52 protein-coding genes (1 of these 52 cut by a window edge) are annotated in these 57,196 nt (G+C 61.4%); 31 read left to right on the forward strand and 21 right to left on the reverse strand.

Translation table 11 applies throughout. The features are described 5' to 3' along the window. Positions 1-224 precede the first annotated feature (224 nt). Both ORL50_RS26740 and ORL50_RS26745 read right to left on the reverse strand, forming a co-directional pair. Positions 225-1,433 carry an acyl-CoA dehydrogenase family protein gene (locus ORL50_RS26740; RefSeq protein WP_266019493.1) on the reverse strand — a complete coding sequence of 403 codons (1,209 nt, stop codon included), beginning with the start codon at positions 1,431-1,433 and terminating at the stop codon, positions 225-227. Continuing rightward, positions 1,430-2,602: an acyl-CoA dehydrogenase family protein gene (locus tag ORL50_RS26745; protein WP_266019495.1), complete on the reverse strand. Its 1,173-nt coding sequence runs from the start codon at positions 2,600-2,602 to the stop codon at positions 1,430-1,432. Before ORL50_RS26745 ends, ORL50_RS26740 begins: the two co-directional genes overlap by 4 nt. A 211-nt stretch (positions 2,603-2,813) precedes the next feature. On the opposite strand from ORL50_RS26745, the gene ORL50_RS26750 reads away from it, so the two are divergent. The 19 genes from ORL50_RS26750 (at position 2,814) to ORL50_RS26840 (ending at position 22,986) form a co-directional block, all read left to right on the forward strand. Further along, entirely contained in the window at positions 2,814-3,704 is an 891-nt protein-coding gene (locus tag ORL50_RS26750; protein WP_266019498.1) for a VOC family protein, read from the forward strand. A gap of 12 nt (positions 3,705-3,716) precedes the next feature. Then, entirely contained in the window at positions 3,717-4,592 is an 876-nt protein-coding gene (locus ORL50_RS26755) for a CoA transferase subunit A (RefSeq protein WP_266019609.1), read from the forward strand. 12 nt (positions 4,593-4,604) lie between these two features. Continuing rightward, positions 4,605-5,402 (forward strand): CoA-transferase subunit beta, encoded by a 798-nt coding sequence (locus tag ORL50_RS26760; RefSeq protein ID WP_266019500.1) that lies wholly within the window; start codon positions 4,605-4,607, stop codon positions 5,400-5,402. Between the two features lie 15 nt (positions 5,403-5,417). After that, positions 5,418-6,326, forward strand: a complete 909-nt coding sequence (locus tag ORL50_RS26765; RefSeq protein ID WP_266019502.1) for an enoyl-CoA hydratase — start codon at positions 5,418-5,420, stop codon at positions 6,324-6,326. Then, the gene (locus ORL50_RS26770; protein WP_266019503.1) at positions 6,323-7,435 is read left to right on the forward strand and encodes an NAD(P)H-dependent flavin oxidoreductase; all 1,113 of its coding nucleotides are present in this window, start codon (positions 6,323-6,325) and stop codon (positions 7,433-7,435) included. Before ORL50_RS26765 ends, ORL50_RS26770 begins: the two co-directional genes overlap by 4 nt. After that, a complete protein-coding gene (locus ORL50_RS26775) occupies positions 7,432-8,184 on the forward strand; it encodes an enoyl-CoA hydratase family protein (protein ID WP_266019505.1) in 753 nt (250 codons plus the stop codon). The genes ORL50_RS26770 and ORL50_RS26775 overlap by 4 nt, the downstream gene beginning before the upstream one ends. A 9-nt stretch (positions 8,185-8,193) precedes the next feature. After that, positions 8,194-9,357 (forward strand): acyl-CoA dehydrogenase family protein, encoded by a 1,164-nt coding sequence (locus ORL50_RS26780; protein WP_266019507.1) that lies wholly within the window; start codon positions 8,194-8,196, stop codon positions 9,355-9,357. A 9-nt stretch (positions 9,358-9,366) separates the two neighbouring features. Further along, positions 9,367-10,425, forward strand: coding sequence for an acyl-CoA dehydrogenase family protein (locus ORL50_RS26785; RefSeq protein WP_266019509.1), 1,059 nt, complete (start codon positions 9,367-9,369; stop codon positions 10,423-10,425). 3 nt (positions 10,426-10,428) lie between these two features. Continuing rightward, complete coding sequence (locus tag ORL50_RS26790; protein WP_266019511.1) at positions 10,429-11,580, forward strand: acetyl-CoA C-acetyltransferase; 1,152 nt, start codon at positions 10,429-10,431, stop codon at positions 11,578-11,580. 61 nt (positions 11,581-11,641) lie between these two features. Further along, positions 11,642-12,520, forward strand: coding sequence for an SDR family oxidoreductase (locus tag ORL50_RS26795; RefSeq protein WP_266019513.1), 879 nt, complete (start codon positions 11,642-11,644; stop codon positions 12,518-12,520). 421 nt (positions 12,521-12,941) lie between these two features. Further along, positions 12,942-13,727, forward strand: a complete 786-nt coding sequence (locus ORL50_RS26800) for an SDR family oxidoreductase (protein WP_266019515.1) — start codon at positions 12,942-12,944, stop codon at positions 13,725-13,727. Between the two features lie 10 nt (positions 13,728-13,737). Further along, positions 13,738-14,208, forward strand: coding sequence for a MaoC family dehydratase (locus ORL50_RS26805; protein ID WP_266019517.1), 471 nt, complete (start codon positions 13,738-13,740; stop codon positions 14,206-14,208). A 7-nt stretch (positions 14,209-14,215) separates the two neighbouring features. Further along, complete coding sequence (locus ORL50_RS26810; RefSeq protein ID WP_266019519.1) at positions 14,216-15,424, forward strand: acetyl-CoA C-acyltransferase; 1,209 nt, start codon at positions 14,216-14,218, stop codon at positions 15,422-15,424. Between the two features lie 64 nt (positions 15,425-15,488). Next, the gene (locus ORL50_RS26815; RefSeq protein WP_266019520.1) at positions 15,489-16,694 is read left to right on the forward strand and encodes a helix-turn-helix transcriptional regulator; all 1,206 of its coding nucleotides are present in this window, start codon (positions 15,489-15,491) and stop codon (positions 16,692-16,694) included. A gap of 105 nt (positions 16,695-16,799) precedes the next feature. Then, positions 16,800-18,176, forward strand: a complete 1,377-nt coding sequence (locus tag ORL50_RS26820; RefSeq protein WP_266019522.1) for a DUF1329 domain-containing protein — start codon at positions 16,800-16,802, stop codon at positions 18,174-18,176. A 196-nt stretch (positions 18,177-18,372) separates the two neighbouring features. Beyond that, positions 18,373-19,413 (forward strand): 3-ketosteroid-9-alpha-monooxygenase, oxygenase component, encoded by a 1,041-nt coding sequence (locus ORL50_RS26825; protein ID WP_266019524.1) that lies wholly within the window; start codon positions 18,373-18,375, stop codon positions 19,411-19,413. Positions 19,414-19,450: 37 nt separating this feature from the next. Then, a complete protein-coding gene (locus tag ORL50_RS26830) occupies positions 19,451-19,624 on the forward strand; it encodes a hypothetical protein (RefSeq protein WP_266019526.1) in 174 nt (57 codons plus the stop codon). A gap of 207 nt (positions 19,625-19,831) precedes the next feature. Beyond that, positions 19,832-21,871 carry an NADPH-dependent 2,4-dienoyl-CoA reductase gene (locus tag ORL50_RS26835; RefSeq protein WP_266019528.1) on the forward strand — a complete coding sequence of 680 codons (2,040 nt, stop codon included), beginning with the start codon at positions 19,832-19,834 and terminating at the stop codon, positions 21,869-21,871. 185 nt (positions 21,872-22,056) lie between these two features. Beyond that, on the forward strand, positions 22,057-22,986 hold the full coding sequence (locus tag ORL50_RS26840) for a 1-aminocyclopropane-1-carboxylate deaminase/D-cysteine desulfhydrase (protein WP_266019530.1): 930 nt from the start codon (positions 22,057-22,059) through the stop codon (positions 22,984-22,986). Here ORL50_RS26840 and ORL50_RS26845 read toward each other — a convergent pair. From ORL50_RS26845 to ORL50_RS26855, 3 genes are all read right to left on the reverse strand, one after another. After that, positions 22,973-23,521, reverse strand: a complete 549-nt coding sequence (locus tag ORL50_RS26845; RefSeq protein ID WP_266019532.1) for a cytochrome b — start codon at positions 23,519-23,521, stop codon at positions 22,973-22,975. The two genes, ORL50_RS26840 and ORL50_RS26845, sit on opposite strands and share 14 nt — an antisense overlap. Before the next feature lie 185 nt (positions 23,522-23,706). Beyond that, positions 23,707-24,534, reverse strand: coding sequence for a phosphonoacetaldehyde hydrolase (phnX, locus tag ORL50_RS26850; protein WP_266019534.1), 828 nt, complete (start codon positions 24,532-24,534; stop codon positions 23,707-23,709). An 83-nt stretch (positions 24,535-24,617) separates the two neighbouring features. After that, positions 24,618-25,727 (reverse strand): 2-aminoethylphosphonate--pyruvate transaminase, encoded by a 1,110-nt coding sequence (locus ORL50_RS26855; RefSeq protein WP_266019536.1) that lies wholly within the window; start codon positions 25,725-25,727, stop codon positions 24,618-24,620. Between the two features lie 109 nt (positions 25,728-25,836). On the opposite strand from ORL50_RS26855, the gene ORL50_RS26860 reads away from it, so the two are divergent. Continuing rightward, positions 25,837-26,697, forward strand: coding sequence for a LysR substrate-binding domain-containing protein (locus ORL50_RS26860; RefSeq protein ID WP_266019538.1), 861 nt, complete (start codon positions 25,837-25,839; stop codon positions 26,695-26,697). A gap of 63 nt (positions 26,698-26,760) precedes the next feature. Here the strand turns inward: ORL50_RS26860 and ORL50_RS26865 are convergent, their stop codons facing one another. Then, positions 26,761-27,633: a LysR family transcriptional regulator gene (locus ORL50_RS26865; RefSeq protein ID WP_266019540.1), complete on the reverse strand. Its 873-nt coding sequence runs from the start codon at positions 27,631-27,633 to the stop codon at positions 26,761-26,763. Between the two features lie 268 nt (positions 27,634-27,901). On the opposite strand from ORL50_RS26865, the gene ORL50_RS26870 reads away from it, so the two are divergent. Then, positions 27,902-29,227: an MFS transporter gene (locus tag ORL50_RS26870; RefSeq protein WP_266019542.1), complete on the forward strand. Its 1,326-nt coding sequence runs from the start codon at positions 27,902-27,904 to the stop codon at positions 29,225-29,227. A 10-nt stretch (positions 29,228-29,237) separates the two neighbouring features. Further along, entirely contained in the window at positions 29,238-30,629 is a 1,392-nt protein-coding gene (locus ORL50_RS26875) for an FAD-dependent oxidoreductase (protein ID WP_266019544.1), read from the forward strand. 3 nt (positions 30,630-30,632) lie between these two features. On the opposite strand, the gene ORL50_RS26880 is transcribed toward ORL50_RS26875, so the two are convergent. Beyond that, positions 30,633-31,961, reverse strand: a complete 1,329-nt coding sequence (locus tag ORL50_RS26880) for a type VI secretion system Vgr family protein (protein WP_266019546.1) — start codon at positions 31,959-31,961, stop codon at positions 30,633-30,635. Between the two features lie 232 nt (positions 31,962-32,193). Here ORL50_RS26880 and ORL50_RS26885 point away from each other — a divergent pair, with 232 nt between their 5' ends. Beyond that, the gene (locus tag ORL50_RS26885; protein ID WP_266019548.1) at positions 32,194-32,901 is read left to right on the forward strand and encodes a YebC/PmpR family DNA-binding transcriptional regulator; all 708 of its coding nucleotides are present in this window, start codon (positions 32,194-32,196) and stop codon (positions 32,899-32,901) included. 136 nt (positions 32,902-33,037) lie between these two features. On the opposite strand, the gene ORL50_RS26890 is transcribed toward ORL50_RS26885, so the two are convergent. The 4 genes from ORL50_RS26890 to ORL50_RS26905 form a co-directional block, all read right to left on the reverse strand. Further along, entirely contained in the window at positions 33,038-34,351 is a 1,314-nt protein-coding gene (locus ORL50_RS26890; protein WP_266019549.1) for a leucine-rich repeat-containing protein kinase family protein, read from the reverse strand. Positions 34,352-34,415: 64 nt separating this feature from the next. Continuing rightward, on the reverse strand, positions 34,416-35,537 hold the full coding sequence (gene zapE, locus ORL50_RS26895) for a cell division protein ZapE (protein ID WP_266019551.1): 1,122 nt from the start codon (positions 35,535-35,537) through the stop codon (positions 34,416-34,418). 93 nt (positions 35,538-35,630) lie between these two features. Continuing rightward, positions 35,631-36,383: an anti-sigma factor family protein gene (locus tag ORL50_RS26900; protein WP_266019552.1), complete on the reverse strand. Its 753-nt coding sequence runs from the start codon at positions 36,381-36,383 to the stop codon at positions 35,631-35,633. After that, on the reverse strand, positions 36,380-36,886 hold the full coding sequence (locus ORL50_RS26905) for a sigma-70 family RNA polymerase sigma factor (RefSeq protein ID WP_266019553.1): 507 nt from the start codon (positions 36,884-36,886) through the stop codon (positions 36,380-36,382). The genes ORL50_RS26900 and ORL50_RS26905 overlap by 4 nt, the downstream gene beginning before the upstream one ends. A 158-nt stretch (positions 36,887-37,044) precedes the next feature. On the opposite strand from ORL50_RS26905, the gene ORL50_RS26910 reads away from it, so the two are divergent. Continuing rightward, positions 37,045-38,130, forward strand: a complete 1,086-nt coding sequence (locus ORL50_RS26910) for a catalase family peroxidase (RefSeq protein WP_266019554.1) — start codon at positions 37,045-37,047, stop codon at positions 38,128-38,130. After that, positions 38,127-38,672: a cytochrome b gene (locus tag ORL50_RS26915; protein ID WP_266019556.1), complete on the forward strand. Its 546-nt coding sequence runs from the start codon at positions 38,127-38,129 to the stop codon at positions 38,670-38,672. The genes ORL50_RS26910 and ORL50_RS26915 overlap by 4 nt, the downstream gene beginning before the upstream one ends. A 36-nt stretch (positions 38,673-38,708) precedes the next feature. Here the strand turns inward: ORL50_RS26915 and ORL50_RS26920 are convergent, their stop codons facing one another. Next, positions 38,709-39,860 (reverse strand): M14 family metallopeptidase, encoded by a 1,152-nt coding sequence (locus ORL50_RS26920; protein ID WP_266019558.1) that lies wholly within the window; start codon positions 39,858-39,860, stop codon positions 38,709-38,711. Between the two features lie 469 nt (positions 39,861-40,329). Then, complete coding sequence (locus ORL50_RS26925; RefSeq protein ID WP_266019560.1) at positions 40,330-40,671, reverse strand: DUF6124 family protein; 342 nt, start codon at positions 40,669-40,671, stop codon at positions 40,330-40,332. A 131-nt stretch (positions 40,672-40,802) separates the two neighbouring features. On the opposite strand from ORL50_RS26925, the gene ORL50_RS26930 reads away from it, so the two are divergent. After that, positions 40,803-41,450 carry a LexA family protein gene (locus tag ORL50_RS26930; RefSeq protein ID WP_266019562.1) on the forward strand — a complete coding sequence of 216 codons (648 nt, stop codon included), beginning with the start codon at positions 40,803-40,805 and terminating at the stop codon, positions 41,448-41,450. 39 nt (positions 41,451-41,489) lie between these two features. Here the strand turns inward: ORL50_RS26930 and ORL50_RS26935 are convergent, their stop codons facing one another. Genes ORL50_RS26935 through ORL50_RS26950 form a run of 4 tightly spaced genes read right to left on the reverse strand, consistent with a single transcriptional unit; the run spans position 41,490 to position 47,064 of the window. Next, positions 41,490-43,445: an acetyl/propionyl/methylcrotonyl-CoA carboxylase subunit alpha gene (locus ORL50_RS26935; protein ID WP_266019564.1), complete on the reverse strand. Its 1,956-nt coding sequence runs from the start codon at positions 43,443-43,445 to the stop codon at positions 41,490-41,492. Continuing rightward, complete coding sequence (locus tag ORL50_RS26940; protein ID WP_266019566.1) at positions 43,445-44,260, reverse strand: gamma-carboxygeranoyl-CoA hydratase; 816 nt, start codon at positions 44,258-44,260, stop codon at positions 43,445-43,447. Before ORL50_RS26940 ends, ORL50_RS26935 begins: the two co-directional genes overlap by 1 nt. A 20-nt stretch (positions 44,261-44,280) precedes the next feature. Continuing rightward, complete coding sequence (locus ORL50_RS26945) at positions 44,281-45,888, reverse strand: carboxyl transferase domain-containing protein (protein ID WP_266019568.1); 1,608 nt, start codon at positions 45,886-45,888, stop codon at positions 44,281-44,283. A gap of 12 nt (positions 45,889-45,900) precedes the next feature. Beyond that, positions 45,901-47,064 carry an isovaleryl-CoA dehydrogenase gene (locus ORL50_RS26950; RefSeq protein WP_266019570.1) on the reverse strand — a complete coding sequence of 388 codons (1,164 nt, stop codon included), beginning with the start codon at positions 47,062-47,064 and terminating at the stop codon, positions 45,901-45,903. A 324-nt stretch (positions 47,065-47,388) separates the two neighbouring features. On the opposite strand from ORL50_RS26950, the gene ORL50_RS26955 reads away from it, so the two are divergent. Further along, positions 47,389-49,083, forward strand: a complete 1,695-nt coding sequence (locus tag ORL50_RS26955; RefSeq protein ID WP_266019572.1) for an AMP-binding protein — start codon at positions 47,389-47,391, stop codon at positions 49,081-49,083. A gap of 658 nt (positions 49,084-49,741) precedes the next feature. On the opposite strand, the gene ORL50_RS26960 is transcribed toward ORL50_RS26955, so the two are convergent. From ORL50_RS26960 to ORL50_RS26970, 3 genes are all read right to left on the reverse strand, one after another. Then, entirely contained in the window at positions 49,742-50,641 is a 900-nt protein-coding gene (locus ORL50_RS26960) for a hydroxymethylglutaryl-CoA lyase (protein WP_266019574.1), read from the reverse strand. Positions 50,642-50,785: 144 nt separating this feature from the next. Next, the gene (locus tag ORL50_RS26965) at positions 50,786-51,187 is read right to left on the reverse strand and encodes a MerR family transcriptional regulator (RefSeq protein ID WP_266019576.1); all 402 of its coding nucleotides are present in this window, start codon (positions 51,185-51,187) and stop codon (positions 50,786-50,788) included. A gap of 50 nt (positions 51,188-51,237) precedes the next feature. Beyond that, positions 51,238-52,182 (reverse strand): LysR family transcriptional regulator, encoded by a 945-nt coding sequence (locus ORL50_RS26970; RefSeq protein WP_266019579.1) that lies wholly within the window; start codon positions 52,180-52,182, stop codon positions 51,238-51,240. Positions 52,183-52,357: 175 nt separating this feature from the next. Here ORL50_RS26970 and ORL50_RS26975 point away from each other — a divergent pair, with 175 nt between their 5' ends. After that, positions 52,358-53,587 carry an acyl-CoA dehydrogenase gene (locus ORL50_RS26975; RefSeq protein ID WP_266019581.1) on the forward strand — a complete coding sequence of 410 codons (1,230 nt, stop codon included), beginning with the start codon at positions 52,358-52,360 and terminating at the stop codon, positions 53,585-53,587. A 106-nt stretch (positions 53,588-53,693) separates the two neighbouring features. Here ORL50_RS26975 and ORL50_RS26980 read toward each other — a convergent pair whose 3' ends face one another. Further along, positions 53,694-54,500 (reverse strand): TatD family hydrolase, encoded by an 807-nt coding sequence (locus ORL50_RS26980; protein WP_266019583.1) that lies wholly within the window; start codon positions 54,498-54,500, stop codon positions 53,694-53,696. Positions 54,501-54,721: 221 nt separating this feature from the next. Here ORL50_RS26980 and ORL50_RS26985 point away from each other — a divergent pair, with 221 nt between their 5' ends. The 3 genes from ORL50_RS26985 to ORL50_RS26995 all read left to right on the forward strand — a co-directional run. Further along, entirely contained in the window at positions 54,722-56,143 is a 1,422-nt protein-coding gene (locus ORL50_RS26985; protein ID WP_266019585.1) for an MltF family protein, read from the forward strand. Between the two features lie 106 nt (positions 56,144-56,249). Beyond that, a complete protein-coding gene (locus ORL50_RS26990; RefSeq protein ID WP_266019587.1) occupies positions 56,250-56,684 on the forward strand; it encodes a DoxX family protein in 435 nt (144 codons plus the stop codon). A 249-nt stretch (positions 56,685-56,933) separates the two neighbouring features. Continuing rightward, positions 56,934-57,196: the 5' portion of a class I SAM-dependent methyltransferase gene (locus ORL50_RS26995; protein WP_266019589.1), read on the forward strand. It continues 46 nt past the right edge of the window; 263 of the gene's 309 nt are visible here — the first part of the coding sequence; the start codon lies at positions 56,934-56,936; its stop codon lies beyond the right edge, outside the window.

Consider the following 57,196-nt stretch of genomic DNA (forward strand, 5'->3'; position numbering starts at 1 on the left):
ACTCCTACGGGATCGCGGGTGTGACGCAAATGGTTTGCCCTGACGCAGAACCCGTAGGAGCCCGGCTTGCCGGCGATGGCGATCTCCGGGGCGCCATCGCCAGCAAGCAGGCTCCTACGGGATCGCGGTGTGACGCAAATCGTGTGCCCTGACGCAAAACCCGTAGGAGCCCGGCTTGCCGGCGATGGCGATCTCCGGGGCGCCATCGCTGGCAAGCCAGACTCCTACAAAGGTGGTGTTTGATTGGCGATACGTGGTTCGCGGGGCATGCCCAGCGCGCGTTCGGCAATCACGTTGCGCTGGATTTCATTACTGCCGCCGTAGATGGTATCGGCGCGGGTGAACAGGAACAGCGACTGCAGGCGGCTGAGCTGATATGGCGCGGCGTCGAGGATTTCTGCGGCATCGCCCAGTACATCCATGGCCAGCTTGCCCAGGTCGCTGTGCCAGGTCGACCAGGCCAGTTTGTAGATCATCGCTTCGCGCCCCAGGTTGCCGTCCTGCGGGCCGGAAAGCATGCGCAGCGAGTTGTAGCGCAACACTTTCAGCCCGGCCCAGGCCTGGGCGATGCGCTGGCGCACCAGCGGATCACGGGCGGCACCATTGTCGCGGGCGATGCGGATGATTTCGTCGAGCTCGTTGTGAAACTGCATCTGTTGGCCCAGCGTCGACACTCCGCGCTCGAAACCCAGCAGCGCCATGGCGATCTTCCAGCCGTCGCCCGGTTGGCCAATCAGGTTGTCGGCACGGGTGACGGTCTGGTCGAAGAACACTTCGTTGAACTCACTGGTGCCGGTCAATTGCTGGATCGGTTGCACGCGAATGCTGTCCTGCGCCATCGGCACCAGCAGGAACGACAAACCGTGATGTCCCTGGCTACCAGGCTCGGTGCGCGCCAAGACAAAACACCAATCGGCCTCGTGGGCCAGGGAGGTCCAGACCTTCTGCCCGCTGATCAGCCAGTGCTCGCCGGTTTCGTCCAGCTTCGCCCGGGTTTGCACGTTCGCCAGATCGGAACCGGCCCCCGGCTCCGAGTAGCCCTGGCACCAGAACTGGCTGCCGTCGAGAATGCCGGGTAACAGGCGCTGCTGTTGGGCGGGGGTGCCAAAGGCGGCGAGCGTCGGGCCCACCAGGCCTTCGCCGATATGGCCCATGCGCCCGGGGCCGCCGGCGCGGGCATATTCCTCGTGGAAAATCACCTGCTGGCTGATCGACAGCCCGCGGCCGCCGTGTTCTTTCGACCAGCCCACGCCGATCCAGGCACCGCTGGCCAACTCGCGTTCCCAGGCTTTGCGCTCTTCGGGAAAGCTGTGCTCGTCCCCCGGGCCGCCGCGAAATCGCAAAGGCGCAAACTCGCCGCTCAGGTGCTCGGTCATCCATTGGGCAACCTCTTCGCGGAACGCTTCGTCGGCACTACTGAAACCGATTTTCATGCTTGCTCTCCCAAAAGATGCGCGGCCAGGCGCTCACGGTGCAGCGCCGGGCTACCCAGCAGTTGTTCACTGGCGCGGGCGCGTTTGAAGTACAGGTGTGGATCGTATTCCCAGGTGAACCCGACGCCGCCATGCAATTGGATCGACTCGGCGGCGCAGTGAAAGAACGCTTCACTGGCATGAATCTTCGCCGTTGCCGCCGCTTGCTCAAGCTCCTTGGCCACCGTTGCATCGCCTTGCGGATCCAGATATTCCTGGGCCACGCAGGCCGCGTAGTAGGCCGCCGACCTGGCGCATTCGACTTGCAGCATCATGTCCGCGCAGCGGTGTTTGATGGCCTGGAAGCTGGCGATGGTGCGTTGGAACTGGCGGCGCTCGGTGATGTACGCCAGGGTCAGGTCAAGGGCCTGCTGGGCACCGCCAGTCTGCTCGGCCGCGAGACCGATGGCGGCGATCAGCAAGGTGTCGCGCAGCACCGCCCAACCGTGCGCAGGGCCGCACAGTTGTTGCGCATCGCTGACCTGCACCCGATGCAGTTCGATACGGGCCAGGCGTCGGGTCTGATCCAGGGTGGCCAGCGGAGTGCGCAGCACCCCCGGCGTATCGGCTGGCAAGACAAACAGGCTGATGCCTTGTTCGTCCTGGGAACCGGGAGTGCGAGCGGCGACGATCAGCAGGTCGGCCGAGGCGCCGTCGATGACTTGGGCGTACTGACCGTCCAGGGTCCAGCCTCCCGCCTGCGGCTTGGCCACGGTTTGCACGCTGCGGGCTTCCAGTCCAGGAACGCTGGCAAAGGCCAGGGTGGCGCGGGTTTCGCCAGCGGCAATCGCGCCCAGCCAGTGTTCCTGCAGCGCTTCATTGTGACCGAGCATCAGGGCCGGCGTGGCCAGGCACGCCGTGGCGAACAGGGGCGAACCGAGCAGGTAGCGACCGCTCTGTTCCAGCAGGATCGCCAGCTCGACAAATCCCAGGCCCATGCCGCCAAAACGCTCGGGCACCATCAGGGCTGGCCAGTACAGTTCCTGGCCGATCCGTTGCCAGACTTCGGGGTCATGGGCGTCCGGACGGATCATCGCGGCGCGCACCGCATGCGTGTCGCTGACCTGGGCGAGAAAACGCTCGGCGCTGTCGCGAATCATCAGGTGCTCTTCGGTAAAAGCGAACTCCATGGGGGGCTGTCTCTGCAAGGCGGATGGGTGCTTGAAGTCTGGAGCCGTGAGGCCGTGTTCGAATCACTAAAACGGACTAGGGCCAGCGCGTCTGCGTTGTTCTGCGGCAACCTGGCTGTTAGCGGGTGGTTAGTCTCAACGGACGATGAAGCCTTGGGCGGCGCTTTGCACAATGTGTGACGTAAGCCATTCAGCCACCGAGGACCAAGGCATGATCGACATTCGCGGTTTGAGCTATTTCGTGTCGCAGATCGAAAACCTCAGCCATTGGCAGCGTTACGCCGAAGATGTACTGGGCATGCAAGTGCGGCCGGCGCCGGGCGGTGGTTTGTACGTGAAAATGGACGAGCGTCCGTTCCGTATGCTCATCCTCGAAGGCCCCGAGGCGAAGTACCTGGCGTCCGGTTGGGAGCTGGCCAACGAGCCAGCGTTCCAGGCAGCGCTTGAGCATTTGACTGCCGCCGGTATCGAATGGCAGCCGGGTACTGACGCCGAGATCGATCAACGCGGCGTGCAGGCCCTGGTCAAACTCACCGACCCCTCGGGCAATTGCCATGAATTGAGCTGGGGCCATCGCTCCGATTGCCTGCCATTCATTTCGCCCCAGGGCGTGCCGCGCTTCATCACCGGCGACATGGGCCTGGGTCACACCGTGCTGCCGGCACCGAATTTCGACGCCACGCTGGCGTTCGCCAAGGACGTGCTCGGTTTCCAGCTGTCGGACATTTTCAACTTTCGTCCCGACGCTTCGGCCCCGCCGATCCGGATTCACTTCCTGCATTGCCAGAACGCCCGCCATCACAGTCTGGCACTGGCCGAGTACCCGGTGCCGTCAGGCTGCGTGCACGTCATGGTCGAGGTCGATTCGATGACCGAAGTCGGCCGTGCCCACGACCGCCTGCACGCCCATGACGTCAGCCTCTCGGCAACCCTCGGCCAACACCTCAACGACCGGATGACCAGTTTCTATATGAAGACGCCGTCTGGCTTCGACCTGGAGTACGGGTTTGGCGGATTGCAAGTCGACTGGGCCGAGCATTTGGCATTCGAGTTCACCCGCGTGAGCATTTGGGGGCACGACTTTTCGGTCGGCCATCAGTAAGGAATTGTCATGATGAATAAACAACTGACGGCGGCCGATGCGGTCGCTCAACTGCGCGATGGCATGACCATCGGTTTCGGCGGCTGGGGCCCACGGCGCAAGCCGATGGCCATTGTGCGCGAGATCCTGCGCTCGCCAGTCAAGGACCTGACGGTGGTTGCCTATGGCGGCCCCGAAGTGGGCATGCTGTGTGCAGCCGGCAAGGTCAAGAAACTGGTGTTCGGCTTCGCCACGCTGGACGCGATTCCGCTGGAACCTTACTACCGCAAGGCCCGCGAAGCCGGCGAGCTGGAGCTGATGGAACTCGATGAAGGCATGTTCCAGTGGGGCCTGCGGGCCGCCGGCATGCGCTTGCCGTTCCTGCCGACCCGCTGCGGCCTGGCCACCGATGTGGCGCGCCTCAATCCGCAGATCAAGACCATCGAGTCGCCCTATGCCGATGGCGAGGTGCTGCTGGCGATGCCGGCGCTCAATCTCGACGTGGCGTTCCTGCATGTGAACGTCGCTGACCGCCTGGGCAACTGCCTGGTGACCGGGCCGGACCCGTACTTCGATCACTTGTTCGCCCGTGCCGCCAACCAGTGTTTCGTTTCCTGCGAACGCCTGGAAGATCGTCTGGCGCTGAGTGCCGATCAAGCCCGCTTCAATACCTTCGAACGTTATCTGGTGAGCGGAGTGGTGCACGCGCCCCTCGGTGCCCACCCGACGCTCTGCGCGCCGGATTACGGCTGGGACATCAAGCACCTCAAGGGCTACGTCGCCAGCAGCCAGGCTGAAAACGGCTGGCAGGACTATGTGCAGACCTACGTCGCCGGTGGCGAGCAGGCCTATCAGGCACAGAACGGCGGTGCCGACTCCATGGGCGCCTTGCCCCTTCCCGTGTTCTGAGGATTAGCGATTATGTCTGCAACCTGTGATTTTACCCTCGCTGAACTGATGATCGTCGCCGCTTCCGAGGCCTGGCGCGGCAACGGTGAAGTGATCGCCTCTGGCCTGGGCGTGATTCCGCGCCTGGGCGCCAGCCTGGCCAAGCTGACCCACAGCCCGGAACTGTTGATGACCGACAGCGAGGCGTTTCTGGTCGAAGAGCCGATTCCCCTGGGGCCGCGTGGCGACTATGTGGCGCAATACTCCGGCTACATGTCGTTCGAGCGGGTCTTTGAATGCGTGTGGGGCGGTCGCCGTCACGCGATGATCGGGCCGACCCAGATCGACCGCTGGGGCCAGACCAACCTGTCTTGCGTCGGCGATTACCAAAAGCCCAGGACCGCGATTCTCGGTGTGCGCGGGCTGCCCGGCAACAGCATCAACCACCTCAACTCCTTCTTCGTGCCCAGCCACAACACCCGGGTGTTCGTCAGCGGCGAAGTGGACATGGTCTCCGGCGTCGGCTTCAAGGCCGACCGCTGGCCCAAAGGCGCGCGTCGCGACTTGATGGACATTCGCTGCGTGGTCAGCGACCTGTGTGTGCTCGACTTCGACGGCCCCGAGCGCGCGGTGCAAGTGCGCTCGCTGCACCCCGGCGTGACCTTCGAACAGGTCCAGGACAACACCGGTTTCCCGTTGCTCAAGTCGGCGCAGTTGCATGAAACCGTACACCCGAGCCACGAGCAGTTGGCATTGATCCGTCGACTCGACCCCCACGATTACCGCGCCACCGCGATCAAGGGCAACCCGTCCGGCATCCGTACGGCCTGACCCATGGAGGCGAGCATGCACAGCAGCGACAGTGAGTTCATCGTCCGCCAGGACAACGCGATCTACGAGACCGAAACGCCGGTGCTGTACAGCGTGGCCGAGGGCATCGCCACGCTGACGCTGAACCGGCCGACCTTCAACAATGCGCAAAACTCGCAGATGACCTATGCCCTCGACGCCGCGTTCCGCGAGGCGGTGAACGACGACACGGTCAAGGTCATCGTCCTGCGCGGCAACGGCAAACACTTTTCGGCGGGCCACGATATCGGCACGCCGGGACGGGATATCGATAAGCCATTCGAGCGCGCTCACCTGTGGTGGGATCACACCAACAAGCCTGGTGGCGAACAGCTGTATGCCCGCGAGCAAGAGGTGTACCTGGGCATGTGCCGGCGCTGGCGCGAGCTGCCCAAGCCGACAATCGCCATGGTCCATGGTGCGTGCATCGCCGGGGGGCTGATGCTGGCCTGGGTCTGTGATTTGATCGTCGCCAGTGACGATGCGTTCTTCCAGGATCCCGTGGTGCGCATGGGCATTCCGGGGGTGGAGTATTTTGCCCATCCCTATGAGATGAATCCGCGTATCGCCAAGGAATTTCTCTTTACCGGCGACCGCATGAGCGCCACGCGCGCCTGGCAGGTGGGCATGGTCAACCGCCTGGTCCCGCGCGAGGAGCTGGAGCAGGCCACTTACGCCCTGGCCGCCGGCATTGCCCGTCAGCCCCGCATGGGCCTGGCCCTGACCAAGCAGGCGATCAACCACGTCGAAGACCTGCAAGGCAAACGTACGGCGATGGATGCCGTGTTCGCCTGGCACCACTTTGCTCACGCCCATAACGAGCTGTTGTCCGGCGACAAACTGGGCGGCTTCGATGCCAAGGGCATGGCCCGCGCCAACAAGCAGGCCGAGGACAAAAGCCAATGAACCGCTGGCTCCAGACGCCGCTGACCGAAGCCCTCGGTTGCCGTTACCCGATCATTCAAACCGCCATGGGCTGGGTCGCCGACGCCAACCTGGTGATCGGCACGACCCAGGCCGGAGGCTTCGGTTTCCTGGCCGGGGCGACCATTGCCGCCGATGAGCTGGAAAGCGAAATCCGCAAGGTGATCGACGCCACCGGTGGCAGCAATTTCGGTCTGAACTTTCATATGTTCCAGGATAACGCCGCCCAGTGCGTCGACCTGGCAATCCAATACCGCTTGCGCGCCGTCAGCTACGGCCGTGGCCCCGACAAACAGACCATCGCGCGCTTCAAAGCGGCCAACGTGTTGTGCATTCCGACTGTCGGCGCCTTGAAACACGCGCTCAAGGCCGTTGAACTGGGCGCCGACATGATTACCGTGCAGGGCGGCGAGGGCGGCGGCCATACCGGCGGAGTGCCCAGCTCAATCCTGCTGCCCCAGGTGTTGGCGGCGGTCAAGGTGCCCGTGATCGCAGCGGGTGGTTTCTCCACCGGCCGTGGCCTGGCTTCGGTGCTCGCCGCCGGCGGTGCCGGGATCGCCATGGGCACGCGGTTTCTCATGACCCGCGAATCGCCGACCCCGGCCGCGACGCTGGAGCGTTATCTGCAGGTCAACGACCCGCAGCAGGTCCGCGTGACCACTGCGGTAGACGGCATGCGCCATCGCATGATCGAAAACCGCTTTATCAATCGCCTCGAGCGAGCCGGTTCGTTCGGGCGCCTGCGCATTGCCCTGGGCAGCGCCTGGCAATGGAAACAGCAGACCGGCATGAGCTTGGGCCACATGCTTGCCGTGTTCATCCGGGCACTACGTGAAGACCCCTCGCAGTTGTCGCAAGTCGTCATGGCGGCCAACCAGCCGGTGCTGTTGCAGCGCTCGATGGTCGATGGCGCACCCGACGAAGGCATTTTGTCCAGCGGCCAGGTCGCAGCAGCCATTGGCGAGCTGCTCACCTGTCGCCAAGTCATCGAAGGCATCGCCAGCGAAGCCGGGCAATGCCTGGATGCGCTCCTGGCACGCAGTCAGTCGTCCACCTCAACTCATCCCGCCAGTATCGGAGAACCCCTGTGAACCAGGCATTTACGACACAACTCAATCAGGGGATCGCTGAACTGGTGATCGCCAAGCCCCCGGTCAACGCCCTCGACAGCGCCGAGTGGCACGCGCTGGCGCAGCAGATAGAGGCCCTCGGCGCCGACCCCGAAGTGCGGGTGATCGTGATTCGCGCCGAAGGTCGCGGGTTTTGCGCCGGGGTCGACATCAAGGAACTGGACAAATATCCGGAGCGCATCGTCCAGGTCAATTCGGGTAACTACGCCACGTTCAAGGCGGTGCACCGCAATCCGGTGCCGGTGATTGTCGCGGTGCATGGCTTTGTCCTCGGCGGCGGCATCGGCATCACGGGGGCGGCAGATATCGTCGTCGCGTCCGAGTGCGCGACGTTTGCCCTGCCGGAAGTCGACCGTGGCGCCATGGGCGGCGGTGCGCACCTGCAGCGCCTGTTCCCGGTGCAAAAAGTCCGCTACCTGTTTTTCACCGGCGACAGCATCAGCGCCCCGGATGCCCTGCAATACGGCTTCATCGAACGCATCGTGCCCAAGGATCAGCTGCGCGAAACCGCGCTGGGTATCGCGGCGAAAATCGCGGAAAAAAGCCCGGGCATGATCCGCATCGCCAAGGAAGCCTTGAATGGCATCGAAGACGGCAACCTGGAAGACAAATACCGCTGGGAGCAGGGTTTCACCATGCAGGCCTATAGCAGTCCGGACTCTGCGGAAACGCGCCGGGCCTTCGTCGAAAAACGCGACGCCAAGTTCTGAGATAACGCCATGGACCTGACTTACACCCCCAAGCAAAACGCCTTCCGCGCCGAAGTACGGGCCTGGCTGGCAGCCAACCTGCCACGCGAACCGCTGGCCAGCTACGACACCCGCGAGGGTTTTGAACAGCATCGCGCCTGGGAGGCCAAGCTGTTCGAGAGCCGCTGGTCGATGGTGATGTGGCCGGCAGAACTCGGCGGTCGTGGCTGCGACCTGATCGAGTGGCTGATATTCGAAGAAGAGTATTACGGTGCCGGCGCGCCGATGCGCATCAACCAGAATGGCCAGTTGCTGCTTGGGCCGACCCTGATGGAATTCGGCACCGAGGAGCAGAAAAAGCGCTTTCTGCCGCGCATGGCCGCCAGCCTGGACATGTGGGCGCAGGGCTGGTCGGAACCCAATGCCGGCTCCGACATGGCGGCGATCACCAGCAAGGCAGTGCTTGATGGCGATCACTACGTAATCAACGGACAGAAAACCTGGTCGAGCCGCGCGACTTTCGCTGACTGGCTGTTCGGCCTGTTCCGCAGCGAGCCAGGATCGAGCCGTCACCATGGTTTGTCATTTGTCATGGTGCCGCTGGATACGCCGGGGGTGAGCATTCGCCCGATCAAGGCACTCAACGGCAAGGAATCTTTCGCCGAGGTGTTTTTCGACGACGTGCGCGTGCCGGTCGCCAATCGGATTGGCGCCGAAGGGCAGGGCTGGCATGTGGCGATGGCCACCGCCGGTTTCGAGCGCGGCCTGTTGTTGCGTTCACCGGCACGTTTCCTGGCGCCGGCGCGCAAGCTGGTCGAGCTGTACAAGGCCAATCGCGCCAGCGCCGACCGTGATCCAGGCCTGCGCGATGCCGTGCTGGAAACCTGGATGACGGCCGAAGCCTATGCGCTGTCGGCCTACCACACGGTGGGGCGTTTGAGCCGCGGCGAGCAGATCGGTGCCGAGTCGAGCATCAACAAAATCATCTGGTCGGAGCTGGACCTGAAGCTGCACGAGACCGCCATGCGCATTCTCGGTACGCGTGGTGAGCTGTTGGCAAAAGGTCCGCAAGCGGGCGATGCGGCGGGCTGGCTGGAGGGCTTCCTGTTTGCCCAGGCCGGGCCAATCTATGCCGGGACCAACGAAATCCAGCGCAACATCATCGCCGAGCGCATGCTCGGTTTGCCGAAATAAGGAACCGCCATGGACTTCACTTTCAACGATGACCAGTTGGCGTTCCGCGAAGCCATCAGTCGCTTCCTGATGACCGAGGCCGCCCCGGAAATGCTCCGGGAAATCTGGGAGACCGACGTCGGGCGTTCCCGGGATTTGCGCAACAAGATCGCCGAGCAGGGGCTGACGGCCCTGTCGGTGCCCGAGGCTGAGGGCGGCCTGGGCATGGATGACGTGACCTGGGCGTTGATGACCCAGGAGCTGGGCTACTACGCGATTCCCGACTCATTGGCCGATACCGCCTATGTCGCCTGCGGCCTGTTGGCGGGCCTGCCTGCGCAGCATCCGGCCCGCGCCGCGTTGCTGCCGCGCATTGCCGACGGCAGCTTGCGCATGGCGATCAGTCATCCGGTCAATCCCCTGGTTAGTGATGCGCACTCGGCTGAAGTGCTGATCCTCAGCGACGGCGATGACATCCACGTGGTGCCGCGCGCCCAGGTGGATGTGCAAAACCATCCGAGCATCGATGCCTCGCGGCGTCTGGGCCAGGTGGCCTGGACGCCTGCGCCGGCCACCTGCATCGCCAGTGGCGAGCAGGGCCGAGCCTTGCTGGCGAATGTGCTGGACCGCGGCGCGCTGTCGGTGGCCGGGCAATTGCTCGGGCTGGCGCAGCGCATGCTCGACCTGTCGGTCGACTATGTGGCCCAACGCAAACAGTTCGGCAAGCCAATCGGCAGTTTTCAGGCGGTCAAGCATCACCTGGCCGACGTTGCCCGTTACATCGAACAGGCCAAGCCCGTGCTGTACCGCGCCGCCCATGCCATCGCCCGGGGCGATGTGAACGCTGGGGTGTGGGTTTCCCAGGCGCGCCTGGCGGCCAACGAAGCGAGCTGGATCGCCGCGCGCAAAGGCATCCAGGTGCACGGCGCGATGGGGTACACCTGGGAAGTGGACCTGCAGATGTTCATGAAGCGTGCCTGGGCCCTCGATGCCTCCTGGGGCGACCGCGGCTTTCACAAAACCCGTGTCAGCGACTACCTGTTCGCCGATGCCACCGGCCTGGGGCCGGGGCACACTTTCGAGGAATGACTCATGGCCCAAGCCTATATCGTTGATGCACTGCGCAGCCCGACCGGCCGGCGCAAGGGCTCTTTGAGCCAGATCCACGCCATTGACCTGGGAGCACACGTGCTCAAGGCGCTGGTTGGGCGCAATGTGATCCCTGCCGAGGATTACGACGACGTGATCTTCGGCTGTGTCGATACCATCGGTTCACAAGCCGGCGACATCGCCCGCACTAGCTGGCTGGCCGCCGGTCTACCGCTGACGGTGCCCGGCACCACAGTGGATCGCCAGTGCGGTTCGTCGCAACAGGCGCTGCATTTTGCCGCGCAGGCGGTGATGAGCGGGACCCAGGATGTGGTCGCGGTGGGCGGGGTGCAAACCATGACCCAGATCCCGATCTCCTCGGCGATGCTCGCCGGTCAGCCGCTGGGTTTTGCCGATCCATTCTCGGGCAGCGTCGGCTGGCAGGCGCGGTTCGGTCAGCAGCCGGTGAACCAGTTCTACGCCGCGCAACGGATTGCCGATCACTGGCAGATCAGCCGCGAGCAAATGGAGGAATTTGCCTTGCAAAGCCACGAGCGGGCGCTGGCCGCTATCGCCAGTGGCCGCTTCGCCCGGGAGATCGTTGCCTGCCAAGGGTTGGCGGTGGATGAAACCCCGCGCCACAGCAGCCTGGCGAAGATGGCCGAGTTGCAACCGGTGGACCCGCAGTTCCCGTCGATCACCGCAGCGGTGTCGAGCCAGACGTGCGATGCCTCGGCCGCGCTGTTGGTGGTGTCGGAAGCCGCGCTCAAGCGCTATGACCTGACGCCTCGGGCGCGCATTCATCATTTGACCGTGCTCGGTGATGATCCGATCTGGCACCTCACCGCACCGATTGCCGCCACCCGCCGTGCCCTGGCCAGGAGCGGCCTGAGTATGGCCGACATTGACCGGGTGGAAATCAACGAAGCCTTTGCTTCGGTGGTGATGGCCTGGGCCAAGGAGCTCGATTACGACCCGGCGTGCACTAACGTCAACGGCGGGGCGATTGCCCTGGGGCATCCGCTGGGCGCCACTGGCGCACGCTTGATGACCACGCTGCTCAACGAGCTGGAATGCAGCGGCGGTCGTTATGGCCTGCAGACCATGTGCGAAGGCGGCGGCCAGGCCAACGTGACCATCATCGAACGCTTGTAGTTGTTCCTGCCGGCCGCTGCTTCGAGTGAGCGGCCGACTAAAAAATCCTGAGGAGTCAAACATGACGATGTGTGCAGACCGCACCGTGATCATTACCGGTGCCGGAGGCGGCCTCGGTCGCGCTTACGCCCTGGCATTCGCCGCGCAAGGCGCCAATGTGGTGGTCAACGATATACGCGCCGAAGCCGCCGAAGATGTGGCGGGCGAGATCCGCGCCAACGGTGGCCAGGCGATCGCCAACAGCGATGACATCACCACCCTCGCCACGGCCCAGCGCATCGTCGATGCGGCGCTGGCGTCCTTTGGTGAAGTGCACGTGTTGATCAACAACGCCGGCGTATTGCGCGACCGCATGTTCATCAGCCTCAGTGAAGAAGACTGGGACATGGTCATGCGCGTGCACCTCAAAGGTCATTACTGCCTGGCCAACATCCTGGGTCGGCGCTGGCGCGACCTGGCCAAGGCTGGCACCCCGGTTGACGCACGCATCATCAACACCAGTTCCGGCGCCGGCCTGCAAGGCTCGGTGGGACAGTCCAATTATTCGGCGGCCAAAGGCGGCATCGCCTCGCTGACCCTGGTGCAAGCCGCGGAGCTGGCCCGCTATGGCGTCACCGCCAACGCCCTGGCGCCTGCTGCCCGTACCTCGATGACCGAGAGCGCGATGCCCGACATGGTCAGGAAACCCGACGATGGCAGCTTCGATGCCTGGGCCGCGGAAAACGTCGCGCCGCTGGTGGTCTGGCTGGGCAGCCCGGCGTCAGCCCACGTCAGCGGCCAGATCTTTGAAAGCCAGGGTGGAAGAATTTCCCTGGGTGACGGTTGGCGCACCGGCGTCACTCGCGACAAGGGCGCGATGTGGCAGGTCGAAGAAATCGGCGCCGTGGTGGATGCCATCCTTGCCGAAGCGCCGAAGGCCCAGAAGGTCTGGGGCAGTTAAGGCGATAGGTGATCCAACGAACACCCACGATGACCCGTAGGAGCCTGGCTTGCCAGCGATGGCGCACCTGAGACCGCCATCGCCGGCAAGCCGGACTCCTACGGATTTGTGCCGAATCCAATCCCGCCTACACCCCAATCCCCGTAGGAGTCTGGCTTGCCAGCGATGACGCACCTGAGACCACCATCGCCGGCAAGCCGGGCTCCGACGGATTTGTGCCAATCCCAATCCCGCCTACACCCCAATCCCCGTAGGAGCCTGGCTTGCCAGCGATGGCGCACCTGAGACTGCCATCGCCGGCAAGCCGGGCTCCTACGGGAGCGCTGCAACCTCGACACCCTGCATACCCCATTTTGACGATGCGCCTGACCCGCCCCGTCCGTACAACTGCAGCGTATTGATTTCTTCGGAGGTAGACGCTGTGAGACAAGCTCCCCCTTATGTTCCCGGTCATCAATTGCTGGCGGGAAAGTCGGTGTTGATTACCGCCGCCGCCGGTGCCGGCATCGGTTACTCGGCGGCCCGGCGCAGTGCCGAGGAGGGTTGCCGGGCGCTGATGATCTCCGATGTGCACCCGCGTCGGCTGGAAGAGGCGGTAGAACGCCTCAAGGCCGAAACTGGCCTGCAGGCGATTTATGGCCAGTTGTGCAATGTCACCGTCGAGGACGAAGTCCAGGCGTTGGTGGCGGCAGCTGAAGAGGTGTTGGGCGGGGTCGATGTGCTGATCAACAACGCCGGCCTCGGCGGTCAGAAACGCGTCGTGGAGATGAGCGACGAGGAATGGCTGCGGGTACTGGACGTGACCCTCACCGGTACGTTCCGCATGACCCGGGCGATGTTGCCCCACATGCAGCAGCGCGGCGCCGGAGCCATCGTCAACAACGCCTCGGTGCTCGGCTGGCGCGCGCAGAAGGAACAGGCCCATTACGCCGCCGCCAAGGCCGGAGTCATGGCCCTGACCCGCTGCAGCGCCCTGGAAGCTGCCGAGTTCGGAGTGCGCATCAACGCGGTTTCGCCATCGATTGCATTGCACGATTTCCTCAAGAAGGCCTCCAGCGAAGAACTGCTCGCCAGCCTCGCGGGGCGCGAGGCGTTCGGTCGCGCTGCCGAGGTCTGGGAAGTGGCCAACGTGATGATGTTCCTGGCCAGCGACTACGCCTCCTACATGGTCGGCGAAGTGCTGTCCGTCAGCTCCCAACAGGCGTGAGGATTGCATCATGAGTCACGTGTTTCGCAGCGCCCAGGCACTGCTGGCGGCCGAGGGCCTGGACCTGGGCCACACCGACTGGTTGACCATCGACCAGCAGCGCATCGACCTATTCGCCGAAGCGACCAGTGATCACCAGTGGATTCATGTCGACCCCGTGCGCGCTGCCAGCGGCCCGTTCGGTGCCTGCATTGCCCACGGCTACCTGACCCAGTCCCTGGCGAACCTGTTCATGCCGCAGTTGTTGATCCTCGAAAACATGGCAATGGGCGTCAACTACGGCAGCGACCGGGTGCGCTTTCCGGCGCCGGTCAAGGTCGACTCGCGCGTGCGCGGCAGCGGCCAGATCCTGCGCGCCGAACAACTGGGCGACGCCGTCCAACTGGTGGTGCGCATGACCATGGAAGTCGAGGGCCAGGCCCGTCCGGGCTGTGTGATCGACACCATCAGCCGCTACACCTTCAATCCAATTTCCAAGTGAGCTACCCATGGACCTGAATGAAGTCGTTATCGTCGCCACCGCCCGTACCGCGCTGGCCAAGTCTTTTCGCGGATCGTTCAACGATACCGAGGCTCCGGTGCTCGGCGGTCATGTGGTGCGTGCCGTCGTCGAACGCGCCGATATCGATCCTGCTGACGTCGAGGATGTGATCATGGGCGCGGCGGTGCAGCAGGGCACCCAGGCCTACAACATCGGACGGCTCTGCGCCTACACCGGCGGCCTGCCCGCCAGCGTGCCGGGCATGGCCCTGGACCGCATGTGCGCCTCGGGGCTGATGAGCATCGGCGTGGCCGCCAAGGGCATCATGAGCGGCGAAATGAACATCGCCATCGGCGGCGGGGTGGAGTCGTTGTCGCTGACCCAGACCAAACACAAGAACACCTTCCGCGCCCAGTCCGAAGCCGTGCTGCAAGTAATGCCCAGCGCCTATATCCCGATGATCGAAACCGCCGAGATCGTCTCGCGCCGCTATGGCATCAGCCGGGCGGCCCAGGATGAATACTCGCTGCAAAGCCAGCTGCGCACGGCCGCCGCCCAACGCAACGGGCTGTTCGACGAGGAAATTGTCGGGCTGAGCGTGGACAAGCTACTGTTCGCCGCCGATGGCCAACCTAACGGCCATGAGCGCGTGCAGGTGCTGCGCGATGAGTGCAATCGGCCCAACACGCGCCTGGAAGACCTGGCGGCATTAAAACCGGTATGGAAGGACGGCAAGTGGGTTGAGCAGGGTGAATTTGTCACCGCTGGCAATGCTTCGCAATTCTCCGACGGTGCCGCGGCCAGCCTGCTGATGAGTCGTGCCGAGGCCAAACGCCGTGGGCTGACGCCGTTGGGCATTTACCGCGGGATTGCCGTGGGCGGTTGCGCGCCGGAAGAAATGGGCATCGGCCCGGTCGTCGCGATTCCCAAGTTGCTCAAGCGTTTTGGCCTGAGCGTGGCGGATATCGGTTTGTGGGAAATCAATGAAGCCTTCGCCAGCCAGGTTCTGCATTGCCGCGATGCGCTGCAAATTCCGGCCGAGCGCCTGAACGTCAACGGCGGGGCGATCGCCATTGGTCATCCGTTCGGCATGTCCGGCGCACGGATGGTCGGCCACGCCTTGCTGGAAGGGCGGCGCCGGGGTGTGCGTTACGTGGTGATCGCCATGTGCATCGGGGGCGGCATGGGGGCTGCCGGGTTGTTCGAATTACCGTAAAGCATCGCACTTTCAACTGAAACCATGAGGGCCTACCGGTCGGGCCCTCTGCTGGGGAATGGTTATGCAAAGTTGTCTGCCCAACGCACAAGTCCTGGCGCAAATGGGCCTGGACCTGGCCGAGTACGAACGGATCATCGGCACCATCTATGACTCGGCGATGGATACCCGCTGCCTGAGCGATTCGCTGCATCAGGTGCGGTCGTTGTTCAAGGCCAATTTTGTCACCCTGATTCTGCGCGAGCAGGAAGAGCCGCTGCTCTCACCGATGGTCGTCGCAGGCGATGTCGAGTTGGGTGAGGGCGGAATCAACCATTACGCCTACTACCCCAAATCCTCGCTGTTCGACGGCCTGGTCACCGACCAGGTGTTCACCATCGACGAGTTGGTGAGCGATGCCGAATGGGCCCGGTCGGCGTTCTATCTGTTGTATTGCGAGCCCTACGGTTGCTACCACATGCTCGGGGCCGATATCCGCATGCCCGATGGCGGCACCGTGCGGTTTCGCATCAACCGGCCGCAGAGTCAACCGCGTTTCGGTGACAGCGAGCGCGCCATGTGCGCGATGTTGTTGCCCCACTTGCGCCGGGCCTTGCACATGCATGCGCTGCTCGATCGCAGCGAGTCCCTGGGCAGCCTGTATTCGCAGACGATCAATCGTCTCGCGGTAGCGACCATCGTCCTCGATGAAAACGGCACCGTGGTACAGCTCAATCCCGTTGCCCGGGACATTCTCGACAGCAATGACGGCCTCAAAGTGGTGGGTGGTCGACTGGAAGCGACGTACCCCAGTGACAATCGGGAGCTTTCGCGACTGGTGCGTAATGCTTTCCAACGTTCAAAACAGGGTGCGCAACAGGCTGTGCAGATTGCCGAGGCAACCTCGATTTCCCGACCTTCAGGCCAGGTCAGCCTGGGCGTGGTGGTGGAGTTGATTCCGTCCCAGGAACTGCTCGAAGGCAACGGCAAGCCCACGGTGGTGGTGTATGTGCGCGACGCGGTGGGCAAGTCGCTGGTGAGTTCGGTGCTGACCTCGCAGCTGTACAACCTGACCCCCGCGGAAACCGCATTGGCGCTGGAATTGGCGAACGGCTTGTCGCTGGAGGAGGCCTCGGAGTCCTTGAACATCCGCCGCAATACTGCCCGCGCGCACCTGCGTTCGATCTTTTCCAAGACTGGAGTGCGGCGCCAGACCGAACTGGTGCGGATCATGCTCAACAGCGTGGTGGCACTTGGCGCGCCGCAGCAGCCAGCGGCGTCAAGGGTGTGATGGCGGGACACGCGAAAATGCGTTAGTCCGTGCGGACGATGCTGCCAGGATCATGGCCTGTCGATACTGATGAACCGATGTCGAACCTTGATAAGGAGAATAACAATGATCGGCAGTAACGAGTTCCCGGGCCGGGCCTTGGCGTTGTTGGTGGGATGCTGTGCCATGGGCATGGTGAATGCCGCACCGGAAGATGTCGCCCGCCTGGGCAACGACTTGACCTGCATGGGCGCGGAAAAAGCCGGCAATGCCGACGGCAGCATCCCGGCGTTCAGCGGCAAATGGCTGGGTGTGCCGCCCCAAGTTGATTTCAAGGGCACCGGCAACCATCCGGTAGATCCGTATCCGGACGAAAAACCGCTGTTTGTGATTACCGCGCAGAACATGGCGCAATACGCCAATCAGCTGTCCGACGGGCAACAAGCGTTGTTCAAGCTGTACCCCAATACCTACAAAATGCCGGTCTATCCCACGCACCGCGACTTCCGCATGGACGACACGGTGTGCCAGGCCACCCGCGAAAACGCCAGCGTCGCGCGGCTGGTTGACGATGGTGAAGGGGTGGTGGGGAAAACCGGCGGCACACCATTTCCGGTTCCGCGCAGCGGTCTGGAATTGTTGAAGAACGCCTCGACGTTCACCCTGCGCGCCTGGACCGAGGAGTACATCTCCGACAACGCCTATGTGCTCAAGGACGGCAATATCAACTGGGGCCGGGTGCATTCACGCAACCTGGCGCCGGCGCTGGAACCGGGCAAGATCGGTGAAACTACCGGCAACTCGTCGTTCTACCTCAACGAAACCCTGTTGCCGCAACGGGACAAGGGCGAGATCAACACCGGCACCGAGTTCTGGAATGACAAGACCGAACCGCGCCAGTCCTGGCGCTATGATCCGGGCACGCGGCGGGTGCGTCAGTCCCCAGGTTATGGCTTCGACATGTCGTTCCCGGGCAGCGGCGGTTCGCTCACCGTGGACGAGGTGCGTCTGTTCAACGGCTCGGGCCAGCGCTATGACTGGAAGATCGTCGGCAAGCGCGAGATGTTCATTCCCTACAACACCTATCGCCTGCACGCGGCCAACCTCAAGTACGCCAACCTGCTGACCCCTGGCCACATCAACCCGGATGCCCTGCGCTTCGAACGCCATCGGGTATGGGAGCTGGAAGGGACCCTCAAGCCGGGTTATCGCCACCTCTACGGCAAGCGCAAGTTATACATCGACGAAGACACCTGGTACCCGATGCTTGCGGACAACTACGACAACCGTGGCGAGCTGTGGCGCACCTCGATGCTGAACTTTTTCTACGCCTATGAAACCCGCCGCCTGCAGGCGGGCGTGGGCCTGTATCACGATCTCAATGCCGGCAGTTACCTGGCGTTCAACCTGATCAACGAGCAGCGCAACGGCTACATGCTGAACAGGCCCGGCTTCAGTCCGAAGGATTTCGGCCCGGAAGCCGCTCGCCGTTTCGGTCAGTAGACCTGCAGCACAGCGCTCGTTTTGCCAACGGGCGCGCTGCCGAGAGTAGTTCGCGTTTGATCTAGTCCAATTGAACGATGCTGTTCTTGCGCGGCTGCTCAATGATGTTTGACATGGGATCGCCCTGTTTTGGTTGGGGCCTGTATTTCTTGGGGGTACAGCCTGCCCCGAAGTCTGCAATCGAGGAACAATAACAATGACGAAACTCGCTGAAATCAACATCGAGAACGCCCAGCGTACCCACCGTTACGCACGTGGCTGGCACTGCCTGGGCAATGCCAACGATTACCGTGACGGCAAGCCGCACACCCTGGAAGTGTTTGGCACGCGCCTGGTGGCTTTTGCCGACAGCCAAGGCAACATCAGCATCCTGGACGCCTATTGCCCGCACATGGGCGCCGACCTGTCCCAGGGCACCGTCGAAAACGACCGGCTGGTGTGCCCGTTCCACCACTGGAAGTATGACACTGGCGGCAAGTGCGTGGAGATCCCGTATTGCAAGCGCATTCCACCCAAGGCCAAGACCCGCAGCTGGCTGGCCTGCGAGGAGAACAACCTGCTGTTCGTCTGGAACAACCCTGAAGGCCGGCCACCCAAGGACAACGTGGTCATCCCGCACCTGCCGGAGATGGACGATCCGGACTGGATCCACGACTGGAACATCGACACCATGCATATCGAAACCAACCCGCGTGAGCTGGTCGATAACTTGGTGGATGCCCAGCATTTCGGGCCGGTGCACGGCACGCCGACCAAGTATTTCGCCAACATCTTTGAAGGCCACATTGGCCACCAGATTTTTCACGGTGACTCCGAACGCCTGGGCGGCGACCTGATTGCGCCGTCGGCCTACTACGGTCCTGCCACGCATTTCACGCACATCAGTTCGATGTTCGGCGACGTACGCATCCACGCCATCCTGCTCAACAGCCACGTTCCCGTGACGCCAGACAGTTTCGACCTGCGCTTTGGTTGCATGGTCAAGCGCGTGCCGGGCTGGACGGAAGAACAGAACATGGAAGTGGCCCGGGCGTATGTCCAGGGCAACCGCGATTCGTTTTACCAGGACGTGGTGATCTGGAAACACAAGATCCGTATCGACAAGCCGGTGCTGGCGGAAACCGACGGCCCGGTCTACCAGTTACGCGAATGGTACGAGCAGTTCTTCACCGATGAAGACAACGTGCCCGCGTTCATGGCGCAGCGTCGCGAGTTCATTACCGTCGACGAGCGCTGACAGCAGGTCCGTTTTAACAGTCAAGAGAGCACAGACAATGAAAATAAAAAGTCTTCTCGGCTATTCAGTTCCACTGTTCATCCTGTTTTTGCTGGTGCTGACCGTGCAGTTTTCGGCGCCTCCGGAGACAGCCAGCGTCAAGGCCTGCAAGCGTTACGCGAGTTGTGTCGCGATGAGCGCGAGCGTGCCGAACTTTCTCAACCTGCGTTGACAACTCGGGCTGCAGATAACCCTGTGGCGCGCGAGCATGCTCGCGCGCCACAGGTTCAGAATTAGACCCGTGGCTGCTCATTTGGATCATTAAGTTGTCACTTATGGTCATTGAGTGGCCGCGTCCTGACTCTTAGTCTGACGAACATGACTGACGGGGGCCGTAGAGCTCTCGCATTTCCCGTGATCGTTCGATGTGGAGTTACCGATGACCGCCGCCCATTACCCGCACCTGCTGGCCCCGCTGGACCTGGGTTTTACCACGTTGCGCAATCGCACCCTGATGGGCTCGATGCACACGGGTCTTGAAGAGAAGCCGGGTGGTTTCGAGCGCATGGCGGCTTATTTTGCCGAGCGCGCCCGTGGCGGCGTCGGCCTGATGGTCACCGGCGGCATTGGCCCGAACGACGAGGGCGGGGTGTATTCCGGTGCAGCCAAGCTCACCACCGAGGAAGAAGCGCTCAAACACCAGATCGTCACCCGCGCGGTGCATGAGGCGGGCGGCAAGATCTGCATGCAGATTCTCCACGCCGGCCGTTATGCCTACAGTCCGAAACAGGTTGCACCGAGTGCGATCCAGGCGCCGATCAACCCGTTCAAGCCCAAGGAGCTGGACGAGGAAGGCATCGAGAAACAGATCAGCGATTTTGTCACCTGCTCGGTCCTGGCGCAGAAAGCCGAGTACGACGGCGTGGAGATCATGGGCTCCGAAGGTTATTTCATTAACCAGTTCCTCGCGGCTCACACCAACCACCGTACCGACCGCTGGGGCGGCAGCTACGAAAACCGTATGCGCCTGCCGGTGGAAATCGTCCGTCGAGTGCGCGAAGCGGTAGGGCCGAACTTCATCATCATCTTCCGCCTGTCGATGCTCGACCTGGTGGAAGGCGGCAGTAGCTGGGAAGAAATCGTCACCCTGGCCAAAGCCATCGAGCAGGCCGGCGCGACCATCATCAACACCGGTATCGGCTGGCACGAAGCGCGAATCCCGACCATCGCCACCAAGGTGCCGCGCGCCGCGTTCAGCAAAGTCACGGCCAAGCTGCGCGGTTCCGTGAGCATTCCGCTGATCACCACCAACCGCATCAACACGCCGGAAGTCGCCGAGCAGATTCTCGCCGAAGGCGATGCCGACATGGTGTCGATGGCTCGTCCGTTCCTCGCCGACGCTGACTTCGTCAACAAGGCCGCCGCTGGCCGCGCCGACGAAATCAATACCTGCATCGGCTGTAATCAGGCGTGCCTGGATCACACCTTCGGCGGCAAGTTGACCAGTTGCCTGGTGAACCCGCGGGCTTGCCATGAAACCGAGCTCAACTACCTGCCGGTGCAGCAGATCAAGAAGATTGCCGTGGTCGGTGCCGGTCCTGCCGGTTTGTCCGCGGCCACCGTGGCGGCGGAGCGCGGTCATCAGGTCACGCTGTTCGATTCGGCCAGCGAGATCGGCGGCCAGTTCAACATCGCCAAGCGCGTGCCGGGCAAGGAAGAGTTCTTCGAAACCTTGCGTTATTTCGGCCGCAAGCTGCAGACCACTCACGTGGAAGTGTGTCTGAACACCCGTGTTGATGTTGCCCAGCTGGTTGAGGGTGGTTTCGACGAGATCATCCTGGCCACCGGCATCGCGCCAAGAACTCCGGCAATTGCGGGCGTGGACAATGCCAAGGTGCTGAGCTACCTGGACGTGATCCTCGAACGCAAACCGGTGGGCAAGCGCGTGGCGGTGATTGGTGCCGGCGGTATCGGCTTTGATGTGTCGGAATTCCTGGTGCACCAGGGCGTCTCGACCAGCCTGGATCGGACGGCGTTCTGGAAAGAGTGGGGCATCGATACCGATCTGCAAGCACGCGGTGGCGTGGCCGGAATCAAGGCCGAGCCCCATGCTCCGGCCCGTGAAGTGTTCTTGCTGCAGCGCAAGAAATCCAAGGTCGGCGACGGCCTGGGCAAGACCACCGGCTGGATTCACCGTACCGGTTTGAAGAATAAACAGGTGCAGATGCTCAACAGCGTCGAGTACCTGAAGATCGACGACGAGGGGCTGCATATCCGCATTGGCGAAACCGGCGAACCGCAGGTGCTGGCGGTGGACAATATCGTGATCTGCGCCGGACAGGATCCCTTGCGCGAGTTGCACGATGGCCTGGTTGCGGCGGGGCAGAATGTGCACCTGATCGGCGGCGCGGACGTGGCGGCAGAGCTGGATGCCAAGCGTGCAATCAACCAGGGGTCGCGATTGGCTGCGCAGTTGTAATCATTCCCATCTGTAGCAGCTGGCGCACTGTGGGAGCGGGCTTGCTCGCGAAGGTGTCATATCAGGCAATATCAATATCGACTGGTCCACCGCCTTCGCGAGCAAGCCCGCTCCCACAGCTTCGCCAGCTGCTACAAAATTGGTGTTGACTGGTAGACTTGGCTCCTTTTCAGATTGCTCAGGTCATGCTTTTTTCCTCCTGCGACTGGCTCCCCCAAGCCCCGCTCGAAATCCTTCAGCTCGATTGGCTCTCGCGATCCGGTATCGAAGTCGCGATCCTGCGTCTCGACCAGATCGACCCGCTGATCAGCGGCAACAAATGGTTCAAGCTCATCGAGCACCTCAAGGCAGCCGAGCTTGCCGGTGCCAAGGGCATCATCAGCCTCGGTGGCGCCCACTCCAATCATCTCCACGCCCTGGCTGCGGCAGGCAAGCGTTTCGGTTTCAGCACCGTGGGGCTGCTGCGTGGTCACCCTCAGGACACTCCGACAGTGCAAGACTTGCAGGCCTACGGCATGCAGTTGCACTGGCTGGGTTATGGCGGTTATCGGGCGCGACATGCCGCGGGTTTCTGGGAGCCCTGGCAGGCCTTGTATCCAGATCTGCTGGGGGTGCCGGAAGGCGGCGGCGGTTTGCTCGGGGCCCAAGGCTGCATGCAGCTCAAGTCGATGGTCGCCGGGCAACTGAATCAGTTGGGTTGGAGTGACTACGACGGCTGGTGGCTGGCCTGTGGCACGGGCACCACCCTCGCGGGCCTGGTGCTCGCCGAGGCGGGAGCGCATCCGGTTTACGGCGCGCTGGCCGTGCCGGGTGATCATGGCGTGGCGCAGCAGGTCGAGTCGATCTTGCAGCAGGCGGGCGCTCCCGACACGGGCTATGAACTGCTCGACGCCAGTCTTGGTGGTTTTGCCAAGGTCGATCCACAGTTACTGGCGTTCATCGAGCAGACCGAACAGGCCAGCAGCGTTGCACTGGAGCCGCTCTACACCGGCAAAGCACTGCTCGCGTTAAAACAGCAGATCGAAGCCGGCAAATTCCAGCCAGGCTCACGCCTGATTTTCATCCATACCGGCGGCCTGCAAGGCCGGCGCGGATTTTCCCTCACCCGCGCTTAGGCATCATCCGCAACAAGGTGTTATCTCGCGCCACGTAATGGTGATAAAGCCCCGCCAGGGCATGCAGCCCGATCAACCAGTAGCCGATCGTACCGCCAAGCTCATGCCAGCCCTCGATCTGTTTACCCAGTGCCTTGTCTTCCGGGATCAGCAATGGCAGGTCGAAACCATAAAACATCACCTGGTGGCCCTTGGCGCTGGTGGTCAGCCAACCCAGTATCGGCATGGCAATCATGAACAGGTACAGCACCCAGTGCATCGACTTGGCGAGTACGCTCTGCCAGCGCGGCAATGCCGGAATTATCTGCGGGGTGGGGCCGACACTGCGCGCCAACAGTCGAAACCAGACCAGCACGAAGACCGTCAGGCCAAGCATGAAATGCGATTCGGTGATCAACGTGCGGCCGCCGCTGCCTTTGGGAAAGACTCCGCGAAACTCGATACAGGCATATACCAGCGCCAGCAAGACCAGCATCAACCAGTGCAGAGTGATGGAGACGGTGCTGTAACGTGATTCAGAACTTTTCCACGGCATACAGGTATTCCTCACGGGCGGTTTGAGGTTCACCGTTCTTTTCGACGGAGTGCGTTAACTGTAAGCCCGTTTCGCTGCGCTTGCCCGGCGCGATCAGCCTTTCAATGCTCTGGATCAGGGTTTCCCCAACAAAAAAGCGCCAGGCCCGAGGGGGATTGGCGCCTTGCGGGACATCGGCCGCGTGATCAGCTGGTCTGCGGCATCTCGCCGTTAGCCAGACGCTTGTTGATGTCGGCAATCACTTCGGGCAGGTCCGCAATGGTGTCGATCATGTAGTGCGGACGCGAGCCTTCGAACATCGCGTGAATGCGCTGGCGCTCGCTGTTCAGCTGGTCGCTGCCAAGGGCGCGATAGCCCTCGTAGTCCAGGCCCAGGGCGTTACCGGAACAGATCAGGGCAACCGTCCACATGCCGGCGCGACGTCCTTCGAGGATGCCCGGCACCGTGTCGTCGATTTTCACGCAGGCGGCGACGTCATCGATACCCAGGGCGATCACGTTGGCCAGTGCCTGGGCGGGCCATGGGCGACCGTTGGGCACTTCGTCGGTGGCAACCACGTGGTCGGCGACGTAACCGTTGGTGGCTGCCAGTTCGACAACCTTGTCCATGACCTGCTTGGGGTAACCGGAGCAGGAACCGATCTTGATCCCTTGCTGGCGCAGGTTGGCAATGGTGTCCAGTGCGCCCGGGATCAGCGCCGAATGCTCGGCGATCTTTTCAATTTGCAGCGGCATGAAGCGTTTGTAGATGGCGGTAACGTCATCGTCGGTCGGCGTGCGGCCGAACACGGCGCGATAACGCTCGGCGACTTGCGGCTGATCACACAAGGTGCGGATGTGATCCCACTTGCCCATACCCATCGGCCCGCGGGCTTCTTCGATGGACACCTGGACGTCGAACTCGGCGAAGGCTTCGACGAAAATCTGCGTGGGGGCGAACGAGCCGAAGTCGACGACAGTGCCGGCCCAGTCGAGGATGGCGGCCTGGAGTTTGGTTGGGTTGCTGTAGTTCATGGTTTAAATCCTGTCAGTGAGGAATGAGATCTCGTAGCAGCTGTCGAGCCTGCGAGTCTGCGTTCGGGGGCAGTGTTCGGTAATCAGATTTCCAGTACTTCCATCTCGCGCAGCACCTCGGCCACCGCCGCCACCGCCGCGTGCATCTCGGCCTGGTTAACGTGGCCGATGCAGCCGACGCGGAAGGTCTCGACCTGGGTCAACTTGCCGGGGTAGAGAATGAAACCCTTGGCCTTGACCCTTTCGTAGAATTCCTTGAACTGGTAACGCGGGTCTTTCGGTGCGTGGAAGGTGACGATGATCGGCGCCTGGATCGCGGCGGGCAGGAAGCTGCGCAAGCCCAGTTTGGCCATGTCTTCGAGCAGCACCTGGCAGTTGTCGGCGTAGCGCTGGTGGCGGGCGGGCAAGCCGCCTTCTTCGTTGTATTGCAGCAGCGCTTCGTGCAGAGCCGCGACCACGTGGGTCGGTGGGGTGAAGCGCCACTGGCCGGTCTTGGCCATATAGGTGTGCTGGTCGAACAGGTCCATGGCCAGCGAATGGGAGTTGCCGGCCGCATTCGCCAGGGATTCTTTTCTGGCGAAGACGAAGCCCATGCCCGGAACGCCTTCGAGGCATTTGCCCGAGGCGGCGATCAACGCATCGAACGGCACCTGCTGTGCGTCGATCGGCAAGGCGCCGAAGGAGCTCATGGCATCGATGATCAGACGCTTGCCATGCTGAGCAATGACTTGGGCAATATCCGCCAGCGGGTTGAGGATGCCGGTGCTGGTTTCGCAATGAATCAACGCGACATGGGTAATGCTGGCGTCTGCCCGCAGCAGGCGGTCGACGTCGGCCGCCGTGGTGGGCTCGTCTTCGGCAGTCTCGAAGGTGCTGAAAGGGCGACCGAGGACTTCGCAGATCTTCGCCAGGCGTTTGCCGTAGGCGCCATTGATCAGCACCAGCACCTTGCCGTCACGGGGCACCAGAGTGCCGATGGCTGCTTCGACCGCAAAGGTACCACTGCCTTGCAACGGTACGCAGTGGTGACTGTCGCCGCCGTTGATGATCGCCAGCAATTGCTCGCACAGGCTGGCGGTCAGCTGGTTGAAGCGGTCATCCCATGAACCCCAGTCGACCATCATCGCCTGACGGGTGCGCGCCGAGGTGGTCAACGGGCCGGGGGTGAGCAGGATGGGTTCGGCAGTACTCATTCTCGTGTCCTCGCAATCGATGGGATGAAGCTACGGGACTTAAATTGCAATTTGCCGTGCTATCAATCAAATTGTTTGTTGTTATGCCAGACATCAGTGAGAGTTATTCATGAACCTGTTCCAGCTCCGCGCTTTCGACGCAGTGGCGCGCGAAGGCAGCTTTACCCGGGCAGCCGCGCGGCTGTTCATCAGCCAGCCCGCCGTCACCGGGCACATCAAGGCACTGGAGGAGCATTACCAGATCACCTTGTTGCGCCGCACGGCCCGACGGGTAGAACTGACGGAGGAGGGCACTCGATTGGCGGCGATTACCCGGGCCATGTTTGGCCTGGCGGAGGAGGCGCAGATCATGCTGGAGGCTAATCGGCAGTTGCTCACCGGGCGTCTCGAGGTGGCGGCGGACGGGCCGCATCTGGTCATGCCGATGCTGGCCAGTTTGCGCGCGCGTTATCCCGGGATCACGGTGAACCTGCGCCTGGGTAACGCCCCGCAGACCCTGGCTGCGTTGTTGTCCGAGCATGCAGACGTGGCGGTGCTCACCGAAGTCGAGCCGCGCAAAGGCCTGCATTTGCAGGCCTTGGGCGAGTCTCGGATTTGCGCGCTGGTGCCGGAAAATCATCCCTGGGCGAACCGTTTGAAGGTGTCGCTCAAGGACTTGGACCAAGTGATCATGGTGTTGCGTGAGCCGGGTTCGGTCACCCGTCGCACGTTTGATGACGCCTGTATTCAGGCCAAGGTCAGTCCGCGGGTATTGCTGGAACTGGACAGCCGTGAGGCGGTGACCGAAGCCGTGGCGGCCGACCTCGGCGTTGGCGTGGTGTCGTCGGTGGAAGTCAGCCATGACCCGCGGGTGGTGGCCGTGCCAATCATGGGTGAGGGCTTGGTGAACCGGCATATGATCGTGTGTATGGAGCGGCGGCGGGATTTGCGGTTGATCCAGGCGTTTTTTGGATTGGCACCCGGGCAATAAACTGCGGCGGGGCTATCGCAAGCAGGCTCACTCCTACACGGGATGGCGGTGATCTTACGCGGCCTACACCATGCTCTCGCGCACCATCTGCAGAAAGGTCGCCACCACCCGCCGCGAACTTTGCTCGCGCAGACACACCAGGGTCTCCGTCAGCCGCCGCGTGCAGTCGATGATTGGCAGCGCACATACTCTGGAATCGGCACCAAACTCTGCGGCCGATACCACTCCCACGCCAATACCCACCACCACCGCTTCGCGCGCCGCCTCGCGGCCTTCAACCTGAATCGCCGCACGAATGCGAAACCCGGCCTGGGCCATTTCCTCTTCCAGGGTCTGGCGCGTCACCGAACCGATTTCCCGCAACACCAACGGCGTGTCATCGAGGTCCGCCAGGCAGATTGAATCGCGATCAGCCCAGGGGTGATTGCGTGAAACGAACGCCACCATCGGGTCGTTGCGCAGCGGCAGCGAGATCAGTCTTTCGTCGCTGACATCGCGGCCCAGCAAAGCCAGGTCAGCCTGGTAATTGAACAGCCGAAACAGCGACTCATCGGTGTTTCCCGTCTCGATCTTCACGGTGATCCCAGGGTAGCGTTCGCAGAAGCGCGCGATCTGCGGCAACACGTGCACCGGCGCATCCACCGCCAGAATCAGGCTGCCGGTGTGCAATGCCCGGGAATCCTGCAACAGCTCCTGCGCCTCTGCCTCGATGACAAACAGGCGTTGGGTGATGCCGAGCAAACGCTCGCCCAGGTCGGTCAGGCGCACCGAACGCTTGTTGCGGTGGAACAGCAGCACACCGAAGCGCTCTTCCAGCTTGCGCACTTGGTCGGATATCGCTGGCTGGGTCAGGAATAGCCGCTCGGCGGCCTTGGTGAAACTTCCATGAACCGCCACGGCGTGAAAGGCTTTGAGTTGGGCGTGGGAAACCGACATCGCAACCTCCAGTAACAAGCTGAACTTATATTGGAAATACGATAAATCGATTTCACTTATTAATCAGTAATTGTTTTTATCGGCTTCAACCCGATGACTGTTCGGTCGAACAGCATCCGTGGCCATGAGCCTGCGCGTGCAATGGCAGGACTCATCTGACCGGTATCGCCACAGGGACCAGGCGATATCGCAGTGCTCAACAATAAAAAACACAGGCGTTATTTCTCGATTTCTGCCGGCACACTCACACCCTGAGGTCAGAACCACAATGAACAATCACATCGGTACCATCAAGCGTTGGCGCGTGCAGATCTTCGCCATCACCTGGCTCGCCTACGCCGCGTTTTACTTTACCCGCAAAGCTTTTTCCGTCGCCAAACTGGGGATCGCCGAAGACCCCGACTTCACGCTCGACAAAATGGCCATGGCCAACCTTGACGCCATCTACCTGGCTGCCTACGCCATCGGACAATTCACCTGGGGCATCCTCGCTGACCGGTTTGGGCCCAGGGTGGTCGTCCTTGGCGGGTTGCTGATTTCTGCAGTGGCAGCGCTGGTGATGGGCAGCTTCGCGACCTTGCCGATTTTCGCCACGTGCATGTTGATCCAGGGCCTGGCGCAATCTACGGGCTGGTCCGGGCTGTGCAAGAACCTCGGCAGCTTCTTCCCCGCCGAGCAGCGTGGCCGGGTGCTTGGGTTATGGAGTTCGTGCTACGCCTTTGGTGGCCTGGTAGCTTCACCGTTTGCCGGCTGGTGGGCCTACACGCTGATCGGCACCTGGCATGCGGCTTTCATTTCCAGTGCGGCGGTGGTCGGGCTGGTGGCTGTGCTGTTCTTTGTTTTCCAGCGCAACAAACCTGAAGATGTCGGCTTGCCAGCAGTGGAACCAGAGCCGCCGTTGACGCCTGCAGAGGCCCATGCCCAAAGCCGGATCAGTGTGCTGGAACCGCTGCGCGAAATCCTGCGCAACCGCACGGTGCTGGTGCTGGGACTGGCCTACTTTCTGTTGAAGCCGGCGCGCTATGCGATTCTGCTGTGGGGGCCGGTGATCGTCTTCGAGCAGATGCCGTCGGTAGGCAAGGTCGGTGCAGCCATCATCCCCACCGCATTCGAACTGGCCGGGCTGCTCGGGCCAATCCTGTTGGGGCTGGCTTCGGACAAACTGTTCGGCGCCCGGCGCATGCCCGCCTGCGTCATCAGTCTGCTGGCGCTCACGGTATCCCTGGCCTTGTTCATGGGCGCGCTGCACACCGGCAGTGTGCTGCTGGTGGTCGCGTTGTTGTTCGTCATGGGGCTGACCTTGTACGGACCGGACTCCATGATCAGCGGTGCGGCAGCGATCGATTTCGGCACTGCCAAGGCGGGTGCGACAGCGGCCGGGTTCGTCAATGGCTGCGGTTCGGTCGGGGCGATCCTGGGAGGGTTGCTGCCGGGCTACTTTGATTCGGTCACCGTGTTTATCGTCTTCGCCGGCTGCGCGATGTTCTCCGCGCTGGTGCTGATACCCCACTGGAACAGCCGCCCGGCTGTGCTGAATCCAGAAGACGCATTCGTGCCTAACCGGCCGATGAGCGTAAAACCCCTGCGTACATAAGGATTGACCCATGAGACCTTTCTGGCTGGAACAGGCGCTGGCGGCTGAGTCCTGCGTGCCGTGCGAGCCTTTGGCCGGTGACACCCGCGCCGACGTGTGCATTGTCGGTGGCGGCTACACCGGATTGTGGACTGCGATCATGCTCAAGGAGCAAAACCCTGAGCTGGACGTGTTGCTGATCGAGGCAGACATCTGCGGTGCAGGTGCCAGTGGCCGCAATGGCGGTTGCGCGCTGTCGTGGTCGGCGAAGTACTTCACCCTGGAGCGGTTGTTCGGAGTGGCGGAAGCGGTGCGACTGGTGAAGGAGTCGGAGCGCAGCATTTATGCGATCGGCACCTTCTGCGAGCAGTATGGAGTCGATGCCGACTACCGCCTGGATGGCACGCTCTACACCGCCACCAACCGCGCCCAATGCGGTTCGACCGATGCGGTGATCGCGGCGCTGGAGCGCAACGGGATCAACTCGTTCACCCAGCGCCCGCTCGCGGATGTGCAGCGCATGGCCGGTTCCAGCAAGCATCTGGAAGGCTGGTTTTCACCGGCAGCCGCCAGCGTGCAGCCAGGCAAACTGGTGCGTGGTATGCGCCGGATCGCCTTGCAGCTGGGAGTGAGAATTCATGAGCGAACGGCCATGACCGGCCTGGAGGAGGGGCGGCCTGCGGCGATCCATACTCCGGGCGGCACCGTTCGTGCCGATCGGGTAGTGCTGGCGATGAACGCCTGGATGGCTCGGGCATTTCCTCAATTCGAGCGCAGCGTGGCGATCGTTTCCAGCGACATGCTGATCACCGAGCCGAGACCGGATCTGCTCAATAAAATCGGTTTGACCAGCGGCGTGACAGTGCTCGATTCGCGGATTTTCGTGCACTACTACCACAACACGCCAGATGGCCGAATCATGCTCGGCAAAGGGGGAAACACCTTTGCCTATGGAGGGCGGATGTTGCCGGTGTTCGATCAACCGTCGCCCTATGCCGGGCTGCTGAAGCATAGCCTGGGCGAGTTCTTCCCGGCCTTTGCCGAGGTGGAAGTAGCGGCGACCTGGAACGGGCCCTCGGATCGCTCTGTGACCGGCTTGCCGTTTTTTGGCCAGATGAGTGCCAGCGGCAACGTGTTTTACGGGTTTGGCTATTCCGGTAGTGGCGTCGGGCCGTGTCACATGGGCGGGCAAATCCTCGCCTCGATGGTTCTGGGCCTGGACAATGCCTGGACCCGTTCGCCGTTGGTCAACGGCCCGCTGGGCTTCTTCCCGCCGGAGCCGATTCGTTACCTTGGTTCGCTGATGGTGCGCAATGCCATCCGGCGCAAGGAGCGCGCCGAAGATCACGGGCATCGGCCGCGGCATCTGGATGTGCGCCTGGCAAAGTTTGCCGCGGCGGCGGGCAAGGCCGACAAGGGGTAACACTCAGTGCTCCGCCAGCCAACCGAGCAATAGCCCGGTATCCGTTCCCGGTTGCGCTGCCGGGTGCGATTGAACTGCGGTGGCCCAGTACACCGGTTGCTCAGGATCGCCATCGAGGAAGCTGATCAGCACTGCGCTGCCCGCAACCGGCACGGCGCCGGAGTCGATGCACTGGGCCGGCTCTGCGCAAGCGATGTGCACGGGGATGGCGCCAGAACGATCAGGATCGAAGGGTGCACTGGGCCACAAACAAACCATCATCCGCCCCTCATCATCCAGAGTCGCCGGCTGTCCCGGTTGACCCAGAACCCGCGCCGGCTGATTCCCTGCAATGATCGGTCGAGGCTGGAGCCGGGGCGCTCGGAAGACGGTCGACCAGGGGATGGCGGTGAACTCGTTGCGATACTCGCCAACGCCGCTGTCCCTGGCGAGAATCGAAGCCTGGCGCCCTTGATGGCGCAGGCCAGTCAGCAGCCATTGGTCGTTGAAGGCTGGTACCGGATGTTGCGAGATTTGCACGATGCGCCCGCTGCACAAAGCGTCATGGTTGCTCTGGCCATGGATCTCTCGGGAGGAGCAACGCAGGCGTTCCAGTTGCCGCAGGCTGCGTTGTGAAGCATGGGCCGGGTTTGGCGCTGTGAGGCGCCGGTCTACGGCGTAGAGTCGAGCGGGCGAGGGTCCTGAGTTATGGCGCTGATACAGCTGGCTGATGGCCGGCATCGCCCTGGGATGGTTCGGCTCAGGGCGGAACTGCGCCAAGACCGGCTCCTGGGGCAGGCTGAGACTGTCGTCAGCCAGCACCAGCACGTGCCCCTGGTGACTGTGCTCGAAATGAAAGTGGATGCCTTCCTCTTCACACAGCCGACGGAACAGGTCCAGGTCATTTTCTTCGTACTGGATGCAAAAAGTTCGGGCCGGGTACTGACCCATCAGCTCAAGGCGATAGCTGCTCTCGGGCAGTTCATGCGCCTTGAGTAACTGCTGGAGAATGTCCGGTACGCTCAGGTGATGAAAGACTCGGCGCTGGCTGCAGTCGTGCAGCGATTGCAGGCGCGGCATCACGGTGAGGGTGCAGCCGATGTGGTGTGACCCACGATGTTCGCTTGTAACGCACTGGATTATTCCGTGAATGCCGTTGCCATTGCCCAGTTCGAGGAACACCTCCTGGTGCATCAACCGGCCGGGGTTGAAGGCGGATGCCAGGGCTATAAATTCGATCTCGAATCGATAAGGTTGATTCAGTGCTTCGTGGCCACTGAACTGCAACACCGGCAGTTGCAGATCACTTTTGAGTAGGGTCAGGTTGAACGGACTTTCCTTGTCGTTGTACATCGGGTGCACTTCTGCTGGCAGTTGAGGGACGCAGAGGGTACGAAACCACGGCTCTGTAGGAACGCCGCATATGTATTTTCAGAATCGGCCTACAGCAATTGGTGAAGATGCCTATGCATCATGGCGAGCAAACCGGTGGAATTTTTGGTCGATTGCCAACTTTAGGCCGTATAAACTTGCACAAAGCGTCGGCCAATAGATGTTTCGGCGCCACAGACAAGAGAGTGAGTTAATGGGCGCACAGTGGAAGGTTAAACACAAAGAAGCGGCATCCAATGCCAAGGGCAAGATCTTCGGCAAACTGGTGAAGGAAATCACCATTGCCGCGCGAAACGGCGCCGATGTCGCGACCAACGCGCATTTGCGCCTGGTGGTCGAACAGGCGAAGAAGGCGTCCATGCCTCGCGAGACCCTGGAGCGCGCGATCAAGAAAGGTTCGGGCCAGCTTGGCGAAACCGTGCAGTACCACCGTGTGACTTACGAAGGCTTTGCCCCGCATCAGGTGCCATTGATCGTGGAATGCGTGACCGACAACATCAACCGCACCGTCGCCGAGATTCGCGTTGCGTTCCGCAAGGGCCAGCTTGGGGCTTCGGGTTCGGTGTCCTGGGACTTCAACCACGTCGGCATGATCGAGGCGTCCCCTGACAGCCCGGACGCCGACCCGGAAATGGCCGCGATCGAAGCCGGTGCACAAGATTTCGAGCCGGGCGAAGAAGAGGGCACGACCCTGTTCCTGACCGAGCCTGCGGACCTGGATGCGGTGCAGAAGGCCTTGCCTGAGCAAGGTTTCACGGTGTTGTCGGCGAAGCTGGGTTATCAGCCGAAGAACCCGGTGAGTGGTTTGACTGACGAGCAGATGGCCGAAGTCGAGGCCTTTCTTGAAGGGCTGGACAACCATGATGACGTGCAGGATATGTTTGTTGGGTTGGCGGGTTAATTCGGTTCTGCAGTAACAAGTGTGGGAGCGGGCTTGCTCGCGAAGGGGTCGTTCATCCGCTATCTATGTCGCCTGAACCGGCCCCTTCGCGAGCAAGCCCGCTCCCACACACACACACACACTGGATCTGTGGCGGTCACAGATCCTGTAACGCTTGCACAATCTCGCTGAACCCCGGCCGCTCCATGACCTGCGGCTGACAGCATCGCAGGTGCAGATCTTCCAGCTGCCTGCGGCGCTCCACGGTCAACCCCGAGTGGACCCGCTCCAGCAGCTCCCCCAGCAGTATCCCGAATGCTCGCACTTCAAGTCGTTGCAAGGCACGGCTTTCGAAGCTGTCCGCGGTCGCGTGGAAAGACGCCGCGCCAAAGTCCCCCAGCAGGCAATCACCGCGATCGTTGTAGAGAATATTGTGGCCGTAGAGGTCACCGTGGGTAATGCCCTGGCGGTGCAGATGGTCGGCGACCGAGGCGATAGCAGCCGCGATGCTCAACGCCACCTCGGCGCTGAAGCGGATGTCATCGGCGTAGACGTCGCGGCTGCAGGACGCCAGGCTCGGCAGCCCGGCCAGGTTACGAAAGTTCGGCTCGACCAGCTCCATCACCAGCCCGGCTTGCCCCTGTGGATGGTCGCCGATGCGTCCCTCGACCCGGATGAGATGGGGATGCCTGCCTGCGGTGATGCAGGCGTTCATTTCGTGCAGAGGTGAGCCGTCGCTGGTCATCTCGCCTTTGTAGAGTTTGACCGCGACTTGCAGGTCCCCTGAGCCTGGGCGAATCCAGCTCGCTCGATGGATCACTCCGGAGGCGCCTTCACCCAATTGCTGCTCGAGACGCAATGCCGGCCAGGGGATGGTGGCAGTCGATTCGAGCACTGCGGAGTCGGCCTCGGTTTCCAACGGGTTACCGGCGTAGGCCAGCCAGGTCAGGCTGGGCAGGGTGAGCAGCCATTCGGGGAGTTCAGTCAGTTGGTTGGCGGCGACCCGGATCAGTTCCAGTTGATGGCAGTTTTGCAGGCTGTCAGGCAAGCGCTGTAACTGATTACCGGCGAGCATGAGTTTTTGCAGGTGCGGGCGCTCGCCCAATTCCTGCGGCAGTTCGCTGATGCAGTTGTCGGTCAGGATCAGCCAGCGCAGCAAGGGCGGCAGTGCCGCGCCCGGCACCTGCGCGATGCGGTTGGCCTTGAAGCCGACCATGCTCAGTGAGCGGCACTGGCCCACGCACGCGGGCAGTTCGGTGAACAGGTTGTCGGAGCAGAACAAAACCCGCAGGCGGGTCAGTCGATGCAGGTCGTCCGGCAGCTGGCTTAGCGCGTTGCCGCTGAGGTTGAGGACTTCGAGGGAGTCGGCCAGGTCGAAGATTTCCCGGGGGAATTCGCTCAGGCCACAGGCGAGGTCAAGGCGAGTGCTGCCCGCCAGTTGGCCGGCGCGCAGTTGGGCTAGGGTGTCCATGAAATGGCTTCGCTATCGATCTGCAGATGGGTGCCGACATGATACCGGTACAACTGCACTGTGCTCATTTCAAACCATTGATTTGCACCAACTGCCCCAACCGACTGCGGGTTCGCGCCAGATCGATCGCATCTCCCCCAAGGCTCTCACTCAACGAATGCTGGCCGACCAACGTCAGGTGTTTGTCCTGATCGTAAAGTACGTCCACCAGGTTGATGAACCGTTGTTGCGCCGCGATGGAAGTGTCGGCGAGCCGGGGTAGGTCGAGGATGATCCAGTGATCGAATTGTCGGCACAGCTCCAGGTAATCCATGACCGCAGTGGGGTGCTCACACAGGTCGGCGAAGGTGACCCCGATAGTGCGCCGATCGCGGTAGCGGGCCTGCAACTGCCGGGTGCCGACGGGCACTGGCAGGGGCGGTGCATCAGCTTCGGGCAAGTCCAGGGTCAGGCGCAACGCCGGTGTGTCCGGCCAGAGGTAACGTCCGTGAGTGAAGATTTGCTGGGCGTGATTTCGCGCCTGGCTTCGGTAGTCGTGGGGCCCGCCGACTTCCATGACTTGCATTTTCGCGTTGATCAGGTCGATCACCGGTTTGAACCGTGCGTGGTAGAGCGGGTTCGGCAATAAACCTTCAGGTGGATAATTGGAGGTGACCAGCAGCAGGATGCCCCGGCGAAACAGCGCCTGGAACAGGCGGGTAATAAGCATCGCGTCGCCGATATCGTGGACGTGAAACTCGTCGAAACACAACACCCGGCAGTCTTTCAGCAACTGGTCGAGGGTGACCTCCATGGCATCAGGCTTCTCGCGGTGGGCGAACATTTGCTGGTGCAACCGGGCAAAAAATTCGTGGAAGTGCAGCCGCTGCTTTTCGCGAAGTGGGATAGCCTGGAAAAAGCCGTCGAGCAACCAACTCTTGCCGCGTCCCACTGCGCCATGCAGATACAGCCCAGGCAGCCTCTGAGGTGATGAGCCGGGCAGCAGGGGGGCGTACTGCGCCATGCAATCGATCACGCGTTGCTGACTGTGGCTGAGGGTGTAACCCTGGGCATGGGCCTTCTGGCGAAAGTAGTCGTGGATCACTTTCGCGCTGGCGACCGGGGTGGCCGGTGCCTTGGCGAACAGGCGGCGCAATACCGGCCAGCGTGATGTGAGTCGCGAACGCTTGGGTGGTCGAACGGCCACTGGAATGTCACCCCGAGATCTTCAAAGCCGGCGCCCCGAGCGGCGGCGGCACAGTTTAACCAAATGGGTAGTTTTGCTTCCAGCGCTGTATAGTCAAAACGTTTCAGTTTGCCGGAGCAGCTGCGCCGCCGGGGTATTGTTGGGGCTGACCATCGCATAGTTGTAACCGGCGCCCGACCAGTATTCGGCCTGGAGCTCGCCATCCGTGCGACTGCCCCGGGGCAGCAGGAAGTTCTTGGGCCCAGGTGGGCGCACGTAGAAGCTGATCTTCTGCCCGTTCGGGTTTTCGTAGACCACCATCGCCGCCGGCCCTTGCTCGGTGCTGAGCAGGCGCCCGCTGACCGGTTTGAAACCCGCATCGGCGAGGTCTGGCAGGCGATTGGCCTGGGTGAAATAGCGATCCAGCCAGGCCTGCATGTCGCCCTGTTCGCCGACCTTGAAGTCCGCCGGCAGCAGGCCTTGCTGCGCAATCAGGCGGTACGCCTGCAGGGCATCGGTCATCGGTGCCGCAGTACTGAGTAAGGTCATTTCCCGAGCCTGCCAGCCGCTGAAGCCGCCAACGCTGACGGCCAGCAGCAGCACGGCGGCGCTGGCCAGATGACGCCGGGACTGACGCTGGAGGCGTTGGCGAATGGCTGCAGGGGCCAGCTGCGCATTGGTCGGTTGTTGCAGCGCGCCGCTGAGGCTGGCGCGCAGTTGCTCGGCGTCCTGCTGCCAGGCGCGCACGGTGGCGGCCGCCTGTGGGTTGTTGGTCAGATAAGTCTGCACCAGGCGTCGGTCGGATTCGCTGAGCTGGTGGTCGATGTAGGCGTGCAGGTCACGTTCGTCAGGGGGCATGCTGATCATTTAAGTCTCCGCAGGGCAGGGCGGGTAATTTCACCTTCGCTGAGTTGGCGCAAGGCCTGGCGGGCGCGGGACAGACGCGACATCACAGTCCCAGTGGGTACCTGGAGAATCTCGGCCACTTCTTTGTAACTCAAGCCTTCGACTGATACCCACAGCAGCAGTGCGCGTTGTTCGGCAGTGAGCTGGTCGAAAGCCTTGAGGGTCGATTGGGCGATCACCGTGCGCTCTGCAGAGGGTTCGGCTTCTGCGCGGCCGATAAAAAATTCGAGCATTCGCGCATAGCGCCGGGAACGCCGGTGGGCGTCCAGGAACTGTCGATAAAGAATCGAGAACAGCCAGGCGCGCAAATCGCCTTCGGGTCGTTTGTCGCTCCAGCGCGACAGTGCCCGCTCCAGGCAGGCCTGCACCAGATCATCGGCGCTGCTCGGATTGCGCGTCAGGGACAAGGCGAATCGCCTCAACCTGGGAATGATTTCACTCAGTTGTTCGTCGATATCGTTCATGAAGTTCTGGCTAGTCACTACGCTGTGGACCAGGAAGACGCTCGGCGTTCGAGATTATTCCACGCCCGAAAAAATAAACACCCGGTGATGGAATAAACCGTCCGGGGGTTCGTCTGCTTGATTCTTCTCATTTGCGGCCACAGGCCCTGGAGTCTTTCATGGTAGATCGCTCATCACCGCCCACCCGGCCGCCGCTGAGCGCCACCAGCCTGGTGCTGCGTCTCGGCGGCATCGCTTTGGTGGTTGCCGCTGTTGCCGGGGCTTTTGCCTACGTCAACGGTACTTTCGACCCGCAGCGGCTGACGCCGAAAAAACTGATCAATGTGCTGGAAACCAATAACGGCGTGCACCCGGGGTTCCGGCGTAACCATTCCAAGGGCGTGTGCGTGATCGGTCATTTCGAGAGCAGCGACGAGGCGCGCAGTTATTCCAGTGCTCAGGTGTTCAACGAGGCGCGGACCCCGGTGGTTGGCCGTTTTGCGCTACCGGCGGGCAATCCCTACGCGCCGGACAGCAGCGTGCCGATTCGCAGCATGGCGCTGCGTTTCACCCAGGCCAATGGTCAACAATGGCGCACCGGGATGAACAGCATGCCGGTGTTCCCGGTGGGCACCCCGGAAGCCTTTTATCAGTTGCAACAAGCCCAGTCGCCAGTGCCGGCCACCGGCAAGCCTGACCCTGCGGCAGTCCCGGCATTCTTCGGCGCGCACCCGGAAGCTGCGCCATTCCTGGCGTGGATCAAGACGGCCAAGCCCTCGGCCAGTTATGTCACTGAAACCTACAACAGCGTGAATGCGTTTTATCTGGTCAACGCCGCCGGCCAGCGCCAGCCAGTGCGCTGGAGCATGGTGCCGGTTGCCCAGGATGCGCCAGGCGCAGCGGCGCCTGAAGGCAGTGATTTCCTCGAAAAAGACCTGGTCCAGCGAATCGCCGCAGGGCCACTGCGCTGGCAGCTGAACATCACCCTGGCCGACGCCGGTGATCCGATCGACGATGCGAGCAAGGCCTGGCCGCCAGGGCGCAAGGTGGTAAATGCGGGGACTCTGGTGCTCGAAAGCACTCAGCCACAGCTCAGTGGTGAGTGCCGGGATATCAACTATGACCCGCTGGTGCTGCCTGCTGGCATCGAAGGCTCGGGCGACCCGCTGCTCGCCGCGCGCTCAGCCGGGTATGCCAGTTCCTACCTGCGTCGCACCAGTGAAGTCAGCCAGTTGCCCGCCGCCAAACAGGAGGCTCGCCAATGAGCACTCAACCGAATCACTTCGCGCCATTGGCGCGGCTACTGCACTGGCTGATGGCGCTGATGGTCATCGCCATGCTGTTTATCGGAGCGGGCATGGTGGCCTCGGTGTCCGAGCGTCATGAGTGGCTGATCCACCTGCACAAGCCGTTGGGCATCGCCATTCTGTTGCTGGTGATCGTGCGCATCGTCGTGCGTTTTTCCACTCGACAGCCGCCACTGCCAGCCGATTTGCCGGGATGGCAGGTGCTCGCCGCCAAAGGCTCGCATCTGTTGCTGTACGCCTTGATGCTGGTGTTGCCACTGCTGGGGTGGGCGATGATCTCGGCGGCGGGCGACCCGGTGATGCTCAGCAGTTCGTTGCAGTTGCCGTCGATCGTACCGGCCAACGCCCAGGTATTTGCGGTCCTGCGCAAGGCTCATGGGTACCTGGCTTACCTGCTGTTCCTGACCGTGTTGCTGCACCTGGCCGCGGCGCTGTTCCATGGCTGGGTGCGCCGTGACGATGTGCTGCAGAGCATGCTGCGGGGTAAGGATCGCGGGTGATTTGGCAGCCGCAGTTGAAGCTGCGGCTGCAACCGGTCAACGCAAGGCATCAACCATGTCGGCAATGGTCGTCAGCACGTCCTTGGCCAACTGTTTGGAACGCTTGCCCGACCAGCCCGTCAACGGGTTTGGAGAATCATCATTGTCCTTGAAGGGCATTTCGAGGGTCAGCGACAGGCAGTCGAATTTCTCGCCGACGCTGTTGCACGCCAGGGTCATGTTGGCCTTGCCCGGTTCATCGCGGGTGTAGCCATGCTTGGTCTGGAAGTCCTTGGTCAGGTGCTTGAGGTGAGTGCGGAACTGCTCTTCGAGCTTTGCGATGCGCGGGGTATAGCCTGGATTGCCTTCACAACCGGCAGTGAAAACGTAGGGAATCTCTTCATCGCCGTGAATATCCAGGAACAGGTCAACCCCGTGTTGTTCCATCTGCTGCTGCACGAACAGCACCTCCGGGCTGAGTTCCTGGCTGGCGCTCTGCCAGGCACGGTTGAGGTCCTGGCCCATGGCATTGGTGCGCAGGTGACCGTGGAAGGCGCCGTCCGGGTTCATGTTGGGCACCAGGTACAGGTCGGCACTGGCCAGTAGTTTGTTCAGGACCGGATCGTCGTGTCTTTCCAGGCGCTCGATCACACCTTCCATGAACCATTCGGCCATGTGTTCGCCCGGGTGTTGCTGGGCAATCATCCACACCTTGCGCCGGCCCTCGGCGCCCGTACCTTTGCGCAGCAGTTGAATGTCCCGGCCCTCGACACTTTTACCGGTGGCCAACAGTTCGGTGCCGGCCTTGCTCAGCGCCTGCTCGATCAGCCAGTCGTGACGCCCGCGGCTGTAAGGTTCGAAGTAGGCGAACCAGGCGTGGGTGGCGGTGGCTTCGAGACTGAAGCGCAGGCAGTCGCCTTCGAAGATAGTCGGTACGCGGAACCAGTTCACGTGGTCGTAGGACGCGACGGCCTGATAACCATCCCAGGCCTTGTTGTAGGAGGACTTGCTGGCGTTATTCAGACGAAACCAATGTTCTTGGCCCACATGCAAGCCGCTGGCCTTGAAGTGAAACCACTGGAAGTGCTGGCTGCGGGTATCGGGCCGAATGGCCAACAGTGCTTGCAGCGGGTTGCTGATATCGAGTACTTCGATGTTGCCACTGTCGAAATTGGCGCTGATGTCGAATGAGGATTTAGCCACGGTCATAATCGGTTCCTGAATATGATTTTTATGGCTGATACTTTACACGCAGGGAGGGGAAAAATCGGGGAAATTGCCAGAATCTGGGGGGCGTCTTCCTTGACGCTGGCGCAGCTTAGAGACTGTGCGATTGATTCTCAAGTGCTATTTTTCGTTAGTTTGAGCCAATGATGGCGGGCTTCCCTTGCCAATGAACATTCTTTTGATATCATCCGCGCCATCGAATTTGCAGTCACTAAAGACTTCATTAGCCTGAAGCCAAAAGCCAGAATAACTGGCAAAAAAAAGACCCGGCAAAAAGCCGGGTCAAAAACCGTGATTAGCCTGATGAGGAGATAGTCCAGGAGACCGACCTAAGGTCTCTTGGTCCATCGACTGATCTCGCGACCAGTTGGTGCAATAATAATCATTCTCGTTTGCAAGTCAAACAGTTTTAGCTGCCCGTCAGGAAAATTCTTACCTGGCGTCTTCGTTTTCAGCCTCTTTGCGCTTTGTTGAGGGACCGATCGACCATGGCCCTGGCCATATCGATCAGGTGCACCGTCGACAATGTCAGGTCTCGGCTGGCGCCCTGCAGATTACCCGCCGATTCATAAGCAATGGAGGCGGCGCAGCGCATCAGGTCCGAGGCATGCACCAGTGCCTCCTCGGCGCTGACGTTGTGATTCACTTCAAAAAAACGCGTTTCTTCGGGCTCTGCTGACACAGCTGGTTTCAAGTAGTAATCGAGCGCTCGCTGGGCTGCAGCGAAGCCTTGGGGCGAATTGAGCGTGGTGTCCATCGGCTCTTGGGGCAGGTCAGTGCTGGGGATTGGCATGGTGCTGTAAACTCCTTTTTTGATTTTCAGATCCGTAAAAAGAGCTTAGTACAAAGCGTATTTGTTTCGGCAATTGAAATAATACAGCTTGTGTTTTGAGCGCAGGTAGGAGCCCGCGTATCGTGCCGGACATGGATAAATGGATTGATTTGGTCAAGGCAAAGATGAGTGAGTTAAATATCACTCAGGAGATACTCGCGGACCGTCTGGAAATGTCACAAGGCGGTGTTGGACACTGGCTGAATAAACGACGCAAGCCCAGTATCGACGACATGAATCGCGTGCTCGAAGCTCTCGGCCTGGACTTTCTTGAAGTGGCGATGGTGCTCAGGGAAATCGAGGCTGGCGAGCAGGATGTTCTGCCTTTGGCGCAGCGCTACAACCCGTCTTTTCGCTATCCGATCACTGGTTGGCAGGAAGCCCGCCTGCTGCGCGATGGGGAGTTGCCGGTGTATGGCGCGACGCAGTTCGAACTGTCCGACTACCACGCCCGCGGCCGGGCTTTCTGGCTCAAGGTCGAGGGCGACGCAATGACTGCGCCCAGTGGGCTGAGCATCGGCGAAGACATGTTGATCCTGGTAGATCCGGATGCTGATGTATTGCCGGGCAAACTGGTCATCGCCCAATGGTCTGGCAGCGCCGCTGCCACTTTTCGCAAGTTGATCGAGGAGGGCGGTCAGCGCTATCTGGTCCCGCTCAACCCGACTTACCCCAAAGCCTTGTTCACCGCCGACTGCCGAATCATCGGCGTGGTGGTGCAGGCCACTGCCAAGTTCTGACCGGACCGGTCCTACGCCCACGTAGGACCGATCCGGATTTCACGCCTCTTCCAGCTCGACCAATGCGCTGCCCTCACTGACCATCTCGCCTTCCTGGCAATACAGGGCCTTGATTACTCCAGCGTGCGGCGCGCGAATGCTGTGTTCCATTTTCATGGCTTCCAGCACCACCAGTTGCGCTCCGGCTTCGACCGTTTGCCCGGCCTCCACCAGGACTCGCACGATGCTGCCGTTCATCGGTGCGGTCAGGCCACCCTGGTGGCTATGGCTGGCTTCTACGGCACTGATCGGGTCGTAGGACTCGATGCGACGCAATTCCCCATCCCATTGCAGATAAACCACGCCGTCGCGGCGGATTGCCCGGTGCTGGCGACGCATTCCAGCATGCTCCGTCAGCAGATGTTCGCCCTGCAACTGTGCAGTGCTCGCGTTGGCAGGGCCCAGCGTCAGCGCTCGATCCTGGCCTTCGCAGCTCAGGTGCAAGGTGATTTCCCTCGGCAGCCCGGCGCGCAAACCGTTGGAGTTTGCCCAAGGCGACGCCGGGTCGTCAGTGCGCGGTGCGGCTACCTTACTCTGGGCAAATGCCTGCGCGGCGGCCTGCCAGAAATCCTCGCCCAGCTCTGCCGGTGGTGGCAGCAACTGTTCCTGATAACGCGGGATAAACCCGGTATCCAGTTCTGCGGCGGCAAAAGCGGGGTGGCCGATGATTCGGCGCAGGAAGTTGATATTGGTTCTGAGACCGCCAATCGCGAATTCGTCGAGCATGCCCAGCAGACGCAGGCGCGCCTGTTCGCGGTCTTCGCCCCAGGCAATCAGCTTGCCCAGCATCGGGTCGTAGAACGGTGAGATCTCATCGCCTTCTTCCACTCCGCTGTCGACTCGACGCCCGGCACCTGCGGCCGATTCGCGATACAACTCCAAACGACCGGTCGCCGGCAGGAAGTCATTGCCCGGGTCTTCGGCGTACAGCCGGACCTCGATGGCATGACCAACCAGGGGCACCTGTTCCTGGGTCATCGGCAGCGCTTCACCGCGGGCCACGCGGATCTGCCAGGCCACCAGGTCGAGCCCGGTAATGGCTTCCGTCACCGGGTGTTCGACCTGCAGGCGGGTGTTCATCTCCATGAAGAAGAACTCGCCTCGCGAGTCCAGCAGGAATTCCACCGTGCCGGCGCCGACGTAACCAATCGCCTGAGCCGAGCGTACGGCAGCTTCGCCCATGGCCCGCCGCAGTTCCGGGCTCAGGCCTGGAGCAGGCGCTTCTTCGACGACCTTCTGATGGCGACGTTGAATCGAGCAGTCGCGCTCATTGAGGTACAGGCAATTGCCATGCTGGTCGGCAAAGACCTGGATCTCGACGTGCCGCGGCTTGAGCAGATACTTTTCCACCAGCATGCGTGAATCGCCAAACGACGATTGTGCTTCACGTTGTGCCGAGGCCAGGGCTTCGGCCAGCTGGCTGACGTCCTCGACCACTTTCATGCCCTTGCCGCCACCACCGGCCGTGGCCTTGAGCAGCACTGGATAGCCGATGCGAGCACAGGCCTCGCGGAAGGTTTCCAGGTCCTGGGCTTCGCCGTGATAGCCCGGGACCAGGGGCACTCCAGCGGTTTCCATCAATGCCTTGGCTGCGGATTTGCTGCCCATTGCATCGATCGCCGAGGCCGGTGGGCCGAGGAAGATCAAGCCGGCATTTTCGATGGCCCGGGCAAATCCGGCATTTTCCGACAGGAAACCGTACCCCGGATGAATCGCCTGGGCGCCACTGGCCTGTGCTGCGGCAATCAGTTTGTCGATCTGCAGGTAACTGTCGGCGGCTTTGCTGCCACCCAGGTCTACTCGGATATCGGCCTCGCGGCTGTGCCGGGCGTCTCGATCAGTGGCGCTGTGCACGGCCACGGTGGTCAGGCCAAGGGCTTTGGCGGTGCGCATCACCCGGCAGGCGATTTCGCCGCGGTTGGCCACCAGTAAAGTGGTAATGACGGGCGTGCTCATCAACGCGGCTCCTTGGTGTTGGGGGTAGCCAGCCAGTTCGCCGGGCGTTTTTGCAGGAAGGCGCGCAGGCCTTCCTGACCCTCAGGACTGACGCGGATCCGCGCAATCGCATTTTCGGTGTAGCGGCGCAGTGCCGGGGTCAGCGCGCCGTTACCCACTTCGCGCAGCAAGTCCTTGCTGACACGCATGGCGGCGGGGCTGTTGAGCAGGAGGTTGGCGATCCACTGCTCGACCTTCGATTCCAGTTCCTCCAGCGGATAGCTTTCCGCTAACAAACCGATCTCCCGTGCCCGCTGGCCGCTGAACCGCTCGGCAGTCAGGGCGTAGCGGCGCGCAGCGCGTTCGCCGATGGCTTGCACCACGAACGGACTGATCACGGCAGGAGCCAGGCCGATGCGCACTTCCGACAGGCAGAATTGTGCGTCGTCGGCGCCGATGGCCATGTCGCAGCAGCTGATCAAGCCGAGCGCTCCCCCAAACGCCGCGCCTTGCACTACGGCCAGGGTGGGGATCTTCAGCTTGGCGAGGTTGTACATCAGCTCGGCCAGCTCGCGGGCGTCGTCGAGATTGGTGTGGTAATCCAGTTCGGCAGACTGCTGCATCCACGCGAGGTCAGCGCCAGCGCTGAAATGTTTGCCACGGCCGCGCAACAGCAGGAATCTCAGGCTGGTATCGGCCGAGACTTTATCCAGGGCGAGGATCAACTCGCGGATCATCTGCGCGTTGAAGGCATTGTTCTTGTCTTCGCGGGCCAGCCACAAGGTCGCGAAACCCCTGGGGTCGGTGTGCAGCTCAAGGGTATTGAAGTCGTTCATATTTTCCGTTCCCACAGAAATCACATCCGGAACACGCCGAAACGGCTTTGTTCTACTGGCGCGTTAAGCGCGGCCGACAAGGCCAGGGCCAACACATCGCGGGTCTGCGCGGGGTCGATGACGCCGTCGTCCCAGAGCCGTGCGCTGGAGTAGTAGGGATGTCCCTGTTGTTCGTACTGATCGAGGATCGGCTGCTTGATCTCGGCTTCCTGCTCGGCGCTGAAGGTTTGGCCGCCACGCTCTGCCTGCTCGCGTTTGACCTGCACCAGGACGCCGGCAGCCTGTTCGGCACCCATCACGCCGATCCGCGCATTTGGCCACATCCACAGAAAGCGCGGATCGTAGGCGCGCCCACACATGCCGTAGTTGCCGGCGCCGAAGCTGCCGCCGATGATCACGGTGAACTTCGGCACCTTGGCGCACGCCACCGCCGTCACCAGTTTCGCGCCATGCTTGGCGATGCCGCCGGCTTCGTACTTCTGGCCAACCATGAAGCCGGTGATGTTCTGCAGGAACAGCAACGGGATGCCACGCTGACAGGCCAGCTCGATGAAGTGCGCGCCTTTTTGCGCGGCTTCGGCAAAGAGGATGCCGTTGTTGGCGAGGATCGCGATCGGATAACCGTGCAGGTAGGCAAAACCGCAGACCAGCGTAGTCCCGAACAGCGCCTTGAACTCGTCGAACACCGAGCCGTCCACCAGGCGTGCGATGACTTCCCGCACATCGAAGGGCTGCTTGGCGTCAGCCGATACCACGCCATACAGCTCATCGCTGGCATACAGCGGGGCGATCGGCGCGCGTTGCTGCACTTCGCCGAGCTTGCGCCAGTTAAGGTTGGCAATGCTGCGCCGGGCAATGGCCAGGGCGTGTTCGTCGCTCTCGGCGTAGTGATCGGCAACACCGGAAATCTTGCAGTGCACATCGGCACCGCCAAGGTCTTCGGCACTCACCACTTCCCCGGTCGCGGCTTTGACCAAGGGCGGGCCGGCCAGGAAGATGGTCGCCTGGTTGCGCACCATGATCGCCTCGTCGGCCATGGCCGGAACGTAGGCGCCGCCGGCGGTGCAGGAGCCCATGACCACGGCGATCTGCGGAATGCCCATGGCGCTCATGTTGGCCTGGTTGAAGAAGATCCGGCCGAAGTGTTCGCGGTCCGGGAACACTTCATCCTGACGCGGCAGGTTGGCTCCGCCGGAGTCCACCAGATAGATGCAGGGCAGGCGATTTTGCTGGGCGATGGTCTGGGCGCGCAGGTGTTTTTTCACGGTCAGCGGGTAGTACGAGCCGCCTTTGACCGTGGCATCGTTGGCGACGATCATGCATTCCACGCCTTCGACGCGACCAATTCCGGCGATCACGCCGGCAGCCGGGACTTCCTCACCGTAAACCTCGTAGGCCGCCAGCTGGCTGATTTCGAGGAAGGGCGATCCTGGGTCGAGTAGCCGATTGATGCGCTCGCGAGGCAATAACTTGCCCCTTGAGGTGTGGCGGTCTTGCGCTTTGGCGCCACCACCTTGCTGCACTTGGGCGAGCAGGGTGCGCAGGGCGTCGACCTGTTTGAGCATCGCCGCGCTGTTGGCGGCGAACTCCGCCGAACGCGGGTTGAGCTGGGTATGCAGGATAGCCATGGACAACTCCGGTTAGCGGGTTTCGTTGAACAGTTCACGACCGATAAGCATGCGACGAATCTCACTGGTCCCCGCGCCGATTTCGTACAGCTTGGCGTCACGCAGCAGACGACCAGCGGGGAATTCATTGATGTAGCCGTTGCCGCCGAGGATCTGGATCGCATCGAGGGCCATTTGCGTGGCGCGTTCGGCGCTGTAGAGGATCACGCCGGCGGCGTCCTTGCGCGTGGTCTCGCCGCGCTCGCAGGCCTGGGCCACCGCATAGAGATAGGCGCGGCTGGCGTTGAGCTGGGTGTACATGTCGGCGACCTTGCCCTGGATCAGCTGGAATTCCCCGATGCTCTGGCCGAACTGCTTGCGGTCGTGGATGTACGGGACGATCAGGTCCATACAGGCCTGCATGATGCCGGTCGGGCCGCCGGACAGCACCACTCGTTCGTAGTCGAGGCCGCTCATCAAGACTTTTACGCCGCCGTTGAGGGCGCCCAGGATGTTTTCTTCCGGGACCTCGACGTCATCGAAGAACAGCTCGCAGGTATTGGAGCCGCGCATGCCGAGCTTGTCGAACTTGTTGCTGCGGCTGAAGCCTTTCCAGTCGCGTTCGACGATAAAAGCGGTGATGCCGTGGGGGCCTTTTTCCAGGTCGGTCTTGGCGTAGATCACGTAGGTGTTGGCGTCCGGGCCGTTGGTGATCCAGGTCTTGCTGCCGTTGAGCACGTACTTGTCGCCACGTTTATCGGCGCGAAGTTTCATCGATACCACGTCGGAACCGGCGTTCGGCTCGCTCATGGCCAGCGCGCCAATGTGCTCGCCGCTGATCAGCTTGGGCAGGTACTTGAGCTTCTGCTCGTGATTGCCGTTGCGGTTGATCTGGTTGACGCAGAGGTTGGAGTGCGCACCGTAGGACAGGGCAACTGAAGCCGAGCCGCGGCTGATTTCTTCCATGATGACCACGTGAGCCAGGTAACCCAGGCCGGCACCACCGTACTCTTCTGCAACCGTGACGCCGAGCAGGCCCATGTCGCCGAACTTGCGCCACAGGTCTGCGGGAAACAGGTTGTCGATGTCGATCTGGGCGGCGCGCGGGGCGATCTCGCTGGCGACAAAGGACTGAACCGAATCACGCAGCATGTCGATGGTTTCGCCGAGGGCAAAGTTCAGGGATGGGTAGCTCATGGGGCACCTTTTGGCTTTTTTGTTGGGTGGGGAGGGCGCGCTGCAGCTCTCACCTTTACGTTAACGTAAGCCTGTGACGAATGGCTGTCAATCACCCTTTACGTTAACGTCAACTTGAGCGACAGTAGGGGCAGATTATCTGAAGGCGAGCCCCCTTGGAGGACTGGTACCTGTGGGAGCAAAGCTTGCTCGCGATGACGGACCGACATTAGTTTTCATGGCGACTGGCAAATCGCGATCGCGAGCAAGCGTTGCTCCCACAGGCCTCACTTCATTCAGGAAGGGCTGCGGTAACACCCACTAATAAAGACAATAGGGGTCGTCATGGATCAACCCAGTGCAAGCCCGCAGCGCAGCTATACCCGCGGTTCCCAGGACAAAGCCTTGCTGGCGATGACCATTGGCCAGGCGTTCGATGACACTGTCAGCCGCTACCCGCAAGGAGAAGCGCTGGTAGTGCGCCATCAACAGCTGCGCTACACCTGGCAGCAATTGTCCGCCGCCGTCGACCTGCATGCTCGGGCGCTGTTGGCGCTGGGCTTGCAGGCCGGTGACCGGCTCGGCATCTGGGCACCCAACTGCGCGCAATGGTGTATCAGCCAATTCGCCAGCGCGAAGATCGGGGTAATCCTGGTCAATATCAACCCGGCGTATCGCAGCTCGGAACTGGAATACGTACTCAAACAATCGGGTTGCCAGTGGCTGGTGTGTGCCGGCGCCTTCAAGACTTCCAACTATCACGAGATGCTCCAGGGGCTGCTGCCTGAACTTGCCGAGCAATCCATCGGTAAGTTGCACAGCGAACGCCTGCCGGATCTGCGTGGCGTGATCAGCCTGGATAGTCAGCCGCCGTCGGGTTTCCTGCCATGGTCGCAATTGGCCGATCTGGCCGCCAGCGTCCCGATGCAGCAGCTGCACGAACGCCAGGACAGTCTGAATTTCGATCAGGCGGTGAACATCCAGTACACCTCCGGCACCACCGGGTTTCCCAAGGGCGCGACGCTCAGTCACTACAACATTCTCAACAACGGCTACATGGTGGGAGAAAGCCTGGGGCTGACCGCCGATGATCGGTTGGTAATCCCGGTGCCGCTCTACCACTGCTTCGGCATGGTCATGGGCAACCTGGGCTGCATCACCCACGGCAGCACCATGATTTACCCCAACGATGGATTCGATCCGCTGCTGACCCTGACCACCGTCGCTGAAGAAAAAGCCACTGCCTTGTATGGCGTGCCCACCATGTTCATCGCCATGCTCGACCAGCCAAGGCGTCAGGAATTTGATCTGTCGAGCTTGCGCACCGGCATCATGGCTGGCGCTACCTGCCCGATCGAGGTGATGCGGCGGGTGATCAGCGAAATGCACATGAGCGAGGTGCAGATTGCCTACGGCATGACCGAGACCAGTCCGGTCTCCCTGCAAACCGGTCCCTCGGACGAGCTGGAGCTGCGCGTGACCACCGTCGGTCGTACCCAGCCGCAGCTGGAGAGCAAGATCATCGACGAGGCAGGCAACCTGGTTCCGCGCGGCACCATCGGCGAGCTGTGCACTCGTGGCTACAGCGTGATGCTCGGTTACTGGAACAATCCCCAGGGGACGGCGGAGGCCATCGACCAGGCAGGCTGGATGCACACCGGTGACCTGGCCAGCATGAATGATGAAGGCTACGTGTGCATTGCCGGGCGCAATAAGGACATGATCATCCGCGGCGGCGAGAATATTTACCCGCGTGAACTGGAAGAGTTCTTTTTCACTCATCCCGCCATTGCCGACGTACAGGTGATCGGCATTCCATGTTCACGCTACGGCGAGGAAATCGTCGCCTGGATCAAGTTCCACCCCGGCCACAGCGCGACCGAGCAGGAGCTGCAGCTTTGGTGCAAAGAGCGCATCGCGCACTTCAAGACCCCGCGCTACTTCAAGTTTGTGGAAGAGTTTCCAATGACCGTGACCGGAAAAATCCAGAAATTCCGTATGCGCGAGATCAGCGTCGAGGAGCTCAAAGCGACACTGTAGGAGCTGGCTTGCCAGCGATGGCGGCGGGTCAGTCGACATATTGGCTGGCTGACCCAACGCCATCGCGAGCAGGCTCACTCCTACAGAGCAGGCGAAACCTGAATCCCAGACAGCACAAAGGGGAGCAGAAGCTCCCCTTTAATTTGTCGTTGCGCGTGCTCTTTTTTTATTATTGAGGGGCGGTCTGTTGTTGTTTTTGGTAACCGTGGCCCTTTACCGCTGTTTTTGTCGATCCCCATCCGGGATCAAGAGCAAACGTATTTTTTTGAGCGCTGATCTGCTTTTTCGCCAAGCGATCCAACCAGTTCGGGAGCTACCTGAAGGTAGTTTTATTGTTCTCTGCCCGGTTGCGGGTTACTTCGAAAAGCACCCTGAAAAGCACACCTTCTCCAAAAAAATCTGTTAGCTGCGTCTCTGCCGTGTTGTTCTTGTTATGTCAGAGTCGTTACGTCTTATTTTTATTGGTTTGCTGCTTTTTATTCTTGTTATGCCATAGAGATAGCAGGAGCCGTGCCAACTTTTAAAATTCCTTTAAAAACAAGAAGTTATGTTTTTTTGATGATTTTTGCAGGCGCCTGGATCTCACATTTTGTTTCCGTGTTACTCGTTTGTGCCCACGTTTCGGACGGGGCGGTAACACCCCGACACAACCGGCCGCTCACTGTGCGCTACGCGCCTTGGCAACCCGCGATCCGGTAGGCCGGCCCAACACGTCACAGATCTGCTGGCCGGCCAGGATCAAGGCGTCCAAGTCAATGCCGGTAGTGATGCCCAGGCCATTGAGCAGGTACACCACGTCTTCGGTGGCCACGTTACCGCTGGCACCTTTGGCGTAGGGGCAGCCGCCGAGGCCGGCGATGGAGCTGTCGAAGGTCGAGATGCCTTCCAGCAAGCTGGCGTAGATATTGGCCATGGCCTGGCCGTAGGTGTCGTGGAAATGCCCGGCGAGTTTTTCCCGGGGGACATCGGCCGCAACCACGTCGAACATCCTGCGGGTGGCGCCTGCGGTGCCGGTGCCGATGGTGTCGCCCAGCGAGACCTCGTAGCAGCCCATCGCGTACAGCTCGCGAGCGACCCGTGCGACCTGCTCCGGGGCCACATCACCTTCATAGGGGCAACCCAGCACACAAGAGACGTACCCGCGCACAGTCACCCCGTGTTGCCGGGCTGCGTCCATGATCGGGACAAAGCGCTCCAGGCTTTCGCTGATCGAGCAATTGATGTTGCGTTGGGAGAACGCTTCCGAGGCGGCGGCGAACACCGCGATTTCCTTGACTCCGGCGGCAATGGCGTCCTCGAACCCGCGCAGGTTGGGAGCGAGTGCGCCGTAGGTGACGCCTGGTTTGCGCTGGATTTGCGCGAAGACTTCTGCCGAGCCGGCCATCTGCGGCACCCATTTGGGCGAAACAAAACTGCCAACTTCGATGTAACCAAGACCGGCGGCGCTCAGTGCGTCTACCAGTTGTACCTTGTCGGCGACGCTGATGGGCTGCGCTTCATTTTGCAAACCGTCGCGAGGGCCGACTTCGACCAGTCGCACGTGGGAGGGTAGGGACATGGGAATCGACCTGGTTTATCTGAATGTTTATAAAACTCTGTGGGAGCAAAGCTTGCTCGCGATGGCGGCCTATCAGTCGACACCAAGGTTGAAGTCATGCCCTCATCGCGAGCAAGCTTTGCTCCCACAGTGTTGTTCGGTGAATTACAGAACTGCTTGCTGGCTCTTGATCGTTTCTTCCAGCGCCTGGGTGCAGCGCTCCTGCGCCGTGTCCAGTTCCAGCTTCATCTGTTCGATGTCGAGCATCTGCTGTTCCAGCTGATCACGCCGTTCGGCGATTTTGTTCAACATGGTCTGCAACTGTTTCTGGTTGCCACCGGCAGGGTCGTAGAGCTCGATCAGCTCACGGCATTCGGCCAATGAAAAGCCGATGCGCTTGCCACGCAGGATCAGTTTCAGGCTGACCTTGTCCCGGGGTGAATAGATGCGTTCCTGGCCCCGTCGCTCCGGGCTGAGCAAGCCTTGCTCCTCGTAGAAGCGGATCGCCCGGGTGGTGATGTCCAGCTCGCGGGCGAGGTCGGAGATGCTGTAGGTCAGGCTGCTCATGGGCGCGCTCGAAAATGGGTTATGGCGCTAAGCTAATGTCAGGTTGACGTTTACGTCAAGGGGGCCTGCGCCTTATCCAGCTTCTTCTCATGCGCTGTCACCTGCTGGCACAACTCGATCATCTGCTCGCGCATCCAGCGGTTGGCCGGGTCCTGGTCAGTGCTCTCATGCCAATACAGGTGAGTCTCCACCGGCGGCACATCGTTGACCGGCAAACTGAAGGCGTGCAGATCGTTGCGGCGGGCGAAGCGCTCCGGCACGGTCATGACCATGTCAGTCTGCTGCAGCACTTGCGAAGCCATCAGGTAATGCTGGGAGCGCAAGGCGATCTTGCGCTGGATGCCCATTTTTCCCAGCGCCAGGTCCACATGCCCCAGGCCGCTGCGGCGGCTGGAAATATGGATGTGGGTCAGGGACAGGTAGTCGTCGAGGCTGAATTTTTCCTTGTTCGCCAGCGGATGCCCCTTGCGCATGGCGCACACGTAGCGGTCCTCCATCAGCTTTACATGGCGTACCTGAGGGTCGGTATTGAGCGGTGCATCGACTGCGAAATCGAGACGCCCGGCCGCCAGCTCCTTGGTGGTCTCGCGACGTTTGGACAGGAAGCTCTCGATGATCACGGTCGGCGCCAGACGGCGCAGGCGCTGGAACAGCGGGGGCAGAATCACCGCCTCGGTGAGGTCGGTCATGCTGATGCGATAGGTCTTGACCGCCTGCAGCGGGTTGAAAATGCGGCTCTCCTGCACCGAAACACGTAGCAGCGACAGCGCATTGCGCACCGGGCCGATGATGTTCTGCGCCATGGGAGTCGGCACCATGCCCTGGGCGGTGCGCACGAACAACGGATCGTTGAATGTCTCGCGCAGGCGGGCCAGGGCATTCGACACCGCCGGTTGGGTGATGCCGACGATCTGCCCGGCGCGGGTCAGGTTGGCTTCGGTGTAGATCGCGTCAAAGACGATGAAAAGGTTGAGGTCGACCTTGCTCAGATTCATGGCGCTGCACTCTTATTGTGTGGGCTCGGTGGCCTTGACGATCAGTGGATCATATATCGGTGATGAATGTTAATACACGCCGAGAATAGGCTAGGTAAATTTTCGTCACTGTTCTAGCATCAAATTCATGACCTGAACAACTCATTGAAACCCTCGCTAAAAGGTAGAGCTGCCCATGGATTTCGCTTATTCGCCCAAGGTGCAAGAACTGCGTGAGCGCGTGACCGCGTTCATGGACACCTACGTTTATCCCGCCGAAGCCGTGTTCGAGCGTCAGGTCGCCGAAGGCGATCGCTGGCAGCCGACCGCGATAATGGAAGAACTCAAACTCAAGGCCAAGGCAGAGGGCTTGTGGAATTTGTTTCTGCCTGAGTCCGAGCTCGGCGCCGGCCTGACCAACCTGGAATACGCGCCGCTGGCGGAAATCATGGGCCGCTCGCTGCTGGGGCCGGAGCCGTTCAACTGCTCGGCGCCCGATACCGGCAACATGGAAGTACTGGTGCGCTATGCCAACGAAGAGCAGAAGCAGCGCTGGCTTGAGCCGCTGTTGCGCGGCGAAATTCGTTCGGCGTTCGCCATGACCGAGCCGGACGTGGCGTCCTCCGACGCGACCAACATGGCCGCCCGCGCCGTACGTGACGGTGACCAGTGGGTAATCAATGGCAAAAAGTGGTGGACCTCCGGCGCCTGTGATCCACGCTGCAAGATTCTGATCTTCATGGGCTTGAGCAATCCCGATGCACCGCGGCATGCCCAGCACTCAATGATCCTGGTGCCAGTCGACACCCCAGGGGTGAAGATCGTGCGCCCGCTGCCGGTATTCGGTTACGACGATGCGCCGCACGGTCACGCCGAAGTGCTGTTTGAAGATGTCCGGGTGCCGTTTGAAAACGTCCTGCTGGGCGAGGGCCGCGGTTTTGAAATCGCCCAGGGTCGCCTTGGCCCGGGCCGAATTCACCACTGCATGCGCTCAATCGGCATGGCTGAGCGCGCGCTCGAATTGATGTGCAAGCGTGCCGTCAGTCGTACTGCGTTCGGCAAACCACTGGCGCGGCTGGGCGGCAACATCGACAAGATCGCCGACTCGCGGATGGAAATCGACATGGCGCGGCTGCTGACCTTGAAAGCGGCGTACATGATGGACACGGTCGGTAACAAGGTGGCCAAGAGCGAGATCGCGCAGATCAAGGTCGTGGCACCCAACGTCGCCCTGCGGGTGATCGACCGCGCCATTCAGATCCACGGTGGTGCCGGGGTTTCCAACGATTTTCCGCTGGCGTACATGTATGCGATGCAACGCACCTTGCGCCTGGCCGATGGCCCGGACGAAGTGCACCGTGCGGCCATTGGCAAGTTTGAAATCGGCAAGTATGTGCCGAAGGAAATGATGCGCAGCGGTCAATAAACTGTAGGAGCGAGCTTGCTCGCGATGACGGATTAACATTCAAAAAATGATTTTGACTGTTCAACCGTCATCGCGAGCAGGCTCGCTCCTACAGGTTCGCAGTCCATCATTTGATCGTCGGAAGACTGTAAAACGCCCGTGCACACGCGGTGCTGTGCGCTGCCAGATCCTCTTCGCTTTCCCCGCGATGCAACGCCACCTCGCGCAATACCTCAGTCAGGTACGCCGGTTCGTTGCGACCATTCTTCGGCTTGGGCCGCAAACTGCGCGGCAACAGGTACGGCGCATCGCTCTCCAGCATCAATCGCCCGCGCTTGATCTCTTTGACCAAGGGATGCAAATGCGTCCCCCGGCGCTCGTCACAGATCCATCCGGTAATACCGATGTGCAAGTCCAGGTCGAGATAGCTGAACAAAGCCTTTTTTTCGCCCGTAAAACAGTGCACTACCGCAGCTGGCAGTTGATCTCGATAGTCGCGCAGGATATCCAGCAGGCGCTGGCTGGCATCGCGCTCGTGCAGGAACACCGGCAGTTGCAGTTCCACCGCCATCGCCAGATGTGCCTCAAGCACCTTCTCCTGCTGGGGGCGCGGCGAGAAGTCTCGATTGAAATCCAGCCCGCATTCTCCCACGGCCACCACGTTGGGTTCCTTGAGCAAACTGCGCAGGCGTCGGTCGCTGTCGGCGTTCCAGTCACTGGCCGAATGCGGGTGAATGCCGGCGGTGGCAAACAGTCGCTGAGTGCTTTCGTCCAGTTGCCGGCACAGCTCCAGGGCTTGTTCGCTGCCTTCGACACTGGTGCCGGTGAGCACCAGTTGGCACACGCCAGCGGCGTATGCGCGGTCGAGTACCGCCTGGTGTTTGTCGGCAAAACTGGGGTTGGTCAGGTTGACGCCGATATCGATGAGTTGCATGGTGCTACCTCGGACCAAAGGCCGGAAAGCATATCAGAGCTGCAGATTTATAAGAAAAGCCAAGAACTACAAACAGTTATAGCTGTCTCTTGATGCCGCGAGGCAGGTCATGCTGGGCAAGCGACCCGCGTGATGCCGCTCACTCGCACTTTGTTGCGCTGTTTCTGACGTTCGATTTCGCTCAATCCTTGAAATCGGCCAGTATTCTTTCCGGAGAGTGGATGACACGTCCCTCGGTGTTGCTACTGCTGTGTTTGTCGATGTTACTGCCGATGCCGGCGGTTGCGCGTCTGGCCGGCCCACTGCAAGCCGTGCCTGCGGCCAAGGTTCGCGACCTGGTGGAAATTCGCAGCAGCCGGGTGTTGCGGGTACTGGTCAACCAGAGTCGCAACAGCTCCGGGGAGGTCCAGGGCCAGGCCATTGGCGTCGAGTACCATCGCCTGCGGGCCTTTGAGCAATACCTCAACGGTCACGCCCGAGACGGTCAGGAAATCACCCTGAAGATAATCCCCAAGGGCAAGGATCAACTCATCGGCGCCTTGCAGCGCGGTGAGGGTGACCTGGTAGCGCCGGGTGAATTACTCGACCTGCAGGCCGGTCATGCCGTCAGCAGCAGTGCACCGATTGCCAGCAATATTCCGTTGGTCCTGGTTGGAATCAAGGGCGAGCGGCGCTATACCCGCCTTGAGCAACTGTCCGGCAAAACCCTGGCCTTGCCCACCGGCAGTGCCGCCGGGGACGCGGTCAGCCAGATCAACCAGAAACTGGCACTGCATAAATTGCCACCGGTGAACGTCGAATGGGTCGACCCCAGCCTTGCGGTCGAAGACGTGCTGGAAATGGTCCAGGGCGGCATCTTCCACCTGACCATCGTCGAACAGCCGATCGCCGAGCGCTGGGGCAAGATCCTGCCCAAGTTGCGACTCGACCGCCAGGTACTGATCAGCGAGCCGGGAGAAGAGTTCTGGTTCGTACGGCGCGACGCTGCAATGTTGCGAGCAAGCATCGACCGCTTTCTGCTCACCTACAAAAAGCCCTCCGATCAGGATGTGGCGTTCCTGCGCATCTATCGACGCCTGTATCAAGTGCATTACCCCTTGGCGAAGGCCAATCGGCAGCGTCTGGAAAAGCTGCGCCCGGTGCTGCAGAAACATGCGGCGGCCCAGGGCATGGACTGGCTGAATCTGGCGGCGCTGGCGTTCAAGGAATCGGGCCTGCAACCCAATGCCCGTAGCGGCTCGGGGCCCACCGGGTTGATGCAGATCACCCCGTCGGCGGCGCAACGGGTAGGGGTGAATAACATTCAGGAACTGGACGCCAATGTGCAGGCCGGGGCCAAGTACCTGGCGATGATTCGCCGCAAGTTCTTTGCCAGCCCCAAGCTCAACGAACGTGAGCGCATGGCGTTCGTGCTGGCGGCGTACAACATCGGACCCGAGCGAGTTCAGGGCATGCGCGCCGAGGCGCGACGTCGAGGGCTGAATCCCAATCAATGGTTTTTCCAGGTCGAGCGCATTGCCATGGAGCAGGTCGGAATGGGGCCGGTCAGCTATGTTAATAGCGTGAACAAGTATTACCTGGCATTTGATCGGGAGCGGGAGTCGTTGGAGCCAGCAGGGCAAAAAGTTGCCACTCGCAAATGATCGACTAAACTGATTGTTATGGTGGGATAATTGCGCTTTTAACATAAAAATAACCGATTAATATAGCGGCCAACCAAACACTCAAACCAAGAATGGATGACACAGCATGAGCTCACTGATCAACAAGGTTCTGTTTACCCGCGCCGGCTACGGCTTGACTGTCCTGCGAATCTTCGTCGGCATCATCTTCGCCGCTCACGGCGCGCAGAAGCTTTTTGGCGCATTTGGCGGTTACGGTTTGGCCGGCACTGCGCAGTACATGGAAAGCCTGGGCCTGACGCCAGGTTATGTGATGGCGACCCTGGCCGGTGGCACCGAGTTTTTCGGCGGCCTGGCATTGATTATCGGCCTGCTGGCGCGCCCGGCAGCATTGGGCCTGACGTTTCTGTCGCTGGTCGCCATCTTCAGCGTGCACATCAGCAATGGTTTGTTCATGGCCAACAACGGTTATGAATTTGCCCTGGCCCTGCTCGGCGGCTCTATCGCGGTGTTGATCGAAGGTGCCGGCAAGCTCTCGGCAGATCGCGCAATCGCCGGTTAATCGCTCTGGCTCAACGAAAAGGCCCGCATCACGCGGGCCTTTTTTGTTGCTCGCGATTCTTGACACTGCCGTGTCGGCTTCTCTAGGATGCTGCTCATGCGCCGATTTAAACAGCTACTTGCGGGGCGCCGGGTGACTCGATCAGTCACCGATAGAAGCTTGGAAACAGGCTTCGAAATTCCGCTAAAGCGCTGGTTCGGTGTTGCCTCTCACCTGCCATGCAGACCTTTGAGGCAGAGACACGACACAATGAATGCACTAAGCCCCGTTGTACGCCCTGCGCCGATCACGGCACACCTCACCCAGCGCAATCCAAAAATCCTGCTTGGCGGCAAACATCAGCCGACGCTCCTGCGTTATCTCGATGGCTGGCCCCGCCGCACGGGTGGTCCTGCTGCATTCCTGATTCAGTTTGTCGAAGACGGTGAGTCCCTGGCACGTTTCGCCAGCGACAGCTTTGACCTGGCGGTGATTCAGTCGCCGAGCCTTGAAGATGCAGCCCGGGTCATTGG

It is taken from the genome of Pseudomonas sp. RIT-562, assembly GCF_026241895.1.
GTDB classification, from domain to species: Bacteria; Pseudomonadota; Gammaproteobacteria; order Pseudomonadales; family Pseudomonadaceae; genus Aquipseudomonas; species Aquipseudomonas mandelii_F.

Coding starts and splice junctions, on each gene's coding strand:
- ORL50_RS26865 (WP_266019540.1), bottom strand. CDS start 27,633: ATGTCGGTTTCCCACGCCCAACTCAAAGCCTTTCACGCCGTGGCGGTT.
- ORL50_RS26925 (WP_266019560.1), bottom strand. CDS start 40,671: ATGCCAATCCCCAGCACTGACCTGCCCCAAGAGCCGATGGACACCACG.
- ORL50_RS26745 (WP_266019495.1), bottom strand. CDS start 2,602: ATGGAGTTCGCTTTTACCGAAGAGCACCTGATGATTCGCGACAGCGCC.
- ORL50_RS26985 (WP_266019585.1), top strand. CDS start 54,722: ATGACACGTCCCTCGGTGTTGCTACTGCTGTGTTTGTCGATGTTACTG.
- ORL50_RS26980 (WP_266019583.1), bottom strand. CDS start 54,500: ATGCAACTCATCGATATCGGCGTCAACCTGACCAACCCCAGTTTTGCC.
- ORL50_RS26760 (WP_266019500.1), top strand. CDS start 4,605: ATGTCTGCAACCTGTGATTTTACCCTCGCTGAACTGATGATCGTCGCC.
- ORL50_RS26935 (WP_266019564.1), bottom strand. CDS start 43,445: ATGAGCACGCCCGTCATTACCACTTTACTGGTGGCCAACCGCGGCGAA.
- ORL50_RS26765 (WP_266019502.1), top strand. CDS start 5,418: ATGCACAGCAGCGACAGTGAGTTCATCGTCCGCCAGGACAACGCGATC.
- ORL50_RS26875 (WP_266019544.1), top strand. CDS start 29,238: ATGAGACCTTTCTGGCTGGAACAGGCGCTGGCGGCTGAGTCCTGCGTG.
- ORL50_RS26770 (WP_266019503.1), top strand. CDS start 6,323: ATGAACCGCTGGCTCCAGACGCCGCTGACCGAAGCCCTCGGTTGCCGT.
- ORL50_RS26795 (WP_266019513.1), top strand. CDS start 11,642: ATGACGATGTGTGCAGACCGCACCGTGATCATTACCGGTGCCGGAGGC.
- ORL50_RS26965 (WP_266019576.1), bottom strand. CDS start 51,187: ATGAGCAGCCTGACCTACAGCATCTCCGACCTCGCCCGCGAGCTGGAC.
- ORL50_RS26790 (WP_266019511.1), top strand. CDS start 10,429: ATGGCCCAAGCCTATATCGTTGATGCACTGCGCAGCCCGACCGGCCGG.
- ORL50_RS26820 (WP_266019522.1), top strand. CDS start 16,800: ATGATCGGCAGTAACGAGTTCCCGGGCCGGGCCTTGGCGTTGTTGGTG.
- ORL50_RS26880 (WP_266019546.1), bottom strand. CDS start 31,961: ATGTACAACGACAAGGAAAGTCCGTTCAACCTGACCCTACTCAAAAGT.
- ORL50_RS26955 (WP_266019572.1), top strand. CDS start 47,389: ATGGATCAACCCAGTGCAAGCCCGCAGCGCAGCTATACCCGCGGTTCC.
- ORL50_RS26860 (WP_266019538.1), top strand. CDS start 25,837: ATGAACCTGTTCCAGCTCCGCGCTTTCGACGCAGTGGCGCGCGAAGGC.
- ORL50_RS26905 (WP_266019553.1), bottom strand. CDS start 36,886: ATGAACGATATCGACGAACAACTGAGTGAAATCATTCCCAGGTTGAGG.
- ORL50_RS26855 (WP_266019536.1), bottom strand. CDS start 25,727: ATGAGTACTGCCGAACCCATCCTGCTCACCCCCGGCCCGTTGACCACC.
- ORL50_RS26870 (WP_266019542.1), top strand. CDS start 27,902: ATGAACAATCACATCGGTACCATCAAGCGTTGGCGCGTGCAGATCTTC.
- ORL50_RS26890 (WP_266019549.1), bottom strand. CDS start 34,351: ATGGACACCCTAGCCCAACTGCGCGCCGGCCAACTGGCGGGCAGCACT.
- ORL50_RS26755 (WP_266019609.1), top strand. CDS start 3,717: ATGAATAAACAACTGACGGCGGCCGATGCGGTCGCTCAACTGCGCGAT.
- ORL50_RS26885 (WP_266019548.1), top strand. CDS start 32,194: ATGGGCGCACAGTGGAAGGTTAAACACAAAGAAGCGGCATCCAATGCC.
- ORL50_RS26915 (WP_266019556.1), top strand. CDS start 38,127: ATGAGCACTCAACCGAATCACTTCGCGCCATTGGCGCGGCTACTGCAC.
- ORL50_RS26970 (WP_266019579.1), bottom strand. CDS start 52,182: ATGAATCTGAGCAAGGTCGACCTCAACCTTTTCATCGTCTTTGACGCG.
- ORL50_RS26950 (WP_266019570.1), bottom strand. CDS start 47,064: ATGAGCTACCCATCCCTGAACTTTGCCCTCGGCGAAACCATCGACATG.
- ORL50_RS26805 (WP_266019517.1), top strand. CDS start 13,738: ATGAGTCACGTGTTTCGCAGCGCCCAGGCACTGCTGGCGGCCGAGGGC.
- phnX (WP_266019534.1), bottom strand. CDS start 24,534: ATGAACTACAGCAACCCAACCAAACTCCAGGCCGCCATCCTCGACTGG.
- ORL50_RS26825 (WP_266019524.1), top strand. CDS start 18,373: ATGACGAAACTCGCTGAAATCAACATCGAGAACGCCCAGCGTACCCAC.
- ORL50_RS26945 (WP_266019568.1), bottom strand. CDS start 45,888: ATGGCTATCCTGCATACCCAGCTCAACCCGCGTTCGGCGGAGTTCGCC.
- ORL50_RS26845 (WP_266019532.1), bottom strand. CDS start 23,521: ATGCCGTGGAAAAGTTCTGAATCACGTTACAGCACCGTCTCCATCACT.
- ORL50_RS26930 (WP_266019562.1), top strand. CDS start 40,803: ATGGATAAATGGATTGATTTGGTCAAGGCAAAGATGAGTGAGTTAAAT.
- ORL50_RS26830 (WP_266019526.1), top strand. CDS start 19,451: ATGAAAATAAAAAGTCTTCTCGGCTATTCAGTTCCACTGTTCATCCTG.
- ORL50_RS26785 (WP_266019509.1), top strand. CDS start 9,367: ATGGACTTCACTTTCAACGATGACCAGTTGGCGTTCCGCGAAGCCATC.
- ORL50_RS26920 (WP_266019558.1), bottom strand. CDS start 39,860: ATGACCGTGGCTAAATCCTCATTCGACATCAGCGCCAATTTCGACAGT.
- ORL50_RS26975 (WP_266019581.1), top strand. CDS start 52,358: ATGGATTTCGCTTATTCGCCCAAGGTGCAAGAACTGCGTGAGCGCGTG.
- ORL50_RS26910 (WP_266019554.1), top strand. CDS start 37,045: ATGGTAGATCGCTCATCACCGCCCACCCGGCCGCCGCTGAGCGCCACC.
- ORL50_RS26900 (WP_266019552.1), bottom strand. CDS start 36,383: ATGATCAGCATGCCCCCTGACGAACGTGACCTGCACGCCTACATCGAC.
- ORL50_RS26835 (WP_266019528.1), top strand. CDS start 19,832: ATGACCGCCGCCCATTACCCGCACCTGCTGGCCCCGCTGGACCTGGGT.
- ORL50_RS26810 (WP_266019519.1), top strand. CDS start 14,216: ATGGACCTGAATGAAGTCGTTATCGTCGCCACCGCCCGTACCGCGCTG.
- ORL50_RS26780 (WP_266019507.1), top strand. CDS start 8,194: ATGGACCTGACTTACACCCCCAAGCAAAACGCCTTCCGCGCCGAAGTA.
- ORL50_RS26960 (WP_266019574.1), bottom strand. CDS start 50,641: ATGTCCCTACCCTCCCACGTGCGACTGGTCGAAGTCGGCCCTCGCGAC.
- ORL50_RS26840 (WP_266019530.1), top strand. CDS start 22,057: ATGCTTTTTTCCTCCTGCGACTGGCTCCCCCAAGCCCCGCTCGAAATC.
- ORL50_RS26750 (WP_266019498.1), top strand. CDS start 2,814: ATGATCGACATTCGCGGTTTGAGCTATTTCGTGTCGCAGATCGAAAAC.
- ORL50_RS26990 (WP_266019587.1), top strand. CDS start 56,250: ATGAGCTCACTGATCAACAAGGTTCTGTTTACCCGCGCCGGCTACGGC.
- ORL50_RS26740 (WP_266019493.1), bottom strand. CDS start 1,433: ATGAAAATCGGTTTCAGTAGTGCCGACGAAGCGTTCCGCGAAGAGGTT.
- ORL50_RS26940 (WP_266019566.1), bottom strand. CDS start 44,260: ATGAACGACTTCAATACCCTTGAGCTGCACACCGACCCCAGGGGTTTC.
- ORL50_RS26815 (WP_266019520.1), top strand. CDS start 15,489: ATGCAAAGTTGTCTGCCCAACGCACAAGTCCTGGCGCAAATGGGCCTG.